Source organism: Pseudomonas sp. fls2-241-TYG-175 (assembly GCF_030209155.1).
In the GTDB taxonomy this organism is placed as follows: Bacteria; Pseudomonadota; Gammaproteobacteria; order Pseudomonadales; family Pseudomonadaceae; genus Aquipseudomonas; species Aquipseudomonas viridiflava.
This window is the reverse complement of record NZ_JARVSO010000022.1, coordinates 1-56,978: the sequence shown is the minus strand read 5'-3', so window position 1 is coordinate 56,978 and position 56,978 is coordinate 1. Positions and strand designations below refer to the sequence as shown.

Below are 56,978 nucleotides of genomic sequence, written 5' to 3'. Positions count from 1 at the left end.
GCACTATTATAATCGGCGACACTTTCGTGCCTGCGCCTTTCAGTGGGTTGGCGCCAATGCCAGTGCACTTCGACGATAAAATAAGACTCGTCGATGAAACGTCGGGCGAACCTGTTCCACACCATGCCTACGGTATTCAGCGCGCTGATGGCAGTATTGAACACGGGATCAGCGATGCGCAGGGTTACACACATAGAGTGAGCTCGCACCTGGCTGAAAGTATCAAACTATTTTTGGAAGATTGAGAGCATGGAAGCAGAGAAAATAATTTTGCCCAATGGCAACACCGCAAGCTTGGCGACAACGCACACCTTGACAGCAGTGAGCAATTCACAAATCAAGGTCGTACCTGTACCCGCCGCCAAGCCTGTTATATTTTACATCGGCGGCGCCGGAGACCAGCAAAGCTACTATTTTCAAGGCGCATTTCGTAACATCGATGATGTGGACTTGCTGATGTCGAAGAGAATGACAAATGCGCAGCTTTCTGAGAAATATACAAAGTATGTTTGGGGATATGAGAAGGCTCGCGGGGAAAGTGATATCGAAGATCATTTCATCAAGCTTATCCCTGGCAAATCCTCCCCCGTCTATATAGTTGGACACAGTCTCGGTGGATGGAATGGAGCTCACCTCTCCAGGATCCTGTCTGACAAAGGCTATAAAATCGCGCTTCTGATAACCTTGGACCCTGTCGGCAAAGGCTCTCTGGTCTGGCTGGGTTCTGATATCTATTACTCTGAACCAACGCCCGTTGCCGAAATGTGGATCAATATTCGTGCTCACCCAGACAAACCAGATGCGTCAGACCACGTCGCGAACTTCGGAGAGCGATGGAGTGTGGGTCAAGGCCCTAATATCAATGCAACAGTCAATCTGAACCATGCGTTCGCGGGCCATATGATGGTTGCACTGATTGAAGAAAATAAATGTGCTTTGGACTTTCTGTTTGATGCCTACGTGAAAAGTTTAAAATGACCACGCCCCTGAAACTAATGACACTCGTCACCGTGCTCACGTGCAGCGCATGCGCACGCACACCCAACATTCCGACCGCATCATTGACTTTTGCGGGATTCTCCCAACCCGGCGACTCCGTACTTTATGTAAAACTTGAATCGGATCAAAATCTTAGCGAAGTCTTCAATATCTATGAGCAGCAGAATCAAAATACGCCTAAATTCGTGTGCGCCTTGGACCATGATAAGAATTTCGATGTGAATCACACGATTAAAGCGCGGGGAATCGGTCTTCTTGAAGCTGACACCAAGCCCGGCAAAAGCGGGACGTTTTACTTCCGTTCTTCGCTGTCATTCAACACAACCGAAGAAAAAGAGGTACCTGTCCCGATGCCAATCACCTCGGGGGCAGCCTTGGAAAATCTTTTGGCCGGACAAGAAAGCATTCCGTGCCAAGTGTCCGTCACCGCCTACGGATTCAAAGCCTATTACACCGACACGGTGTACATCCCTACCGCAAACTTTGTTACGCACCTGAAAGAAATGAATCACGCTGCCGAGCAGCGCTAGCCAGGCCAAACGTTTATCTCGACCTGCTCCCGCTCTTCGGAAGGCGAGGCGATGACACCTCTGTATTCACACATATAAAGGACCTGCATGGCACATACCATAGGTGGTTGCGCGTGCTACTGCCCCCGACAGCGACACCTTCGTTCGGACAGTCATACACAGCTTTTACACGCGAACAGATATGGCTTTGCGCCACTTGTCGGACAACTGTTCACTTGCAATCGAAACGGTGTAATTTTCGCGCTACCCTTCTGAGACAGCAGTCCGATCAAGGCGACGCGTAGCAGTACACGCCTGTATCGATCTCGAAATGATGTTGCAGCGTCGAAGCAGCCCCGGCTTCGAACTGCCCAGTACCCCACGTACTCATTTTAGGATGGCGTAGTGTCTACGCCTTGCAGGCAGGTAATGATGAATCAAACGGAATTTGAAATTCACTATCGGTTCAAGGGTGAAACCCGGTCCTTTCTTCACCAGACTCTTCAACTTTGCCAGAGCGATGCGCTGCATTGCGCAACGCTGCATGCAGGTGTCGGTACGGTCAGCGATCATGTCGCCGCCGGGCCTGTGAGGCTGGCGACCTTGCAGGCTCAAGGCTTTGGTGTGACAGAGGTGCACTGGAAGCGGCGTACGCAGCCTGAGCAGACCTGAGTCGGCACTGTCGAGACTCACAATAAAAAACGACCTCACCTGGAGGTCGTTTTTTTGGGCTGCAATGCGACTCAGATCGCAGGATAAGAACCTGTGCCCTCGGGCCAGGGCGTCAGCAGCTCGAAACCCGTCGAGGTGACTGCCACCATGTGCTCCCACTGCGCTGAAAGTGACATGTCACTGGTCAATACGGTCCAGCCATCCGGCAATGTGCGGGTGCCCGCCTTGCCTGCGTTGATCATCGGCTCGATGGTGAAGACCATGCCTTCCTTGAGTTTCAGGCCTTTGCCCTGCGTACCGTAATGCAGCACCTGAGGCTCTTCATGGTATTTGCGTCCAATGCCGTGCCCGCAGTACTCGCGCACCACGCTGAAACCTTCGCGATGGGCAACGCTCTGGATCGCATATCCAATGTCGCCCAACGTCGCACCCGGACGCACCGCGTGAATGCCTGCACGGGTTGCTTCGTAGGTGGTTTCGACCAGACGCCGGGCCAGCGGACTGACCTCGCCGACCAGATACATGCGACTGGTATCGCCGTACCAGCCATCCTTGATGACGGCCACATCAATGTTGACGATGTCGCCTTCCTTGAGGATGTCCGATGCCGACGGAATGCCATGGCAGACCACCGCATTCGGGGAAATGCAGGTTGTCTTGGTAAAGCCGTGATACCCGACGTTGGCCGGAATCACCTTGAGCTCCTTGACGATGTACTCGTTGCAAATGTCGTCCAGTGCTTCGGTACTCACGCCTGCCTTGACGTAAGGCGTGATCATCGCGAGCACGTCAGCCGCGAGCCTGCCGGCGATGCGCAACTGAACCAGATCCTGCTCGGTCTTGAGACTGATGCCGCCGCTCATGAGGCCGCCTTCGACAGTTCGGTCAGCTTGAAGGATTGAGTCGACAGCACAGTACCGTCAGCGTCTTCGAGACGAATCAGCATCTGACAGATTTCGCTGTAGTCCAACGTTGGATGCAGCTCTGCGAGCATGCCGATGCGCATCCAGTGCTCCGCCTGAGCATTTATGGAACGACTCAACGCAACACTGGCGCAACGCAGATCCGCGTGCATGTGTTCGGAAATTTTGACTAGGCCCATGGTTCACCTCACTTTGAATATACGAAGCATATACGTTTCGTATATTCACAAGCAACAGAAGTGGCGTGTCAGGTGATCAGTCGAGACGCTTGCACAACGATAACGCCAGCTGGCTGATCGCGCTCTGGTCGACGCAGCTCAGTGATCTGAAGCGCAGGATGATGTCTTTTTCGGCAGTCGAGAGTGAGTCAATGCAGACCGGTAATCTTTTACCGCACAGCACATAAAGCACGTCGACTCCTTTCTCGCTCAGCGCCACCAGATAAGTGGAACGCGGCATGCGCTTACCGTTTTCGTATTTGCCCTGGGCATTGGCCTCGACACCACCAATGGCGGCAAATCTGTGTTGCGATAGCCCCAATGCCTGGCGCTCTTCTTTCAGTCGCGAGCCGAAATCTTTCATATGGATGCACCTGAGGCGGAATTGCATCCATCACGATACGCTGCATCCATTAATCATGTTGAGTTATCGGGCTTTATTCACTCGCGCGGTTTTCACGATAGTCACCACCTGCCTGAGCAGCCGCGACGACCATGGAAACCTGCGCCTCGTACGCATTGAACTGGCGCAGTGCTGCGGCCAGAGCCAGAAAATCTTCACGCTGCATTTCGTTGACCGACGTACCGGTGCGAAGCTGATGGGCAACCGGGCTATGCGCTGACTTCAGGGACATGGAACACCTCTTTTTCTTTACTGGTTATGCATACAGTATTTAGATCCAGAGGCTAATACAAGCCCGGTTACGACGAATGGTCATTCTCTGCCAGTGCCTGCAGGCGCATCACATCGCTGGCGTTCATTTCGATGCCATTCGCCATCGATCTGGCTCGCTCGGCGTAGCGACGATCACCCGGCATACGCGCCTGACCGACACCATGAAGCTGCTGCACAAGCACCTCGCTGCGTTGCGCAAAGGACTGGCCACTGCCCTTGTCGGGATCGATGACAATCAGCAACTGGCCGGTCCAGGGCGTTTGCGCACCGGGATGCTTCGACCAGTCGAACTCGAACGAAAAGTTTCCGCCGGTCAAACCTGCCGCCAGCAGTTCGACCATCATCGACAATGCCGAACCCTTGTGCCCGCCAAACGGCAGCAGCGCCCCGCCATCCAGAATCGCCTTGGGGTCACAGGTCGCCTGTCCCTCCCGATCCACCCCCATCCCTTCGGGTAACAGACGGCCTTCGCGCGCTGCGATCTGCACATCGCCATGGGCCATGGCGCTGGTCGCCAGATCGAAAACCAATGGCGTCGACCCATGGCGAGGCGCCGCGAACGCGATGGGGTTGGTTCCGAACAACGGCTTCTTCGCACCGTGCGGCACAACGCAGGTCATGCTGTTGACCATGCTCAGGGCCACCAGCCCCTGCTCGGCGAACGGCTCGACGTCCGGCCACAGCGCCGCAAAATGATGGGAGTTTCGGATGGCCAGAATCGCAATACCTGCGCTGCGCGCCTTGTCGATCAGCAACGGCCGCGCCGCCGCGAGCGCGGGCTGGGCAAAGCCGTTGGCCGCGTCGACCCTCACGAATGCAGATGCGACATCCTCCACAACCGGCACCGCCTTGCCGTCCACCCAACCGCTGGCCAGCGAAGAAAGATACCCCGGAATGCGAAAGATGCCGTGACTGTGCGAACCGTCCCGCTGGGCGCTGGCGCAGTTTTCAGCAAGAACAGTCGCCACATCCATCGACGTGCCATGGGCCAGAAAGATTCGTTGCAACAGCTCGGTCAGTTGCGCAAGGGAAAGGGTTCGGGTCGAGTCATCAGGGTGAGCGGCGTGCATCTGGAACTCCGGATCATGACGGTCAGGGCAGGCATTGGGTTGCGATCAAGAGTAGCGCCAAGCGCATTCCAGAAACACTCCCGCAGCCCGATACATCAATGAGAGCAGATCACATTCACGAAGAATTAAGCCGGGATTGATACATCGTAACGGTCCAATGTTCTCTCCCTCTCCTGTCCGGGGGTAGAATGCGCCAGCGGTCAGTAACGGAGAGCCCATGAACGAACCCAGCCTCAGCGAAGCAGAATACGAGCAGATCACCGATGCCGCCGCGCACTGGTGCATGCGACTGCACGCTGACGACTGCTCGCCTGCCGAGCGGAAACTGTTCGATCAGTGGCTCAAGGCTCATCCGCTGCACGCGACCGAGTTCGAGGCAATGCGCGATATATGGGAGATGTCGGGACAGCTGGAACCCGTCAATCCGCCGCCCTCGCCCGTCGTATCGAGCGCAGCTGCAGTGCCTGGTGTCTTGCCAAGACGCAGACGCAACTGGCGTCCTCTCGCCGTGGCTGCAACCGTTGCCGCACTGGCTGTACCGGTGGCTGGCTACATCGGCTGGAACCAGGGACTGATTCCCAACGCTTACGAAACCTACATCACGACCAATGCTACTCGTCTCATCACCATGGACGATGGCAGCCGCGTGGAAATGGACCTGGGCACAGAACTGACCTACGCCAATTACAAGGACCGCCGCAGCGTGACCTTGAAAAAAGGCGAGGCGTTCTTCGAAGTCAGCCATGACCTCACCCACCCTTTCGTCGTGGACGCCGGCGCAGGAAGCATCAAGGTGACCGGCACGCGCTTCAATGTGTGGACCTATCAGGATCAGGTTCGGGTAACGCTGGTCGAGGGGTCGGTACAGGTCAGCAGCGATCGCTCGCAACCGGACTTCAGCGATCACCTGGACCCCGGTATGCAAGCCACTTACAAAACCGGTGATAACCGCCCCGGCATCAGTCATGTCGCCGCCGACGACACCAGTCTGGCGTGGCGCAACGGCAAGCTGATCTTCAATGATCTGCCGTTGAGCCAGGCATTGCCGATGATCAACCGTTACCTGCAGACGCCGATCCTGCTGGCGGACAATGCCACCGGTGCGATTCGTCTTGGCGGCACTTACAACACCCGAGACATCTCGGGCCTGCTCACGTCACTGCCCAAGGTATTGCCGGTTTATGTGACGCAGAACCAGAACGGAAATCCGGTCCTGAACACACGTGGCACCAACTCACCCAAAGGCTGACTCATGTCCAGAGACGGCGCTGATCTTACATCCTGAAACATCCCTTGCGCCTGAAGTCATCCGTGCTCGACGCCGCTGTTTTCGCGACTTTGTACGCAGGTAATCCGGCTCGTCGTGCAACTCTCTGCTATTTTTTTGGGTTCGCACCTGAGGTTTTGCGCCGCTCGTTCGTCTTATAGATGAGATTTTGTTTAAAAGCCTGAAAAGGAATTTGCGCATGTTCAATCGTCAAGGAACAACGACCCGTACGATGCTCAGGCAGACGGCCATTTCTGCGCAGGCGCAGACCCAGGTCCAATCGCCTGCGGCAGAGATCGAGCGTCCGGGCAATGATCACATCCGGCTGCTGCTCAGGAGCTTCGGTCTGCGCACCAGCCTGGTCAGACTCAAGGTGCTGGATGCACTGCTGGTGTCGAACGAAAGCGGTCAGTCGCTCGGCGTGCGAGGCGTGCACAGTCAACTGCTCAGGCTGGACGTGCCGTTGTCATTCCTCAGCGTACGCGAGGTGCTCAAGCGTCTTTGCGATGAAGGCGTCATCCATCTCAACGAGGACAAGACCTACAGTCTGCATCCTCGTGCCATGGAATGGCTGGGCGAATCGAGCAGGTAATCCGACGCTCCGTGAAACTCAGCGCCTGACCTTGCGGCGCATGATCCCGTTGAGCACCACCACCAGCACAGCAACGCCGATGGCGATGTACTGGAAGGTCTTCTCGCTGATCACACCGCTGTTCTGCAGGTGCGAGAGGCCCAGCATGATCGCCAGCACACTCAGAGCGATCAGAATCGAGTAAATCAAACGCTGCTTGTTGGTCATTTCGGTTTTCCTGATTACGTCATGAACGGCATCGGCTCTGCGCAAATGCGCGGACATCTTACGCTGATGCATGACCGATGGCATGGACGGAATACGTCCCGGCGACTCACCGCCTCCCCTTTCTATGATCCTGCGTGCAAACATCAATGCGATTGATGTTCGTCATGCCGGATTCGGCGTTGCCGTGAAAAACTCACGTGGTTTAATGCGGACCTGTTTCAAATCGTTTCCTGTCATTGCCAAGGAGTTTCACATGCCCCATGAAGGCAGCCTTCTGCAGGCCGCAGTGGTATTTCTATTCGCCGCCGTCATCGCCGTGCCATTGGCCAAGCGCCTGAAGCTGGGTGCCGTGATCGGTTATCTGGCCGCTGGCGTCGTGATCGGCCCATCGGTGCTGGGGTTGATAGGAGATACGGAGAGTGTCAGTCACATCTCGGAACTCGGGGTGGTATTACTGCTGTTCATTATTGGTCTTGAGTTGTCGCCAAAGCGTTTATGGGTGATGCGCAAGGCAGTGTTCGGCGTGGGCACGGCGCAGGTGTTGCTGACCGGCCTGGTCATCGGCGCAGTTGCCCTGGTTGCGTTCGGACAATCGATGAACACCGCGATTGTGCTGGGCCTTGGTCTGGCGTTGTCCTCCACGGCTTTCGGCCTGCAGAGTCTGGCCGAGCGTAAGGAACTGAACAGCCCGCATGGGCGTACGGCGTTCGCCATTCTGCTGTTTCAGGACATTGCAGCCATTCCGCTGATCGCGCTGGTGCCATTTCTGGCCGGCGGGGACCATGCGACCAGCACCCAGGAAAGCATCAACCATGGTCTGCGCGTACTGGGCAGCATCGCCATCGTGGTCGTGGGCGGACGTTATCTGCTGCGCCCGGTGTTTCGCATCGTGGCCAAGACCCGCATTCAGGAAGTGTCGACCGCTACCGCGCTGCTGGTGGTGATTGGTACGGCGTGGCTGATGGAACTGGTCGGTGTGTCCATGGCGTTGGGCGCTTTTCTGGCAGGCCTGCTGCTCGCCGACTCCGAATACCGGCACGAGCTGGAAGCCCAGATCGAACCGTTCAAAGGCTTGCTGCTGGGGCTGTTCTTCATCAGTGTCGGCATGGGCGCCAACATCGGCCTGCTGTTCAGCGCGCCACTGGTGGTGCTTGGCCTCACGGTGTTGCTGGTCGCAATCAAGTTGCCGCTGTTGTTCATCATTGGCCGCACCGCAGGTGGCCTGAGCAAGCGCAGCGCACTGCGCCTGGGTCTGGTGCTGGCAGCGGGCGGTGAGTTCGCCTTCGTGGTGTTCAAGATCGGCAGCGCTCAGGGGCTGTTCGAAGCAGGCCTCTATGACATGCTGGTACTGACCATCACCCTGTCGATGGCGATCACCCCGCTCTTGTTCATCGCATTGGCGCGCTGGATCAAGCCCAAGGCCAAAGTGGTGGAAGTACCGGAAGAGTACCGCGACATCCAGACCGACAAGCCGCGCGTGGTCATCGCCGGCATGGGCCGGATGGGCCAGATCGTTGCGCGTATCCTGCGTGCGCAGAAAATCCCGTTCATTGCCCTGGACACTGCAGTGGAGTCCATCGAATTCTCTCGCAGCTTCGGCAACGTGCCAGTGTTCTACGGCGACCCGTTGCGTCCGGAAATCCTCAGAGCAGCCAAGGTGCAGGACGCCGAGTTTTTCATCATTGCCACCGATGACCCGGACATCAACATCAAGACGGCCGAACTGATCAACAAGCTGTATCCGCACATGAAGATCATCGCTCGTGCCCGCAACCGTCAGCACGTTCACAAGCTGATGGATGCCGGTGCACATGCAGTGCGTGAGACCTTCTACTCAAGCCTTGAAATGTCGCGACAGACCCTGCTGGGGCTGGGCTTGAGCGAAGCGCAGGCCGATGCGCGCATCAGTCGTTTCAAGCGTCACGATGAACAGGTGCTCGCCGCGCAGCACGAGATCTACGACGACGAAGCAAAAGTGCTGCAAACAGCCCGCGAGGCCAGGGTCGAGCTGGCCCAGTTGTTCGAGGCCGACCGGCTCGACGAAGAAGAGGCCGCAAAAGCCTGAGCTACCAGCCACCGCCCAGCGCGCTGTACAGCCCGACCAGCGCCTGGGCTTGAGTGGTTGAACTCTGGACCCACTGTTCCTCGATATCCAACAGGGTGCGCTGCACCGTGAGGACGTTGAGGAAGTCCACCACACCTTCTGTGTATTGCCGCTTGGCGGTATCCAGCGCGATACGGTTCTGGCGCACCGCCTCGTCCAGTTTGCGCTGCTGAAGCTGGCTGGCGTTGTAGAGACTCATGCTGTCGTCGATTTCCTGCCACGCACGCAACACGGTCTGCTGATACGCCAGGGCTGTTTCCTGCTCCTGGGCTTCGCGCAAACGCAACATGCCGCGCAGCCGACCGCCTTCGAAGATCGGCAGGCTCAGTTGTGGGCCGATGCCGAACTGGCGTGAGCCCCAACTGCCGAGGTCAGACAGCTGCAGGGCCTGAAATCCGACATTGCCTGACAGCACGATGCGTGGATAGAAATCGCCTTGTGCGACACCAATGCTCGCGGTTGCCGCATGCAGCCGCGCTTCGGCACGGCGAATGTCCGGGCGGCGCTGCGCCAGCTCGGAAGGCAGGCCGACGGGTACAGTGGCGGGCACGGCACCCATTTCCACGGATTTCTCCAGCTCGCTCTGCAAGGCTCTGGGCGATTGCGCCAGCAACAGGCTCAATGCATTGATCAGCCTGGCCTGTCGCTGCTCAAGTACTGGAAGACGGGACTCGACCGCCGATACCTGCGCAGCGGCTTCAGCCACATCCAGATTGGTCGCCACCCCACTGCCCTGCCTGACCTTCGAAAGCTCCAGGCTGTTGCGGGACAATTGCAGGTTTTGCCGGGTCACGGCGAGGACCGACTGGGTGCCCCGCAGCTGCAGATAGTCCCTGGCTACTTCCGCCTGAAGCGACAGCAAGGCTGCGCGCCGGTCATTGTCTGCAACGTCTACGTTGGCGTCTGCAGCCTCGACTTCGCGCTTGACCCGCCCCCACAGATCCACTTCCCAGCTGGCATTGATGCCGCCGTCCCACTGGCTGAACGCCGCCCTGCCCTCGTTGCCTGATGGGTCGTTCAACCCTTCGGCGCTGTTGCGTTTGCGCTGGTAACCCAGCTTGCCATCCACACTGGGCACTTGCTCGCCGGCGATCACCTGACGCGCCGCCCGGCTTTGCGCCAGTCGCGCCTCCGCCATTTTCAGATCAAGGTTGGAAGCCGCCGCCCGATCAACCAATGATGACAACTGGGGATCACGGAATATCTCCCACCATCGAGCGCTATAAGGGGTGGTATTAATTTGACTGACGGCCTGTTCTCCCTGAATGGGCAACCATTGCACGTCGCTGGTTTGCGGGCGCTGGAAATCCTGTCCGACCTGGCAGCCCGACAGACTCGCCAACAGCACCAGGCTGCTCGCAGCAGCGATGCGGTTCACAAGGCACCCACTTGCTGTTCAGCGGATGGGGATTGCGTGTCGATACTGGCGTCCACCGACATCCCGACCCTCAACCTTGCCGCAAGCGGTTGTCCCGGATCGAGGACGATCTTCACTGGAATGCGCTGCACGACCTTGGTGAAATTACCGGTGGCGTTGTCGGGCCGCACGGCAGCGAAAGTCACGCCGGTGGCAGGGGCAATACTCTGTACGTGAGCCTTGAGGACTTCATCGGGATAGGTGTCAACACGCACCTCGACTGATTGCCCTACGCTCACATGGGTCAGTTGGGTTTCCTGAAAGTTGCCCACCACGTAGGCGTCGGCGAGCGGCACCACTGACAGCAACTTGCTGCCGGGATTGACGTAGTTACCGACGCGCACCGCCCGCTCACCCACGACACCGTCAATGGGCGCAACGATGTGCGTGTAGGACACCTGCAACTGCGCCTGATCACGCGCGGCCCGTGCATGCTTGAGGCCCGCTTCGGCGCTGTGCTGGCGAGCCGTCAGGATGTCGACCTGCTTGCGCTCGGCCACCAGTGACGCACTGGCACTGGCGTGGTTGGCATTGGCTGTGTCGATCCGGTTGCGCGCCTGCTGCGCGTTCTGCACGGTGCCGGCACCTGCACCTGCCAGATGCTCGTAACGGTCGCGTTCCTGCTCGGCAAAGCGCACCGCTGCCGTACTGGCGGTCAACGCGGCCCTGGCCTGATCGATCACCGCAGTCTGACGCTGCAGTAACGCGGTGACCTGCTCCAGCTCCGCCGCTGCGGTCGCTACACCCGCCTCTGCCGAAGCCAGCGCCGTCTGCACATCGCGATCATCAATTACCGCCAGTAATTGCCCTGCCTTGACCGGCTGGTTGTCTTCCACCAGCACCTGGCTGATGAAACCCGACACTTTGGGCGCGACCACCGAATAATCGGCGGTGATGAATGCGTCATTGGTGGCCTGGCGCGTGCTGTCACCGGTCAGTGTGTAGATGCCCAGACCGGCGAGCACGATGGCCGCGCCACACAGGGCCAGGGTCTGTTTTGAAGTCATGCTCATGAAAAAGGTCTCGACAGAAAATCAGTTCGGCGCACGAGGCGGATAGACCCGCGTCGGCATCAGAGGAATCAGCAAAATCAGTCCGGCGGCAAGCCAGCCCATGCAGAAATACAGATCGACACTGGTCAGCACCACGGCCTGCTCGTGCAGACGATGGGTCAGGGAGGCCACCGAATCGTCAGCAGCCAGCCAGGGTGAGTTGCCAAGACGATCAACCAGCACGTTGGAGTGAAAATGCTGGCGCGAGGTGGTCAGGGCTTCCAGCACGCCGGTGGCGATAACCGCCGACAAACCGCGCACGGTGTTGAACCATGAAGACGCAAACGGGCCATCGGGCGGAGCGATCCCGCCAGTCGCCTGCATCAGCAACGGCAGGACCGCCATCGGCTGGGCAATGATCTGCAGCAGTTGCAGGCTGTAGAAGTTGTCGCGAATCCATTCCGAAGTCATTTGCGTCGCAAACCCGCAATACAGCGCGAGCAGGCCAAGTCCGGTCGCCAATACCCAGCGGCAATCGATCCAGCGCACGTTGCACAGCGCCGCCACCAGAGGCAATGCAAGCAGCTGTGGCAAAGCAACGATCAGCATCAGCGGTGCAGTCTGCAACGGGCGGTAACCGTGCACCTGGGCCAGATAGGACGACGGAATCGAGGCGACCGCAGTCAGGACGATCAGCACACCGCCCAGGGTCAGCAAGGCATGCGACAGGTTTCGACCCGCCAGCAGCTGCAGTTTGAAAAACGGCACCGGGGTGAACCATTCGTTGACCATGAACGCCACCAGCAGCACCAGTCCGCCGCCCAGCAGCCAGCAGATCAGGGTGGACTCGAACCAGTCCAGGCGATTGCCTTGCAGGATGCCGATCACCAGCGCTGCAATGGCAGGCAAACCGAGAAGCACGCCACGCCAGTTGAACGTTCTGAAGCGCTCCAGACGCAACGGGTCCTGAGGAATGCCGTGGGCAATGGCGATCATTGCGACGAGACACGGAGGGATGACCTGCCAGAACGTCCATTGCCAGTTGAAATGCTCGGTCCACAACGCTGCCAGCGGCGTACCCAGACTGGGACCGAAGGTTGCGGTCAGGGCGTACCCGGCCAGCCCGTACAACTTGATGTGCGGCGGTAGAAAGCGCAGCGCGACGGTCATCAGCATGGGTGGCAGACAGCCCGCCGCCAGACCTTGCAGGATCCGCAGGACCAGCAGGCTGGGATAGTTCGGCGCGAACGGGCACAACAGGCCAAGCACGATGAAGGCCGTGATAGCGCCAAGGGTGAACCGTCGCAGCGACAGGCTGACCGCGAACCATGGCGCGAAGGCCATCGCCGCAACCGAGGTCGCCGAATAGGCCGCCACCAGCCAGGTCGCTTCATCGGCACCGATGAACATCGCACCCCGAATGTCGGCCATGGCAATGCGCGTCACGCCCTCGTTGATCCCGGCGACCAGCACCGCCAGCAGCACGCCCAGAAGCCCGATGATCGTCTGCAGGCCGAATACCGCAGGCGCAGGTTTGATGGGCTGGGCAGCCGGGATGACAGGGTCGATGGCGACAAGCGAAGACATGGGCGACGGAATCCAGAGCGAGGGAAGCGCTGGCATTTTAGAAAACGGGGCCACTCAGGAAAATTTACATTTGCACAGCGTATAAGTGCACCGGACGCACGAATGCAGATGCATCCGTGATCTCTGCGTTCATGGATGGCTGGCCGCTGATCAAGCGCCGTTCAGAAAAAGAGAGGCGCTTTCGGGAATGTGACGCGGAGCGTCACGGGCGGCATGCCCACGCGGAGCGATGGGCACGATCAGTGAGAGTTCAGGAACGTGACGCGACGGCAGGCTCATGCATACGGGCTGTCCCAGTATCGCTTGTACATCCCGAGCCTTTTCTTCACGACTCGGGGCAGGCGCTTTTCCTGCTTGCTGAGTTTGTAGGCCAGCAGCTTGACGGCGTTGCGAACGAAGGACATCGGCCACCAGAGAAAACGTCTGGGGCCAAGGAACGCGAGTTCGGATTTCACGTAGCGTATGCCTTCGCCCGCGATGCCGCCGAAGGTTTCGTAGATCCACGCTTCACGCGACTGGAACACACCAATGTCGAAGTAGCGCCGAAACTCCTCACGCAGGCTGTAGTTGTGCGAATGCCGACAGACCGCCGAGCCTTCGTAAGCCACTTTCCAGCCATCGATCAGCATCTTGGCCGTGACGTACATGTCCTCGGACAGGATCACATGCCGGGGAAATCCGCCGATGGCCAGCAAGGCTTCGCCGCGATAGGCCGCAAACGAATTGGACATGAACGGCGTCTTGATGCCCAGCACGGGCGCGTCTGCAAGGGTCTTGATCTGCGAGGTCGGCGGGTAGTTGAACAGCCGCGCATGCTGGGCCAGCAGGTTGGCGTTCCTGTGGGGCAATTGCCGCCCGCACACGGCACCGACTTTCGGGTCGGCAAATGGCAGCAGGATGTTGGCAATTGCATCAACGTCTTCGACGTAGGCGTCCTGAGTCATGTAGACGTAAACGTCATACTCGGGGTGCAGATCGACCATCATCTGCCGGGTGCCACCGTGGTTGAAGTCCTTGCTGTCGATGCACAGCACGTTTGCGCAACGCGCGCGCGCCAGCTCAAGCGTGCCGTCCGACGAACTGGAGTCGACGATCAGCGTGTCGAACGACGCCGTCTGCGTGGCCAGAGAGTCCAGCAGGCGCTCCAGGTCCTTATGTCCGTTGTAGGTCGGGATGACACAAGCCACTCTCAATGACGCCATAACAATACTCCGGGGCGAAAACAGGATGCCCTACTTGTCAGCGTTGTTGAGGGTAGCTCATGCCCGGTCAGCCAGCCACGACGTCAACCCATCACCTCGCTTAGAGGAATGAAGTTGACCCAGTCACCTTCCGCAACCGTGGCGCCTTCACGCACTTCGATCAGCCCATCAGCCCAGGCCGCGCTACGCAGCACGCCGGAGCTCTGGTTGCGATAGGGAACCGCCCTGCCCTGTTCAAGACGCCCGCGCAGGTACTCGCGACGATTGCCGGGACGCGTCCAGGCGAATCCGGCCGGCACGGCAAACTTCAAGGGCGTGACATCGAGTACGCCCTGACGGCGCAACAGATAGGCGCGGGCCAGCAAGGCAAAAGTCACCAGCGTAGAAGCGGGATTGCCCGGCAGGCCGATCACCGGCACACCCCGAAAATGCCCGAACGTCAGCGGCTTGCCTGGCTTGATGGCAAGCTTCCAGAGCGACAGCTCGCCTTCTTCGCGCAAGGCATGCCCCAGAAAGTCCGCCTCGCCCACCGACACACCGCCGGTGGACAGAATCAGGTCGACCTCATGCAGGCTCGCCAATGCAGCGCGGGTCTTTGCGAGATCGTCCGGCAGAATTCCGGCATCCACGACTTCGCACTGCAGACGCTTCAACCAGCTGCACAACAGCACGCGATTGCTGTTGTAGATCTGCCCCGGCCCGAGCGGCTGGCCCGGCTCGATCAGTTCGTCGCCAGTGGACAGCACCGCCACGCGCACCCGCCGGACAACGTCCACTTCGGCCAGACCGAGCGACGCAGCCAACCCCAGTTCGATCGGCCCCAGCCGTGTACCGGCCGCCAGCACCGTGTCGCCAATCCGGGTTTCCTGGCCCTGAGGACGAATGTTCTGCTCGGGCTTCAGTGATTCGGTGAAACGCACACGTTGATCATCCAGGACCTCGGCGTTTTCCTGCATCTCGACGCAATCAGCACCCTCAGGCACCGGCGCGCCGGTGAAGATGCGTGCGCAGGTTCCGGGCGCCAGAGGCTCGGGAGCCTGGCCCGCGAAAATACGCTGGCTGACGGGCAAGGGCTCTCCGCGCCAGTCGGCCACGCGCAAGGCGTAGCCATCCATGGCGCTGTTGGACCACGGCGGCAGGTCCAGCGTCGACACCAGATCGGTCGCCAGCACGCGACCTTCGGCATCAGCCAGCCGCACACGCTCATGCTGCGTGATCGGCGCAGCTTCGGCCATCTCCAGCAAACGCGCGATGGCGTCTTCGACAGGCATCAAGGCCTTGGGCTCAACGCTCATGACCGTTCAACCACGGGTCGCGCAGGGCTCGGCCTGCTTGAGGTGCGGAACGAAATTGCACGGACGGAAACGTGAATCCAGCTGTTCAGCCAGAATGCCGTCCCAGGCGGTACGCACGGCGTTGGTGGAGCCTGGCAGGCAGCAGACCAGTGTGCCGTTGGACAGCCCGGCCAGCGCACGCGACTGAATGGTCGAGGTGCCGATGTCCGGCACCGATATCTGCCGAAACAGCTCGCCGAATCCGTCGACCTGCTTGTCCAGCAGACAGGCCACGGATTCCGGCGTGCTGTCGCGTCCAGTGAAGCCGGTGCCGCCAGTGATCAGTACGACCTGAACCTGCTCATCGGCGATCCAGGTCGCCACCTGAGCGCGGATCTTGTAGAGGTCATCCTTGAGCAGGACGCGCTCGATCAGGCCGTGACCGGCTTCGGTCAGGCGATCGACGAACATCTGGCCCGAGGTATCGGTTTCGCGGGTGCGGGTGTCGCTGACGGTCAGTACAGCGATGTTCAGGGGTACAAAAGGTGTGTCAGCCTTTGCTTTCATGGCCTCGATCCGGTTGTTAAGGAAACAGGCCGGTGTTATATCACAGCACTCCTTTTCACTGCCTGCCGAGTCTCTGATGAACGCCTCTGCCCCATTGCCGCCCTGCTCGATTCTGCTGCTCGCAGGAGGTCGCGGCCAGCGCATGGGCGGGCGCGACAAAGGGCTGATCGAGTGGCAGGGCGAACCGATGATCCAGCACCTGCATCGCCTGACCCGCCCACTGACCGACGACCTGATCATTTCCTGCAATCGCAACCTCGAACGTTACGCCGCTTACGCTGACCGACTGGTTCAGGACAGTGACACTGACTTCAACGGTCCGCTGGCCGGAATACTCGCCGCGCTGCCGCAGGCACAGCATGACGCGCTGCTGGTGCTGCCCTGCGACGTGCCGCTGATCGATAAATCGCTGCTGGACGCGTTGCGCCAATTAGCCGACAGGCACCCGGACAACCCGGTCATGGTGCGTGAAGGTGAACATTGGCAGCCGCTTTTATGTATCATCCCGACCGCCCACGCTGCGACGCTGGAAGCCGCATGGCAGACAGGCGAGCGCAGCCCACGGCGGGCGTTGGCACCCCTGCATCCAGTGGCCCTGCAACTGGACGCCGGAGACCCGAGACTGGCCAACCTGAACACACCCTGTCTGCTGGCCGGATCAGATGACAACCGACGCAAGTGACTGTTCATTGAACTTGCGGCGGGTGTATACGTCTTACGGTCAGTTAATCAAGAATCCATCTGGAGACACAGTAATGAAACAACGGACCCTTCCCGCTGCCTTTCTGCTTGCATTGGGCATCGCCTCTTTGGCTGGCTGCGCTTCGCCCACTGTGATCACTCTGAATGATGGTCGTGAAATCCAGTCTGTCGACACTCCGAAGTATGATGAGGACTCGGGCTTCTACGAGTTCAAGCAGCTTGATGGCAAAGAAACCCGCATCAACAAGGATCAGGTACGTACCGTCAAGGATCTGTGATCCTCGCGTGACGTTACTGATATGAAAAAACCCGCCGAGTGCGGGTTTTTTTTCGTCTGCTCGCCTCGCGGCTACCAGTCGAGTTTCAGCTGGCTTTGAAACTTACGCGGCTCGCCAGTGAGCGGATCGTCGAACCGCAGCGCCTTTGCCAGCAGCTTGAGCGGCTGCTGATAGTCATCGACTGCGTCCCTGATCACCTCCGGGTAGAAAGGGTCGTTGCAGATGGCAGCGCCCAGCGCGGCCATGTGTACGCGCAACTGATGTTTCTTGCCCGTCACCGGGTACAGCCCATAGCGCCACAGCGAGTCATTGCGTTCGAGCACCTCGATTCGAGTCTGTGTATTCGCAGGCCCCGATGCTTCCTGCATGCGGAAGAATGGCTCGCCATCGACCAGACGGCTCTCGTGCAGCCGCGGAAAGTCCATCGTAGGCAGCGCAGGCGCAATCGCCTCGTAGAACTTGTCGATACGACGTGTTGGGAACAATGCCTGATACGCCGAACGGGTCTGCCTGTTTGCCGAGAACAGCACCAGCCCGGCGGTATGGCGGTCGATGCGGTGCAGGGGCACCAGATCCGGATTATCCAGACGGTGGATCAGACGACGCAGCAGGGTCTGCTCGACGTATTCGCCCGCAGGCGTGACCGGCAGAAAGTGTGGCTTGTCAGCGACCACCAGATGTTCATCGGCATACAGAATGGTCTCGACGACTGGAATCGGCGTCTCGTTCGGCACTTCGCGAAAATAGTGAATCTTCAGGCCTTCGCGGTAAGCCAGGTCAGCGGTGATGGCCTGGCCGTTGGCATCCAGCACCCGCGACCGGGCGATACGGTCCAGCCACTCTTCGCGGCTGATGGCGGAGAACTTCGCGCACAGGCAGTCCAGCACCGTCGTCCATGGGCCTGCTGGCAGGTACAGCGTGCTGGCTTGCTGGTGAGCGGCGCGAAAAACGGATTCGGACATGCGTGGACTCGTCATCTCTTGAAAGGCTTGAACGGCTATGGCCGCGCATTATCCCTGATCGGGGCGATCACCGCACAGAATCAACACATGGCAATTGATCAGCCACTGCGTCACTATTAACCATCTGGTACATTTTTTGAAACCCTCCCGCCATCGGGCGGCACGACAAAAACAAGAGACATATCGTCATGAGCCACGCTGAATCAACCTCCGTACTCGCCGGCCTGATCGGCTCAGGCATCCAGGCATCACGCACCCCGGCGCTGCACGAACACGAAGGTGACGCGCAGGGCATGCGCTATCTGTATCGCCTGATCGACATCGATGCGCTCAAACTGGACATCAGCGCCCTGCCCCGTCTGATTGAAGGTGCACGTGACTGCGGCTTCACCGGCCTGAACATCACCTTCCCCTGCAAGCAGGCGGTCATTCCGCTTTTGAACGAACTGTCCGAAGAAGCGCGCGGCATCGGCGCAGTCAATACCGTGGTGTTCAAGGACGGTAAGAGCACCGGCCACAACACCGATTGTCTGGGGTTCGCGGAAGGCTTCAAGCGTGGTCTGGACAAGGCGCCACGCCAGCACGTCGTGCAAATGGGTGCAGGCGGCGCGGGCGCTGCGGTGGCTTATGCGTTGTTGAGTGCAGGCGTCGAGCGCTTGAGCGTGTTCGAGGTCGAACCGCAGCGTGCCCAGGGTCTGGTGGACAACCTCACCGCTCATTTCGGCGCGGGCCGTGCGCAGGTTGGTCTGAATCTGCCTGCGGCAATGGCCGAAGCCGACGGCGTGGTCAACACCACACCGGTCGGCATGGCCAAGTTGCCCGGTACACCGCTGCCGGTGGAACTGCTGCGTGCTGCGCAATGGGTCGCGGAAATCATCTACTTTCCACTGGAAACCGAACTGCTCAGGCATGCTCGCGCGCTGGGCTGCCGCACGCTGGACGGCACGACCATGGCCGTGTTTCAGGCCGTCAAAGCCTTCGAGCTGTTCAGCGGCCGGTCAGCGGATGCCGAGCGCATGATGCAGCACTTCCACAGCCTTTAGCGTTCAGGCCTTGAGGTAACGCAACACAGCGTCGCAGATCATGGCCTTGTGACGCTGTTTGACCTCATCGCTCCACAGCTCGATCTGGAATATCTCGCTGAACGTGTGGCGGTTGGAAATGCGATAAAAGCAGAACGAGCTGATCATCAGATGCAGGTCGATCGGGTGCACGCCCGCGCGGAACTCTCCGCTTTCCTCACCGCGACGCAGGATACCTTCCAGCGCCCGAATGATATTCTGGCTCTTGGCCTGAATGGTATCGGACTGCTTGACGTTTTCGCCGTTGTGAATGTTTTCGATGCAGACGATGCGCACGAAATCGACGTTGTTGTCGTGGTGATCGAAGGTGAACTCCACCACTCGATGGATTGCCTCGACAGGCTCCAGCTCGCCCAGATTCAGCTCGCTTTCGGTATTGCGGATATCGCCGTAAAGCTTTTCCAGAACCTCGACGTAGAGCTGTTCCTTGCTGCCGAAGTAGTAATAGATCATCCGCTTGGACGTCTTCGTGCGCTCGGCTATCGCATCGACGCGCGCGCCTGAAAGGCCGTGGGCGACGAATTCGGCAACGGCAGCCTGAAGGATGTCTTCGCGGGTCTTTTCAGGATTGTTCTTGCGTCCCGAGGGCCGCAACGTGACAGGTTCGAGGGCAACGGAGTCGTCGGTTGTTTTCATTGTTGGCTCATGACCACGGGTTGTACGTGGAGTATGCCGCCGAGCGTCGAGGCAGGGAAGCTGCGAGGCACCCGAGTGCCTGCAGCGACCGGTTCGATCAGATCAAACGCTCACAACCGCGCCTGACGTATTGCCACACTGCGCGCCTTGGCCATTGCGGCCAGACGCACTGCAACGTTGGCTGCGCCATACCCGACGTAGCCGTTCTTGCGCTGCAGGATCTCGAAGAAGAATCGCCCGTCGAACGCATCGGTGTAGACGTGAAACAGCTCGCCGCCGTCAGCATCGCGGTCGTACAACACGTTGTAGTAAGCCAGTTCGCTGAGGAACTCGTCATCGAAATCGAAGCGGGCCGCCAGGTCATCGTAATAGTTGAGCGGGATGTCCAGCAGCGGCACACCGGCTTCCTTGGCGCGGCTGACTTCGGCAAAGATGTCTTCGCAGGAAAACGCGATGTGGTGCACGCCCGAACCACGATAACTGGACAGCGCGTGGGAGATCGCCGTATTTCGGTTCTCTGAGATATTCAACGGCAGGCGCACGGTGCTGCAGCGGCTGCGCAAGGCGCGACTCTTGACCAGCCCGTAAGGGTCCGGGAGCACGACTTCGTCGTCGGCTTCGAAGTCCAGAATGCTCTTGTAGAACAGCACCCAGCTGTCGAGGCTGTCGGCTGGCAACGCCATGGCCATGTGATCAATGCGCTGCAGCCCGCCCTTGCCGGCTACCTGCGGGTTGATGACAAAGTCGCTGTCGTAGATCGAATCGCCCGGTGCGGCGTTGTCGACCAGATAGATCAGGCTGCCATCCGGGGCGCGCACCGATGGAATCTCGCGCTCGTTGGGGCCGACCAGACCGCGATAAGGCTGGCCTTTGAAGGCCCGCGCACGCTCCAGCGCCTGATGCCCGTCATCGACGCGTAATGCGGTCGCGCACAGCGACGGACCGTGGGCTTCGAAGAAGCTGTGAGCAAATGAATACGGTTCGGCATTAAGGACGATCTTGATATCGCCCTGCCCCAACAGGCTGACGGCCTTGGAGCGGTGCTGGCCCAGCTTGGCGAAGCCCAGTCGCTCCAGCCAGCCCGACAGGCGTGCGCCGTGGCTTTCATCGACGGCAAATTCAAGAAACTCGACGCCGTTGTAGGTGCTGGCCGGTGGCGGGCTGAACAGGATGTCGGGGATTTTTGCCTCGGCCTCGCGGGCCAGCAACTGGCGAGTCTTTTCTTCCAGATACAGCAGCGAGCGCAGACCGTCAGCCGCATTGGCGCGGGTCGGTGCCGCGCGAAAACCGTCGTTGAACACTTCCAGCGACAACGGGCCGGTGTAGCCACTGCGCAGGATCGGCGCGAGAAAGCCTGCCAGATCGAACTCACCCTGGCCGGGGAAGCAGCGGAAATGACGGCTCCATTCCAGCACGTCCATGGCCAGAATCGGCGCATCTGCCATTTGCACGAAGAAAATCTTGTCGCCCGGAATCTGCGCAATCGCGCTCGGATCACCTTTGAGCGACAAGGTGTGGAAGCTGTCGAGCAGGACACCCAGCGCCGGGTGATCCACCTGACGCACCAGATTCCAGACCTGCTGCCAGGTGTTCACATGACGCCCCCACGCGAGCGCTTCGTAACCGACCCGCAGACCCCGCGCACCGGCGTGCTCGGCCAGCAGACTCAGGTCGTCGAGCAGGATGTTTTCGTCGCCCACCGAATCGGCGGATGCGTTACTGCAGACCAGCACCAGATCGGTGCCCAGCTCCTGCATCAAATCGAATTTGCGCTCGGCACGGTCCACGTTGCGCTGCAGGCGGTCACGGCGGCAGCCTTCGAAGTCGCGAAACGGCTGGAACAGGGTAATGGCGATGCCCAGATCGGCACACATCTGCCGCACGTTGCGAGGGCTGCCATCGTAGTAAAGAAGGTCGTTTTCGAAAATCTCGACGCCATCAAAGCCGGCTGCGGCGATGGCCTCGAGCTTTTCGGGCAGAGTACCGCTCAAGGATACGGTGGCAATTGAACGCTGCATGCTTCTAGCTCCTGAATGAACACGACCCTGACGAATCGTGACTGGACAGCACCGCATTCCTGGCCTTTCCCGGCCTTATTCAGAGGTGCCATTCAAGTATTTGCCTGTCAAAATACTACAGCAACATAAAGTGTACGAACCGGTTAGTTTTACGTTCGATTATCGAACAGAAGCCGAGTTACTTGATTGACGATGCGTGGCGCAATGCTCACCATCAGCCTCACCTTGCAGCGCAGCAGAACGTTTCGAACACCCGTTACCCGTAGCAAACCATAACAATTCAAACAACAGGAACATTGCTCATGTGCACCTCAACCGCCCCGCTCGTCAGTTCCGTTCGCCGTCCACGGTTGCAGGATCGAAGAGCCCATCCGGTCACACAATCGATCCGGCACTTCGTTTCCTGAAACAATCCAGCGCACTCGTCAGCAACAGCCTGTAAATTGTCGGCCCTGAAAACGTTTCGCAAGACCATGCCCCATGGCTTTCGAATCGCAGCGGCTTCACTGCACACGCATAACGCCTGAATCGAGTGGACTTCTCAGTCCGACTGTCGCCAGCAGCGCAGTCTTGGAACGGATGGTTAGAACATCATGCTCAATACCCAGACCAACCCTGTCGCCCAGGCCGCCCATGCGGGCATGGGCGAAAAGATTCGCGGCGCACTCGCCGTGGGCAAGACTCGCTGGGGCATGCTCGCTCTGGTGTTCTTCGCCACCACGCTGAACTACATCGACCGCGCAGCCCTCGGGGTCATGCAGCCGATTCTTGCCAAGGAAATGAGCTGGACGGCGATGGACTACGCCAACATCAACTTCTGGTTCCAGGTGGGTTACGCAGTAGGCTTCGTGCTGCAGGGCCGGTTCATCGACCGGGTCGGCGTCAAGCGTGCGTTCTTCCTGGCCGTGCTGCTGTGGAGCCTGGCGACCGGCGCACACGGTCTGGCCACTTCGGCGGCCGGCTTCATGGTCTGCCGCTTCATTCTGGGCCTGACCGAGGCCGCCAACTATCCGGCCTGCGTCAAGACCACACGCCTGTGGTTCCCGGCGGGCGAACGTGCGGTGGCCACCGGCATCTTCAACGCCGGAACCAACGTCGGCGCCATGCTGACCCCCGCCCTGCTGCCGCTGATTCTCACTGTATGGGGCTGGCAGGCCGCGTTCGTGGCAATGGGTTCGCTCGGCCTGATCTGGGTCATCATGTGGCGCCTCAAGTACTACAACCCTGAAGAACACCCCACCGTCAGCAAGAGCGAACTGGACTACATCAATCAGGAAGTCGAACCCGAGCCAGTCAAAATGCCGTTCTCGGCCATTCTAAAAATGCGCGGCACCTGGGCCTTCGCCCTGGCGTATGCGATCACTGCGCCAGTGTTCTGGTTCTACCTCTACTGGCTGCCGCCGTTCCTCAATCAGCAATACAACCTGGGCATCAGCGTCACCCAGATGGGTATCCCGCTGATCCTGATCTGGCTGACCGCAGACTTCGGCAGCATCGGCGGCGGCATCCTGTCCTCCTGGCTGATCGGCCGGGGCGTGAGGGCCACCACGGCGCGTCTGGTGTCGATGCTGATCTTCGCCATCACCATCTGCAGCGTGGTCTTCGCCGCCAACGCCAGCGGCCTGTGGGTAGCGGTTCTGGCCATTTCGCTGGCCGTCGGTGCGCACCAGGCCTGGACTGCCAACATCTGGAGCCTGGTGATGGACTACACCCCCAAGCACATGATGAGCACAGTGTTCGGCTTCGGCGGCATGTGTGCAGCAATCGGCGGCATGTTCATGACCCAGATCGTCGGCGCGGTCCTGACCGCCACCAATAACAACTACAACGTGCTGTTCACCATGATCCCGGCGATGTACTTCATCGCACTGATCTGGATGTACTTCATGGCTCCGCGCAAGGTGCCTGACCTCAAAGAATGATGGGGTGATGCACATGAGAAAGGCCCGTTCACGTGAGTGAGCGGGCCTTTTTTATCGGGTCGCATTCCTCATCAGGTCGCACTCAACTTACTGGCTCGCTGGTGTTTATGTGAGGGGCAAGACCGCGACAACTACCCGCCTTTACGCCGCTGCTGCCACGCAGCCGCCAGCCCGCTCAGGCAGATGATTGCGATACCGGCCTGCGCTGTCGGCGAGGGCATGTGGTCGAACACGATGAAACCCAGTAGACCGGCAAACACGATCTGGCAGTAACTGAACGGCGCCAGCATCGCAGGTGCGGCGAAGCGGAAGGCCTGGGTCAGCAGCAGGTGCGCGGCCATGCCGCAGGCGCCCAGCGCGAGCAGGAACGGCAGGTGTTTGAGTTCAGGCACCTCCCAGAAGAAGGGCACCAGCACGCTCATCAACAGGGTGTTGAACAACCCGGCAAAGAAGTTGCTGGTAGTCGGGCTGTCGAACGGGCTGACCAGCCGGGTCAGCAACTGATACAGCGCAAAACAGAACGCCGAAGACAGCGGCAACAGAATCGCGGGCGTGAACAACTCGCCGCCCGGATGAATGATGATCATCACCCCCATGAAACCGACGATCACGGCAATCCATTGCCCGCGCGTCACCCGCTCATGCAACAGCGGCACCGACAGCGCAGTGACCAGCAGCGGCGCGAGAAAGTTGACCGCCGTGGCCTCGGCCTGCGGAATGAACATCAGGCTGCTGGTGAACAGCAGACTGGTGCCCAGCAAAGCCAGTGCACGCAGCGCCTGCAGGCCGGGCCGCTTGGTACGCAGCACCCGCAGACCGGACGACGGCATGAAGATGCAGGCCATCAGCAGCGTGTGCACCAGATAGCGCGCCCACACCACCAGAATGATCGGATAGAAGCCGGACAGGTATTTGGAGAGTGTGTCGTGGCTGGCAAACAGAAAGGTGGCCAGCAGAATGAAACCGATCCCCTTGAGGGGTTGATTGACGCCGGACAGTGGCGTACTGGCAGTGCTCATCGGGCTTCCTTACTCAATATTGTCGGGACTAAATACGCTGAAAACGTTCATGGCAGTGAGCATCGCAGGCTGTCTTCGCATCGTCCCGGATAAAATGTTCGAACCGGTTCATTAACGTTCGGTAATCGCCCAAAACCATGGTTTCACAATTGCAGAGCTGACCCCGGCCTTTCACTATCAGACCCAGCTTCACTGACTGAATAATTACAAAAAAGGTCTTCCATGCGCTCATCTCGTCCCTGCAAAGTCGTTTGCGGCCTCTCTGCGGCCATCGCAACCAGCCTGATACCCGCCGTCTCTCAGGCTGCCGGTTTCGTTGAAGATGCCAAGGTGAATCTGAACCTACGCAACTTCTACATCAACCGCAACTTCGTCGACCCGGCCAACGCCCAGAACTACGCCGAAGAATAGACCCAGAACTTCATCCTCGACGCCCGCTCGGGCTTCACCCAAGGCACCGTGGGTTTCGGCGTCGACGTACTGGGCCTCTATTCGCTCAAACTGGACGGCGGCAAAGGCACCGGCGGCACACAACTGCTGCCGATTCACAGCGATGGCCGTCCGGCCGACGATTTCGGGCGTCTGGCAGTCGCGGGCAAGGCACGCTTCTCCAAGACCGAACTGAAGGTCGGCGAATGGATGCCAGTGCTGCCAATCCTGCGCTCCGATGACGGACGATCCCTGCCGCAGACTTTCCAGGGCGGTCAGATCACCTCCAAGGAAATCGACGGTCTGACGCTGTACGGTGGCCAATTCCGTGGCAACAGCCCGCGCAACGACGCCAGCATGGAAGACATGTCCATGAACGGCCGCGCCGCCTTTACCTCGGATCGTTTCAACTTCGGTGGCGGCGAGTACGTCTTCAATGAGAAACGCACCCAGGTCGGCCTGTGGTACGCCGAGCTTGAAGACATCTATCACCAGCAATACGTCAACCTGCTGCACAGCCAGCCATTGGGCAGCTGGACGCTGGGTGCAAACCTCGGTTATTTCCAGGGCAAGGACGACGGTCAGTCGCTGGCAGGCGATCTGGACAACAAGACCTGGTCGGCCCTGCTCTCTGCCCGTCACGGCAGCAATACGTTCTATGTCGGTTTGCAGAAGGTCAGCGGCGACAGCGCATGGATGCGAGTCAACGGCACCAGCGGCGGCACTCTGGCCAACGACAGCTACAACTCGAGCTTCGACAACGCCCGGGAAAAATCCTGGCAACTGCGCCACGACTACGATTTCGCGGGTCTGGGCGTGCCCGGTCTGACCCTGATGAATCGCTACATCAGCGGCGAAAACGTGCACACCGGCACAATCACCGACGGCGAGGAATGGGCCCGGGAAACCGAGCTGGCCTACGTGTTCCAGAGCGGCGCGTTCAAGAGTCTGTCAGTCAAGTGGCGCAACTCGACAATGCGGCGCGACTACAGCACCAACCAGTTCGACGAAAACCGTGTGATCGTCAGCTACCCGCTCTCGCTGCTCTGACAGCGCTGGCATCACGAAAAACGCCGCCGCAGTTCAGCACTGCGGCGGCGTTTTCAATTCAAGCAATCAGTCCTTGTTCAGCGACTCCACACCCATTTCATCCCACACTTCCTCGGCCAGATGGAAGGTGGCGTTGGCCGCTGGAATGCCGCAATAGATCGCGCTCTGCATCAGCACTTCCTTGATCTCTTCGCGGGTCACGCCATTGTTTTTGGCGGCCTTGAGGTGCAGGCGCAGCTCACCTTCGCGGTTCATGCCGATCAGCATGGCGATGGTGATCAGGCTCCGGGTATGACGCGGCAGACCCGGACGTGTCCAGATGTCACCCCAGGCATGCCGGGTGATCATTTCCTGAAATTCCTCGTTGAACGGCGTCAACTTTTTCAGGCTGTTATCGACATGCGTATCGCCGAGTACGGCGCGGCGCACCTGCATGCCCGCCTGATAACGTTCGTCTTCGGTCATTGCGTGATCCTTGTGTGTTCGGCCACGGCGCGCTCGACCCAACGTCGGGCCTGGCCAAGGTAATGGGCCGGATCGAGCAAGCGATCCAGCTCGTCGGAAGAAAGTTGTGCGGTGACCTCAGGGTTTTCCCCCAGCACCTGACGCAGGTGCACGCCCTGCTCCACCGCCTGACGACAGCTCTGCTCGATCAGGTGGTGCGCGGCATCGCGGCCGATGCGCTGCGCCAGGGCGATGCTGACCGCTTCGGCCAGCACCAGCCCCCGAGTGGATTCCAGATTGACCCGCATGCACTCGGCATCGACCTGCAGGCCTGGCACCACCTGCAATGCCTGCTGCAACGAACCGGACACCAGGCAGCAGAGTTCAGGCAAGGTTTCCCACTCGGCATGCCACAGGCCCAGACTGCGCTCGTGCTCCTGAGGCATCGCGGAGAACATCGTTGCGACCAGACCCGGCGCACGTGTGGCCGCGCCGATCATGACCGCAGCGCCCACCGGATTGCGCTTGTGCGGCATGGTCGAGGACCCGCCCTTGCCCGGCGCAGACGGTTCGAAGACTTCGCCCACTTCGGTCTGCATCAGCAGACTGACATCCCGGCCCAGCTTGCCAAGGCTACCCGCGATCAGACCGAGCAACGACGCGAACTCCACCAGCCGATCCCTTTGCGTATGCCACGGCTGCTCGGGCAAGTGCAGTTGCAGTTCATCCGCCAGCGCTTCGGCCACCTTGAACGCCTGATCGCCGAGCGCCGCGAGACTGCCCGACGCGCCGCCGAACTGCAGGCACAGCACGCGAGGCTTGATTTCGTTCAGGCGCTGGCGGTGGCGCGTAATCGCCCCCAGCCAGCCTGCGATCTTCATGCCCAGCGTGACGGGCGTGGCCTGTTGCAGCCAGGTACGGCCGGCCAGCGGCGTCGCCTCGTGAACCTGCGCCTGTTGCGTCAAGGCGTCGCCCAATTGTCCGAGGTCGCGTTCCAGCACATCGATAGCGTCCCGGATCTGCAGAATCAGACCGCTGTCCATGACGTCCTGACTGGTCGCCCCCATGTGCACATAGCGTTCGGCCTCGGGGCTGTGCGCAGCGATGCGCTTGCCCAGCGCCTTGACCAGAGGGATCGCCGAGTTGCCTGCGTTGCCGATGGCAATCGCCAGCGCGTCGAAATCGAACAGCTCGGCGCGGCAGCTTTGCGTGATGTCTGACACCACATTTTGCGGAATCAGACCAACCCTGGCCTCGGCCCGCGCCAGCGCAGCCTCGAAATCGAGCATGCCCTGCACCCGCCCCTCGTCCGAAAAAATCCGGCGCATGTCGGGTTGTGTGAAGTACGTGTCGAAAAGTTGATTGCCCGGTCTGCTCACATCAGCGCTCCAGAGTAAAAGGTTTCAAGTGGCGTCCGAGTGGCTGACCCAGCCCTTGATCAGGACAGCCAGCGCGGCCAGTGCAGCAGGCACCACCAGCGCCGTCAGCACCTGCTCGAACGACCAGCCCAGTCCCAACAGGGTCGCACCGGCCCATGCGCCAAGAATCGCACCGAACCGGCCGATACCCAGCATCCATGACACGCCCGTGGCGCGGCCCTGAGTCGGATAAAAGCGCGCCGCCAGCGAAGGCATCGCCGACTGTGCGCCGTTGATGCACATGCCCGCGACCAGCACCAGTGTCGCCAGGACTGCGACGTTGCCGAGGCTCTGCCCGACCAGCCAGGCAAACACGCCGGCCAGTGCGTAGGCCACGCCTATCACCTTGTGCGGGTTGTAACGGTCCATGGCCCAGCCGACGCCCACGGCACTGAGCACGCCACCGAACTGGAACAGCGCGCCGATGAACGCCGACTGCTCCATGCTCGCGCCGCTGTCACGCATCAACGTCGGCAGCCAGCTGGTCAGCAAGTACACGATCACCAGCCCCATGAAGTAGGTCAGCCACAGCAACAGGGTGCCCGCACTGTAAGTGCCGGAGAAAATCACTTTCAAGACATTGCGGCTGCTGACGGTCTTCTGTTCAGGAACGCTGAACGCCGTTACACCCGCGACTTCCTTCGGCGCAATCGGCGCCAGCACCTTGCGAATCCGCTCGACACCCCGGTTGCGCACCACCAGAAACCGCGCAGACTCCGGCAGCCAGACCATCAGCACCACGGCCAGGATCAGCGGCAGGATGCCGCCGAGCATCAACAGGCTGTGCCAACCCATGCTGGGAATGAGCTTGGCGGACACAAAACCGCCGCAGGCCATCCCCAGGTTGAAACCGCAGAACATGCTGGTAACCAGCAACGACTTCAGACGCTCAGGCGTGTATTCGGACAGCAGCGTGGTGGCGTTGGGCATCGCCGCACCCAGCCCCAGACCGGTGAGCAGACGCAGCACCAGCAACTGGTCGATGTTGGTGCTGTAGGCCGACGCCAGGCTGAACAGCCCGAACAGAAACACCGCCACCACCAGCACCACCTTGCGTCCGAAGCGGTCGGCCAGCGGGCCGGAACCCAGCGCGCCGAACACCATGCCGATCAGCGCGGCGCTCATCACCGGCCCCAGACTGGCGCGATCAATGCCCCAGTCCTGGCTCAGGGCCGGCGCGATGAAGCCCATCGCCGCCGTGTCCAGGCCGTCGAGAAAGACGATCAGAAAGCACAGCGCAACCACGCGCCACTGGTAACCCGACAACGGCTGGGCATTGATGAAAGCCTGAACGTCGAGCGTGCCAGTAGCAGGCCCGCGAGCGGATAGTGTCATGAACATTTCCTTTTATTTTTATAAGGTCACCTGCGCCTGCAGATGCCGTGTAGCGCACGCACATTGCTCAGAAATCGAAAAACACCGTCTCGCCTTCGCCCTGCACCCGGATATCAAAACGATAGGCCGTTTTTCCATCCACCTCGCAGCGCAGTGCAATCAGCGTTTCACGGCGTTGTGGCTGTTCGATCAGGTTGAGCACCGGGTCGACGAGATTGGCCTGTGCTTCATCGTCGAAATACAGCCGGGTCTGCAAGTGAATATTGATGCCGCGGGCGAACAGCGAAACGTTGATGTGCGAGGCCATCGGCACACCGGCAGCGTTACGCATCGAACCGGGCTTGATGGTCTTGAGAACCCACTGGCCATCGTCGGATGTGGCAGTGCGACCGAAGCCGTTGAACGGGTTCGCCGGGTTGTATTCGCTGTGATACGCGCCTTCGTGATCGGCCTGCCAGAACTCCAGATAGGCGTCGCGAATCAGGTGGCCGTTGCCATCGAAGACGTTGCCCAGCAACACGATGTGCTCACCTGGCGCGCCGGGCCTGGCCATTTCGTTCCAGATTTCCAGCTCGCGAGTCGGGTTGCCGGCCACTTGCGGTGCCAGGCCGATGTGCACATAGGGACCTGCGGTCTGCGAAGGGGTTTCCTGCAGCAATTGAACGGGCATGTCGGGCCTCCTCAGCAGTTTTCGAAGTGAGTCTTGCGCTGACCGCGCAGAACGATGTCAAAGCGATACGCAAGGCAATCCATCGGGTTGCCCATGGCCAGATCAAGCCGGGCGATCAGGCTTTGCACCGCATCGGGATTGGCGATGGATTTAACGATCGGGCAGATCGGAATCAGCGGATCGCCCTCGAAATACAGCTGGGTGATCAAACGCGTGGCAATCGACGGGCCACTGATCGACACGTGAATGTGCGCCGGACGCCAGTCGTTGGGACCGTTGCGCCAAGGGTACGGCCCGGGCTTGACGGTGCGGAAGCTGTAGTTGCCTTCGCTGTCGGTCAGTGCCCGGCCCACGCCACCGAAATTGGGGTCCATGGGCGCAAGGTACGCGTCACGCTTGTGGCGATAACGACCGCCTGCGTTGGCCTGCCAGATTTCCACCAGCGTATGGGGAATCGGCTTGCCGTACTGATCACAGACCCGACCGGCGAGCAGAATGCGCTCACCGATCGGCAGCCCGCCGTTGTTGAAATTGAGCAACAGGTCGTTGTCGTGCTGACCGAACTTCAGGTGCGAGAAATCCGGCCCGGAGGCTTCTGAGATGGATTGAGGGATGCTGACCAGTGCCTGGCGCGGTGAGCGCAGGATCGAGGTCTTGTAATCAGGCGTCAGGGCTTTGGGATGCCAGTTGCGATCACGAATGACGAAGCGGCTGTTGTCCGCGACAGACATGGCGTTCTCCTTATTGTTGGCTTTCTTATGGGCGCGCGAGCGTCGAACACGTACGCGACAGGCTGCGGCGAAGTGTCGCGCGCTTCATGCATCCACCAACACTGAATAATTGCCTGCCATCCATAACCAAATGGTTATGTATAGGACATCTGTCGGTAGGTCTCGCCAACGACCCGAAACTCATCCACACACCACTGGGCAGCGCGTGTCAGGGGAACAGCCGGGTTGCTGCACAGCCCCACCGAACCGCCCGGCTCACGGATGCCCATGTCCAGCTCGACCAGCGTGCCGTTGTGCAACTCCTGCAGAACGGCATCCAGCGGCGCGATCCAAATGGCATCGCTGCGCTCGACGTAGCGTCGGCTCAGCGTCAGCGATAGCGTTTCAAGGCGCTGGCGCGGCGGCTGTATGCCGCATTGCACGAACAGGCTGTCGGCGAACTTGCGGATAGTGGTGCCCGCCAGCGGCAATACCAGCGGGAAATTCGCCAGGCTTTCAGGTTTGAGGGGTGCCGCCAGCAACGGATGGCCGGTACGCACCACCAGGGTCATCGACTCGTTGTACAGGTGCTCGAAGGTTAGCCCCAGTATCTGTGGACTGTCAGTCATTCGCCCGATCACCAGATCCAGTTCTCCGACACGCAGTTGCGACAACAGATAAGCGCTGGGGCCGGTCATGACGCTGATGATCAATGCGGGGTGCTGCTCGTGCAGACGCCCGACGACTTCGGGAACCAGCAGGCTCTCGGCCGTCGACAACACACCCAGACGCGCCGTGACCGTTTCGTGCTCGCCGGAGCGCAGGCTGTTCACGCCTTCGCGCAAAGCCTGAACGCTCGGCCCCGCATAGCGCATGAACGCCACACCGGCTTCGGTCAGCGCCGCGCCGGTCTTGCTGCGCACGAACAGCGTCGTCGCCAGCAGGGTTTCCAGCTCCTTGAGCGTCTTGGACAGAGCCGGCTGGCTGATCGACAACACATCGCAGGCCCGCGCCAGACTGCCCTGGCGCGCCACTTCGAGAAAGCACACCAGATGGCGGAACTTGATTCGGGTATCGATATTCAATGCGTGTCTTGCCTTGGGAGAAAGATGATCCGTTACGTGCTCAGAAAGGACGCCACCTGGGGCGCATCGAAAGGCCAGTCCAGCTCTTCGCCGGTGTCCACGCGACGCAGCACCGGTATTCTCAGCTCATAACGTTCGAACAGCCACTCATCCTCGCAGATGTCGCGTCGCTCAACCAGCAAACCGCACTCATCCACGAACGGCAGCAACACGGCTTGCGCGATATCGCACAAATGACAACCCAGGGTGCCGAACAGTTGGCATTCAGGAAGCATCGAATCCTCCTCGTAAAGAGCGTGACCTGCCGAAACATTCTAGGCCCGGTCCTGGATCGCGTCGAGGCGACCGACAGCCGTATCGGTGCTACAGCGGTTCAGCGGGAGCCCGCCAGTCCGGCTGTTTGAACGCGCGCTCGGAGCCGGAAATCTTGACCGATATACGGTCCAGCAGTCGTTCGGCGTTGTACTTGGTGGTCGTGCTGCTGATGGCGATGAACAACAGACCGACAAGAACGGCGGACGAAGGAATCCGCCTGGTCGCATGCTGCTCGAGGCCAAGGAGAAACAGGCAGGCCGCCGTTGAACCCAGCAGCGCCCCCGCCACCGCCTCGGCGAGCGGATGAATGAAAGGCGCGACGCAAAAGACGCTGTACAGCCAGCCCAGCAGCAGTCCGGTCAGGGCACCGGGCCAGCGAAGACGCTGATCGTACTGTCGCGCCAGAAGACTCAGGGCGACGGTCAGAATCAGGCAGGTATTCATGGCATGCCCGCTGAGTACATAGATCCCCAGACTCTCGATCGCCACCCCCCAGCCCTTGAACAGCACTTTGCTGATCACCACCATCGAGTAGGCTACAAAGAGCGTCGCCATCCACAACAAGGCCGAACGCTTCGAGCGGGCGGTCCATAGCCAGGCAGCGATCACCAGTGCTGCGGGCAGCATGACCGTAATCCCGCCATAAGGGGTAAACAGCTGTGGGCCCATCCGCAAGTCTCCTCGATCCGGCCGTCCGTTCAACGACGTATCTCAGCAGAGCCCTGCCTCTGGGCGCCATGTAAAAATTTCTATGCACCCACCTTCGCCGCGCCAGTTCTAAAGCGCCGTTTACCAAACGCATTGGCGCGGTCCAGCACCGGCTTCTCGAAACAGCGATAACCAACCCAGCCGTAGCACAGGGTGGCCGCCACCATCAGTGTTGCGAAGAACAGGTTGTCCAGATAGCTCTCGGGCCATGCGCCCACCCCATTCCAGATGCGCCCGATTACTCCCAGCACCAGCAGATGAGACAGGTAGATGGTGTAGGACATGTCGCCCACGACCACCAGCGGCGTCGGCACGAAGATCTTTTGTCGTCTTTCCAGCAGCGCCAGAGTCAGCACCAGCAGACCGAACGTGCCGCCCACCATCAGCATGCGCAGCAAACCCTGACTGTCGTAGAGCCGATAGGTCGCAATCAACGGAACACCTGCCAGCAACGCAACAGCCAGCAACCCCCAGACGGCAGCCGTCGGCAGGCGCGCGCTGTGACGGCTGTAGAAGAACAGCGCCAGCGCCACACCGATGATGAATTCCAGCGAATAGGGATGCAGGATGATCTTCAACGCCGACGACTGATCCTGCCAGTCCTGCAGGAGGTTGAACGCCACGATGATCAACGCCCAGCCCGCCATCAGCCACGGCAGATGGCGCTCCTTGAACAGCAGCAGGCCGGTAAATACCAGGTAGAACCACAGCTCGAACAGCAGCGACCAGGCGACCATCACCAGCAGCACCTTGTCGTTGGGCAACAACAGGAACGACATCAGCAGGTTCGACGAGCCATGACCGCTGTTGACCAGACCCGGCTGCACCAGAAAGACCCCGAGCGTGATGAAGAAATACAGCCAGTAGGTTGGATAGATCCGCGACACCCGGTTGAACAGAAAGTGCTGAGCCTCGACGCCACTCTGGAACCGGCCACGACTGACGATCACCATCACGAAGCCGCTGATGACGAAAAAAAGATCCACCCCCAACTGAAAGAAATCCAGCGAAGGTGGCAGCAAGGTATCGCCACCGGAAAACCGCGCCTCAATCGGCATCATGTGAAACAGCACCACACCCAGAACGGCCAGGCCCCTCAATCCTTGCAGCGAGTACAACCGCTCCATGCCCCTCTCCAATCACTGACCGACGCTGCGCCGGTACTTCCAGAACGACCCCGAACGAGTCGGGTCTTGTCAAACGCTGCACGGGCAAGCGGATACGCACGTTTTTCCTGTAGGTCCGGTGTTTGCTGCGCGACAGCGCTGTGTCAAAGACATAGAGGCATCTACCACAGTTCGTTGCGTCCTGCACAACGAGCATAGCCAAACGCAGCCATTATGAAACACCTGCGCGAGCCTCCCGTTTTTTTCTCGCGGCTTGCGCTTATGGAGTAAGGTTGTCCACCGGTAATCTGCCGATGCGCCGATCTGGCGCAAATGCCTGTACGCCACGCACCAGCACAAGGCGAAAGCCGCGTCGCCACGCGATGTGCGTCGACGCAGCAATTGAAGTGAACCTTCGCCAATTCCCTGTACTCGAAACATCCATACGCCACCAAACGGAGAAAACCATGCCTCGCCAAACCGCACAGAATGCTCAGGAAATCTTGATGGCAGACTTTCAGGTCCTGGTCGCCGACACCGAGAAGCTGCTGGCACACACGGCAACCCTCGCGGGTGATCAGGCAGATGAACTGCGTGCCCAGATTCAGGAAAGCCTGCTGCGTGCCAAAGAGACGCTCAAGCAGACTGAAGAATCCCTGCGCGAGCGTGGCGAAGCAGCAATCGTCGCAACCGAAGAATACGTACAGAACAATCCATGGCAATCGGTCGGCCTGGCCGCCGGTGCCGGTTTCCTGATCGGCCTGCTGGCCACAAGGCGCTAATACCATGACTTTGGGAACGGAATCAGGTCCGCCCCACGCGGACCACGGCTCTTCACCGCGGCGCTTGGGTGCCGCTTTTCTGGGCTTGCTGCACAGCCATGTCGAGCTGTTCGGCATCGAATTGCAGGAGCAGAAGGCGCGTACTGTCAGTCTTTTGCTGTTCGCGGGTCTGGCACTGGTGTTCGGTCTGCTGCTGCTCACCGGGCTGTCGGCACTGCTGCTGATCGTGTTGTGGGACAGTTACAGGCTGGCCGGCATCATCGGCCTGTGCACGTTCTACTTCCTGGCTGCGGTGTTCTGTGGACTTCGCTTGAAGGCTGCCATCTTCGACGAATCCTCGCCGTTCCATGCGACTCTCGAAGAACTGGCCAACGACCGTGAGCGACTGATGCCATGAGCGAACCCAAATCCCATCAGGGCAACACCCGTCGCGAACTGCGCAAGGCGCTGATCCGTCTGCGCATGGAAATGCATCGCCAGGAAATACGCCACGAATCCACCACGCTGCTGCAGCCCCTGCAACGCTTCAGGGGCCTGCGTCACGACTGGAAAAGTGCGCTGGGCATTCGCCATGCGCCACTGTGGGGAGTGGGTTCGGTCGCGCTGCTGGGCTTTCTCAGCGGCAAGCGGGCCAAGACCGGGCGCACCAGCTTCCTTGGCAAGCTGCTCAAGCTGGGCATCACGCTCACACCGCTGATCAAGGTCGCTCTGCAGAGTCGCGCGCGCAAACGCTGAGACACCTGTTGGCTGCATTCTTGCTAACTCCTGCCAAGTAACATTTCGCCCGCTGTGAACACTCACAGCGGGCGGCTTGCGTTTACCTCCCTCCCTACCGCTCATTCCAACTTCACTAAGGAAGGCCACGTGATTTCAGGGCAACCCCTTGCCTGCTTCCAGCCGTTCATTGACACCGCCACTGGCCGCATAGCAGGCGTCGAGGCGCTTGGCCGACTGCGCGACAGCGAAGGACGGCTGCATTCGGTCGGGCCGCTGTTCAACGACCCGCAGGTCCCGGCCGCCGAACTGCGGCGACTTGACCGCCTGATTCGTGACCACGCCTTGAGTCGCCTGCATCACGCGCCTGAGGACTGGTTTCTGAGCCTGAATATTTCCCCCCGCTGGATCAGCCGACTGCGGCCCGGCCAGGCTCTGCCGAGCCTCGCGCAACTGGTGCAGCATCATGTTCCTGCTGAACGTGTGGTGTTTGAAATCACCGAGCTGGGCGGCGACATTCAGCGTCTGAGCGAGGTTGTAGAGCGTTATCGCGAGGCGGGCGCGCGCATCGCGATCGATGACTTCGGCGCAGGTTATTCGCAACTGGACCGGGTTCTGGCGTTGCAACCGGATATCCTCAAACTCGACATGCGCCTGTTTCAGGCTGCTGCAAAGGGCGGCCCGAGCAGCGATGTGGTCAAGGCGCTCGCGCTGATGGCGGAAAAGACCGGCTGCTGGATCATTGCCGAAGGTGTCGAGACCGAAGCCGAATTGCACTTCGCTCTGGAGTGCGGAGCACGTTACGTTCAGGGCTACCTGTTCGCGAAAGGCGAGCTGGAATTCTTCGCGGCCGACGCCTTCGTGGCCCGATTCGCCGAGCTGCGCGATCGCTATGTGTTGCGCAAGGTGGCCGAACGGGCACGCCTGATGGACCTGCGCCAGCGTCTCGCCATTCTGATGGACAGTCTGCAGCGCTGGGCGCAGACACAGGCGCCGATCAGCGCACTGCCGCAATTGCACGATTATCCCTGGCTGCTGCGATTCTATCAGTGCGACCGCCACGGCACGCAGTTGACGCCCAACCTGGAATGGCGAGACGGTGCCTGGCATGCCGATGCGCGCTACCTGGGGCACAACTGGTCGTGGCGTCCGTACTTCTACCATCTTCTGGCCGAGGGCTGGCACGAACGCCGTCTGACTCTGTCGAACACCTACCGCGACGCCACCACTAACCAGTATTGCCTGACGGCAGGCCAGTTCTTCGACAACGGCACGCGTCTGCTTCTCATCGATATCGATGCCGCCGGCATGTGAAGGCCTTGCGGCCAGCGCGCCGAACCGGGAAGCTAGGCCAATACGACTGACGGAGTGACCGCCTTGGATTGGCAAACCCTGCTTAACCGCGAACGACTCGGCAAGACCCTGCACAGCCCTGAGGAACTGGGGCGCAGCCCATTCCACAAGGACCATGACCGCATCATCTTCTCAGGTGCCTTCCGGCGTCTGGGACGCAAGACCCAGGTCCATCCGGTCTCCAGCAATGACCATATCCACACCCGCCTGACCCATTCGCTGGAAGTCAGTTGCGTGGGTCGCTCGCTGGGCATGCGGGTCGGTGAAACCCTGCGCAGCGCCCTGCCCGACTGGTGCGACCCCAGCGATCTCGGCATGGTGATCCAATCAGCGTGCCTGGCCCATGACATCGGCAATCCTCCCTTCGGGCATTCGGGTGAAGACGCGATCCGCAACTGGTTCAACCAGGCAGCGGGCCGCGGCTGGCTCGATGCGATGAGCGAAACCGAGCGCAACGACTTCCTCAACTTCGAAGGCAATGCACAGGGCTTTCGCGTACTCACGCAGCTGGAGTATCACCAGTTCGACGGCGGCACCCGGCTGACCTACGCCACGCTGGGCACCTACCTGAAGTACCCGTGGACCGCTCGGCATGCCGACTCGCTGGGCTACAAGAAGCACAAGTTCGGCTGCTACCAGAGCGAACTGCCGATTCTCGAGCAGATTGCCAACAAGCTCGGCCTGCCGCAGTTGGAAGAGCAGCGCTGGGCACGTCATCCGCTGGTTTACCTGATGGAAGCAGCCGATGACATCTGCTACGCCCTGATCGACCTCGAGGACGGCCTGGAAATGGACCTGCTCGATTACGCCGAAGTGGAAGCCCTGCTGCTGGGGCTGGTGGGCGATGACCTGCCGGAAACCTACCGTCAACTGGGCCCGTCGGACTCGCGGCGACGCAAGCTGGCGATCCTGCGCGGCAAGGCCATCGAGCACCTGACCAATGCCGCGGCCCGCGCGTTTGTAGAGCAGCAGGATGCCCTGCTGGCCGGCACGCTTCAGGGCGATCTGGTGGAGCACATGCATGGTCCGGCCAAGCGCTGCGTGTTGAGCGCCAAGGACATGGCCCGCAAGAAGATCTTTCAGGACAAGCGCAAGACCCTGCACGAGATTGGCGCCTACACCACGCTGGAAATTCTCCTCAACGCTTTTTGCGGCGCTGCGGTGGAGCAGTTCGGTGGCCGTACGCCCTCGTTCAAGCACCGGCGCATTCTCGATCTGCTGGGCAACAGCGCGCCCGATCCGAAGGCGCCGCTGCATGCTTCGTTTCTGCGCATGATCGACTTCATTGCCGGCATGACCGACAGCTACGCAACCGAGATGGCCCGAGAAATGACGGGCCGATCCGCGCAGTTCTGAGGGTGGGTACCGGGCGAGCAGAGCCACCCGAAACCGGTGCTCGCTCGCTCGGCCGTGGACTTCACCGCACCTCAACTTCAGAAACGTCCTACACACCTGCCAGACGCGTCTTATCGCAGCGTTTTCGACACACCCCAATAATCCCGGCACTTCATGGCCGAACCGGTAAGCCATCCAGCTGCCTGCGGCACCTTCGGGAACCGCACGATACCTGTCGACCCGGCTCGAACCGCCCCTGCCTCGTCCCAGCCGGTAACCTCATGTTCAAGCACAACCTGCGAATCCTGCTGGTGGAGGATCATCCCTTTCAGTTGATCGCCACCCAGATACTGCTCAACAACCAGGGATATTTTCTGCTGACTCCCGTTCTGACGGCCAGCGAGGCCATGGCTGCCATGGAACGCAGTCCAGAGCCCTATGACCTCATTCTGTGTGACCAGAGGCTCCCTGACCTCGATGGTCTGGATCTGATCGAAAAGGCCTGGAAGCGCGGGCTGATCCGGCATGCCGTGCTGCTCAGCGGGCTTGCGGCACAGCAACTGCTTGACCTCGAACAGCTTGCCATCCAGCTGGGTCTGCCAATGCTTGGCTGCCTGAGCAAGCCACTGAACGGCCCGGTTCTTGTCCACCTGCTGAACGGCGTTTCAGGTTCGCAATGACACTGTGCAACAGGTCGTCGCACCGACCTTTGGATGAACGCTCAGACGTTATGACTTACTGCACATCCGTATTGTAGGAATAATACTATAGACGCGACGGCTAATTCCCAAACGCAATAAACACGCCCTGAAAACCTAACTAACCCCCAGAATAAAGCGCGAAATCTTTTTAAACATGGAGCGTTCAAAGTAGGCTTTTACGTACTCCGAGACTCTAATTACTGTAGGAACTTTCCTATATATACGTGCCGACCACGTCTCTTCATGGGCCTGCCCGAACATCTGAGCTAAGGTGCGCGCTTTCTTCGCTGCTTGTATGGATTTAAATATGAACTCAGTTTTTATCATCGACGACCACCCTGTTGTTCGACTGGCCGTGAGAATGCTGCTGGAGAACGAAAACTACGAGGTCGTCGGTGAAACCGATAATGGCGTTGACGCCATGCAGATGGTCCGTGAATGCATGCCCGACCTGATCATTCTGGACATCAGCATTCCCAAGCTCGACGGCCTGGAGGTACTGGCCCGCTTCAACACCATGGGCCTGCCGTCGAAAATCCTGGTCCTCACTTCACAGACCCCGAAACTGTTCGCGATACGCTGCATGCAATCCGGTGCAGCGGGCTATGTCTGCAAACAGGAGGACCTCAGTGAATTGCTCAGTTCGGTGAAAGCGGTATTATCCGGCTACAATTACTTCCCCAGCCAGGCATTGACGCCTGCCGTTCGCGAAGATGGTCAACCGAGCGAAATCGAGTTGTTCAAGTTGGTCAATGATCGCGAACTGATGGTCTTGCAACTGTTTGCCCAGGGCCGCTCCAACAAGGAAATCGCCAAGGGCATGTTTCTCAGCAACAAGACTGTCAGCACCTACAAGACACGGCTGATGCAAAAACTGAAAACAAGAACCTTGGTAGAACTTATCGAGATGGCGAAACGCAACGCGCTAGTGTGAGAGACCGGATGTCCACGCGCTTCAAACAATTTCTGATACTGGCCACAAGCCTTTGCCTGAGCTGGGGTCTGCTCGCCCGCCTTGAGGCCGCCGACCACTACACCCTGCTCGGCCGCTCGAGCCCGGCGCACATGGATGTGAAGCTGGACAGCAAACAATGGCAGTGGGTCCGCAGCAAACGCGAGTTGATCCTCGGCACCTCTGCACCCGACTACCCGCCCTTCGACATCACCATTTCCGGCAACGACTACGAAGGTATAACCGCCGATTACGCCGGCATCATTTCCCGAACGCTGGACCTGCCTGTCAGGGTTCAGCGTTTTGAAAGCCGCGACCACGCCATGAAGGCGCTTGTCAGCGGGCAAATCGATCTGCTGGGAACCGCCAACGGGTTCGAAGCCAAGGAACGCGACATCATGCTGACCCACCCCTACTCGGTGGATCAGCCGGTACTGGTCACGCGCATTGGCGAAACCCGCCCGCTGACCGAGGGCCTCAAGGGCCTGCGTCTGAGCATGGTCTATCACTACCTGCCGCTGGACGAGGTCAAGACGACCTATCCCGACGCGACCATCGACACCTACCCGTCCTTTCAGAACGCGATCAACGCCGTGGCCTTCAACCAGGCCGACGTCTTTCTCGGCGATACCATTTCAACCCAATACATCATCAACAGGGGTTACCTGAACAATGTGCAAATGGCCAACTTCGGCAAGCATGAAGCCAATGGATTCAGCTTCGCCATCAGCAACGATAACCCGCAACTGCTGGACGTCATCAACCAGACGCTCAAGGCCATTCCGGTTGACGAGCGCATCGATATTTCCAAGCGCTGGAGCGCCGGCAGCGATCTGCTGCTGACCGACCAGAAGCTGCAACTGACCCAACGGGAGGAGCGCTGGATCGCCCAGCACCCTACCGTGCGGGTACTGGTCAACGAAGCCTACGCACCTCTGACCTTCTTCGATGCCAACGGTACGTTTCGCGGCATCACGGCGGAGCTGCTGGAACTGGTGCGCCTGCGCACCGGAATCAACTTCGAAGTCACCCGTTCGGCAAGCCTTGCCGACATGATCAACCAGGTCAGCCAGGGTCAGGCGGACATGATCGGTGCTCTGGACGCCAGCGACGAGCGTGAGGACCGGCTGAGTTTCAGCCGTCCTTACATCGACAATTCGTTCGTGCTGGTGACACGCAAGGAAGCCGGCTCGCCGTCCCACCTTGAAAACCTCGGCAAGAAACGCCTCGCGGTCACCCAGGGCAGCGCATTGCTGAGCTGGATGCACCGCGAACATCCGGACATCGTGACAGTCGAGGTCGATAACCCTTTCCAGGCGCTGGACATGCTGGCAATCGGCAGAACCGAGGCTGCCGCGACATCGCTGCTCAGCGCCAATTATTTTCTGTCCTCAGGCATATTCGGCGAGCGCCTGCAGATCACCGCCACCACCGGGGAAGACCCGGCACTGATCTCCATGGCCACCTCACGCAACGCCACCGAACTGAGCTCGATTCTGGACAAGGCGCTGGCCAGCATCGCCCCCCAGGAGTTGGCCGTGATCAACAACCGATGGCGCTCCTACACACCCGCAGGTGCCAACTGGCACGACTACCAGCGCCTGATCTACCAGATCATTACCGGTGCCGGCCTGCTGCTGATCGGTCTGCTGGTCTGGAATGCCTACATGCGGCGCCAGATCAAACAGCGTGAAGCTGCCGAGCGGGCGCTGGGCGACCAGTTCGAGTTCATGAGGGCACTGGTCGACGGCACCCCCCACCCGATCTATGTGCGTGACCGTGAAGGCCTGCTGCGCATGTGCAACGACAGCTACCTCACCTCGTTTTCAGCACAGCGCGAAGACATCATCGACAAGAGCGCCACCGACGGAGTGCTGAGCAACGAGTTCGAAGCACACGAATATGCGGCCGATTATCAGCGGGTAATGGCCACCAATACCGCGCTGGTCCAGGATCGCACACTGCATATCGGCGAGCGAAGGCTGACCATCTACCACTGGATCCTGCCCTTCCGGGATTCGCTGGGTGAGGTACAGGGCATCATCGGCGGCTGGATCGATATCAGCGAACGGCGTCAGCTCATCGAAGACCTGCAGACCGCCAAGGAACAGGCCGACGCAGCCAACCGTGCCAAGAGCACTTTTCTGGCCACCATGAGTCACGAAATCAGGACCCCGATGAATGCCGTGATCGGCATGCTCGAACTGGCACTCAAACGCGCCGATCAGGGTGAACTGGATCGGTCGGCCATCGAAGTCGCCTACGGTTCGGCGAAGGAGCTGCTGGACCTGATCGGCGATATCCTCGACATCGCCCGCATCGAGTCCGGCCGACTGACCCTCAACCCCGAGCGAGCCAACCTGCGTCAGCTGGTGGAGTCGGTGGTCAGGGTATTCGACGGACTGGCCCGGCAGAAGAACCTGACCCTGGCGCTGGAACTGGACAGCCGCATCAACACCGACGTACTGGTGGACCCGCTGCGTTTCAAGCAGATCCTGTCCAATCTGGTCAGCAACGCCATCAAGTTCACGCAACAGGGACAGGTCAGAATCAGCCTGCAAACCGGGGATCTGACCGACTCACAGCGCCTGCAACTGCATCTGACCGTGCAGGACAGCGGCATCGGTATCAGCCAGCCCGATCAGGAGCGCCTGTTCGAACCGTTCGCCCAGGTGGACAGCAACGGCCAGATGGCGCGCACCGGTGCAGGCCTGGGATTGGTGATCTGCCGCAGCCTGTGCGAGATGATGGGCGGCACCCTGACACTGGACAGCGAGCCGGGCCAAGGCACGCAGATCAACATGCATCTGGTGCTCACTTCACTCGACCCGGCAGCCCATGTGCCGGTTAAACAGGACGCCGCACCGACGCCCAACCACATCCTGCATATCCTGATTGTCGATGATCATCCGGCCAACCGGCTGCTGCTCTGTGAGCAGCTCGGGTTTCTGGGGCATCACTGCGAAGTCGCCGAAAACGGTGCGCTGGGGCTCGAGTGCTGGTTGCAGAATCGCTTTGATCTGGTGGTTGCCGACTGCAACATGCCGGTCATGAACGGTTACGACCTGACGCGGGCCATCAGGGCCCAGGAGCAGTCTCGCGATAACCAGCCCTGCACGGTCTGGGGATTCACGGCCAACGCCCAGCAGGAGGAAGTCCAGCGCTGCCGGGACGCGGGCATGGATGACTGCCTGTTCAAGCCCATCAGCCTCAGTCTGCTCAGCGACAGGCTGGCCCTGCTTTCACCGCTGACGCGTTCGACACCTGCGTTCAATCCGGGCAGCGTCAGCCGACTTACCGGTGATCGTCCCGAAATGGTCAAGCGGCTGCTGACCGAACTGCTGCGCAGCAACCGGGAAGATCGCCAGTTGCTCGCCACCCATATGCTCGAAGGACACCCGGACGAAATTCGTGACATGGCCCACCGGATCAAGGGCGCCGCACGCATCATCAGCGCTTCACACGTGGTGGACGCCTGCAATGCACTTGAACAGGCATGCGAGCCGGGGACGAGTGAAGCCCGGCTTCGCGCCTGTCATCAGGCAGTAGACAGCGCCATGCTGGAACTTGAAAGGGCATTGTCCGCACAGCAGGAGAAACCCGGCACGACAGGAAAAGCAGACAGTTGACGGCAAGCAGAATGGACGGGAAAGCGCGGCACAGAAAGGGGGGGAATGAAGCGATTGAAGCGGGGGGATGAAACAAGGAAGCAGGCCTGAGCCTGCTTCCTGATACATCAGGCGACCGGGTTGATTTCGTTTTCCGGGTACCAGACGTCGATCAGCGGGCTGACAGTCACTTCTGTCAGTTCGCTGCGGCCCTTGAGCCAGGCTTCAACGGCAGCGCGCTGCTCTTCGCTGACCGAGCCACGCTTGCTCAGGCAAACCAGACCGAAGTCATCGCCGCCGACATAGCCAAGACCGTTGGCTTCCATTGCTTCTTTCAGGAAAGCGTCGAGGAAGGCGTCGATTGCCTGGTCATCCAGCTCTTGCTTGAAGTCCAGGTTCAGCTCAAAACCCAGCTCCTGAAATTCATCAACGCAGAGTTTTTTGCGCAGACGGCGGGAACGGTTCGTAGCCATGGGACAATCCTCATCAGTAAATATCGGGCGGCACTTTACCAGTTCGGGCAGGTAAAAGCCCGACAAATGAAGGCTGGGAGCAATGTTCGATGCGTTGACTGACAGATGGGGCGTGCTGGAAAAAAAATAGCGGTTCAGGGTCACGGCCCCATCACATGCGCCCCCTGCTTGGGGCATAATGCCGCCGGTTGCAGGCGTTGACCTTTCGCATTACGAAAACCCTGCACATTCAAGCGTCAATCTTCACCTGTTCGCTATAGTTGTTCGCAGTTAGCTGCTGTTATTCAAATATTCAGAATGACCGAGGGAATTCATCCATGCCCTCTTTTTTGTTTCCCCTCCTGCAGTAGGGTTTATTCATGATCAAGTCGTTTCGCCCTCTTCTGATCGCTTCATTGCTCTTGCCACTGGCCCTCTCCGCAAATGCGGCCGTCATCAACACCACACTTTCCCCCAAGGTCCAACAGGCACTCAAGGCCAGCAAACTTGGCGATGACGCATTATCGCTTGTCATGTTGCCGCTCAACGGCCCAGGCACACCGACTGTATTCAATGCCGATGTATCGGTGAACCCGGCCTCGACCATGAAGCTGATCACGACCTATGCAGCACTGGAAATTCTCGGCCCTACCCATCAATGGAAAACCGAGTTCTTCACCGACGGCACCCTGAGCAATGGCGTGCTGCGCGGCAACCTGTACCTCAAGGGCGGCGGCGACCCCAAACTGAACATGGAAAAGCTCTGGCTGCTGATGCGCGACCTGCGCGCCAATGGCGTCCAGCAGGTCACCGGTGATCTGGTGCTGGACCGCAGCCACTTCGTGCAGCCGCAATTGCCGGTTTTTAACGACGATGGCAACGACGACAACAAGCCATTTCTGGTCAAGCCTGATTCGCTGATGGTCAACCTGAAGGCGTTGCGCTTTGTCACCCGCAACGATGATGGCCGCATCCTGGTCTCGGTAGAGCCGCCCATCGCCACCATACGTATCGACAATCAGGTCAAGGCGGTCGCCTCGAAACAATGCACGGGCGATGTCCGCTACAACCCGGTAACCCAGCCTGATGGCAGCGTCAACGTGACGGTGACGGGACAATTGGGCAATGGCTGCAACTCCCAGACCTACCTGTCGCTGCTCGACCACCCGACCTACGCTGCCGGTGCCGTGCGCGCCATCTGGCAGGAACTGGGCGGCACCATTCTGGGCAAGAACCGCGTCGACGTCGTGCCGTCCAGCGCCAAGCTGCTGGCCAAGGCGTTTTCCCCGGACCTGGTCGAAGTGATTCGCGACATCAACAAATACAGCAACAACACCATGGCTCAGCAGCTGTTTCTCAGCCTTGGCGAAGAGTTCCGCAGCGACGCCGACGGCGACGACGCCAAGGCCGCACAACGGGTGATTCGCGGCTGGCTAGCCAAAAAAGGCATCACCGCACCGCATTTGGTGATGGAGAACGGTTCAGGCCTGTCGCGGGCCGAACGGGTCAGCGCCCGTGAAATGGCGGTGATCCTTCAGGCCGCCTGGCGCAGCCCGTATGCCGCCGAATTCATGAGCTCCATGCCACTTGCGGGTATGGACGGCACCATGCGCAAACGTCTGAAACGCACGCCTCTGCTAGGCGAAGCGCACATCAAGACCGGCACCCTAAACACCGTACGTGCCATCGCAGGCTTCAGCCGCGACAGCAACGGCAACACCTGGGCGGTCGTGGCGATCCTGAATGACCCGCGTCCGTTCGGCGCCTCGTCGGTACTCGACGAAGTGCTGGTCGATTTGTACCGCCAGCCCAAGCTGAGCAATACCACGGTATCGATCCAGCAGCCCTGATCCCGCGCCAGACCACAAAGAGCAGGCCTGAGCCCGATCAGGCCTGCTCCGGTTCCACCTTGTCCCGCCCCGCCTGCTTGGCGGCATAAACCCCCGAGTCGGCGCGCAGCAGCATCGCGTCGACGCCCTCGCCTTCCCGCCAACTGGCGATTCCGAAACTGGCCGTTACCCGGCCCACGCCGTCGATGCCCGCCCTGTTCAGCTCTTCGCGAAGACCAAGCGCCAACTGATAAGCCTGGGCGCCCTGAGTACCGGGGCACAGCACCATGAACTCTTCGCCCCCCAACCGACAGAACACGTCATCCGTGCGCAGCCGATGCGTGATGCGTTGCGAGATGGCTTTTAGCACCTGATCCCCGACACCGTGCCCGAACCGGTCGTTAATGCGCTTGAAGTGATCGATGTCGAGCATGATGATCGACAGATGGCCACCGTGCCGGTCGATGCGCTTGAGTTCGGCCTGCAGCCGATCCTGAAAGTATCGACGGTTGAAAGCACCGGTCAGCACATCGGTGACCGACAGTTCACGCAGCTCCTGCTCGACCCGTTTCAGATCGGAGATGTCCGAAACGAATCCATGCCATAACACCGCACCGTCCTCGAGCTGTTCGGGTGTAGAAGCCGCGCGCAACCAGCGCAGCCCCTTGTTCGGTAATTGAACCCGGTACTCTTCACGCCACGGCGTCAGTTGCTGCGCACTGGGAATGATCGAGTTTCTGATTCGGGCCAGGTCCATGGGATGAATACGTTGCAGCAGCACCTCCGCATCGATCAGCACGTGCACTTCATCGAGTTCGAACAACTCGCACATGCCGACGCTGACATACCTGAACCGTGAGCTGCCATCGGCATCCAGCTGGTACTGATAGATCCCTCCCGGTACCTGCGAGCCGAGCTTTTCGAGCAATTGCCCCTGAGCCTCCAGCGCGTCATGCACGCGCCGATGTTCGGTCATGTCGGTGCACACCGCCAGACAGCCGATCCACTGCCCCTGATCGTCGCGCACGGCCGTGACGAGCATGTTGACGACCAGCGTGCTGCCGTCGCGTCGCTGAAAGGTCAACTCGCGGGCCGGATGACTGCCTTCCTGAATGGCAGCGCCAAGCATGTCCTGCAACATGCGGACTTCGCTGACGTCACTGGGATCTGATGGCTCAGAGTGCTGGAAATCCTTGAGCCCGAACCGCCCCAGGACTTCCTCATCGGAATAACCAAGCATGCGCTGCGCACCGACGTTGAACGTGTTGATCACACCATTGAGGTCGGTCGCAATAATTGCGACTTCGGTCGCCGCATTCAGAATGTTGCGCAACTGACCGTTGGCCACGTTCAATTGCTTCTCGCGCACGCGCAACTCTCGGGTGCGCTGCTCGACACGTGCAAGCGCACGCTGGCGCTGGCTGATGAGGCTGTAAAGCAAGGCACTGAGCATCAGACTCAACAGCCCGCCGAACCAAAGAACATTGCTGGACGTTTCCCGATTATTTGACTGAAACAGCTCGGTGGGACGAACCTCAAGCAGATAATCGCGATCCCCCAGTCCCAGCAGTGTGCTCTGGTACAGCTCATTCGTGGCCGCTTTGGCTGGAGACAGATACACGGGATCAGGTTCGGGCTGCGCGTTCAGGTCAGTGAGTGTGACCGCCAGGGTGTCGCGTTCTGCCGCCCCCACACTCATCAGTTGCGAGAGACCGATGACTGCCGTGAGCACACCTCTCAACTCGGGCGTTTCACCCGGCGCACTGACGCTTGAGAACACGGGCGCCATCAGCAACACGCCGCGTGTGTTGGCAGGGTCCAGGCCCAACAGCTGTATCCGGGGCGTCGCCGTGATGCGGTCCAGCAGCCGCGCCTTGTCCAGGGCCAAATGACGGATCGGTTCAGAGTAGATATCGAAGCCCAAAGGCACCGGCAAAGCACTGATCGAATTCAGATAGAGGACAGGAAAATATTCGTCGCGCACGCCCGCCACGCTCAGTTTGCCGTGCTCATCGAGTTGGCGGATCGCAAAATCCTTGAGCCCACCCTTGCGCACCTCCGCCTCGAATGCGGCCCGCCCGGCCCGGGTCACTCTCGGGTTCCAGCCATAAGCCTGGGTGCCGATCAGCAACGGACCTACGAAGCCTTCGTATTCTTCGCGGGTAATGTCATGGGAAAAAAGAAAGAAGCGACGAACCGTATCCAGCCTGCTGACCTGACGGTCCAGACGTTCCTGAATGCGACTGAAACGCTCGCTGGCCAGAATATCGAAACGCTGGCGCAACTGATATTGATAGGCATCATGGTCAGCCAGCGCCAGCATGACCGTCAGCGCCGCACCGACCAGCATCGTCAGAACCGCTACCAGCCACGCTGAAACCTGTTCACTGATGAAGCCCAGTACTCTGAGCCTGTACCGTTTCGCCGCCATAGACACAACTCATGACGCCAACAGGGTGTTGCGCCACGCTGGCTGTGCATTGGTTATAGCTATTCGCCAGTAATTTGCCTAGTGGATGATGAACGAACCTGCGCAAGTCGCGCACAGATTCGTTCATCAGACCCGGCATCAGGCGCGTGCGGTGATCTTCCAGGCCCGGTGAATCTTGCTGTTGCGGGCAAAATCCTGGTCGATGGTCTGCTGGGTAATCTCCTCAACGGCATAGCGCTGGCCGAGGTTTTCATCGAGCACGAACTTGCGGAAGTTGTTGGAGAAATACAGCACGCCGCCCGGTGCCAGACGCGCCATGGCCAGATCGATCAGCTCGACCTGATCGCGCTGTACGTCGAACACCCCTTCCATGCGCTTTGAGTTGGAGAAGGTCGGCGGATCGATGAAGATCAGGTCGTACTCTTCGCGGCAAGCCTGCAGCCAGACCGTGACATCGCTCTGCTCCAGACGGTTCTTGTCGGAGAAACCGTTCAGCGACAGGTTACGGCGTGCCCAGTCCAGATAGGTACGTGACAGGTCGACGCTGGTGGTGCTGCGCGCACCGCCCTTGGCCGCATGAACGCTGGCGGTCGCGGTGTAGGCAAACAGGTTGAGGAAGCGCTTGCCGGCCGCCTCACGCTGGATACGCATGCGCATCGGGCGATGATCGAGGAACAGACCGGTGTCCAGGTAATCGGTCAGGTTGACCAGCAGCTTGACGCCACCTTCCTTCACCTCCAGGAACTGACCCTGCGCACTCTGACGCTCGTACTGGCGGGTGCCGCTCTGACGCTCACGACGCTTGATCACCACGCGGCTCTTGTCGATGTTCAGCGCCTGCGGAATGGCCGCCAGCGCATCGAACAGACGTGCCGAAGCCTTCTCCGGGTCGATGGATTTGGGCGCGGCGTATTCCTGCACATGGACCCAGTCGTGGTACAGGTCGATGGCCATCGAATACTCGGGCATGTCGGCGTCGTACACGCGATAGCAATCGATGCCTTCACGGCGTACCCACTTGCCCATCAGCTTGAGGTTCTTTTGCAGGCGGTTGGCGAACATTTGCCCGCCTTCGCTCAAGCGTGGCTGTTCGACCACCACAGGAGCGGGCTTGATCGGATTACCGTTCTTGTTGAATTTTCTTTCAACTTCGACTTCGGTCTCGACGGGCGTTTCGCGCTCGATCTGACGTTGTTCGGGGGTGCGACGCTCGCCTGTGACGAACTGATCCGGCAACACCTTGATCAGCAACAGCTTGCAGGGCAGCGCGCCGTTCCAGAACGAATACTGCTTGTGACTGCGAATGCCCATGCGCTTGCCCAGATCAGGCGCGCCAGTGAATACCGCCGCCTCCCAGTTCAGGCACGACTGGCGCAGGCGCTCACCCAGGTTCTGGTAGAGATACAGCAGGCTGGCTTCGTCACCCAGACGCTCGCCGTACGGCGGGTTGCAGATGACCAGACCTTTCTGGTTCTGATCCGGACGCGGCTCGAACGTAGCGACCTCACCCTGGTAGACCTTGATCCAGTCGCTCAGTCCTGCACGCTCGATGTTGTTGCGCGCGGGCTGAATCAGACGTGGGTCGGCTTCATAGCCGCGGATCCACAGCGGCGGTTTGGCAAGACCTGCCTCGGCACGTGCCAGTGCTTCGTCGTGCAGCTTGCGCCACAGGGCTGGAACGTGACCCAGCCAGGCGGAAAAGCCCCAACGCTCACGCTTGATATTAGGTGCAATGTCGGCGGCAATCAGACCGGCTTCGACCAGGAAGGTACCCACACCACACATCGGGTCAGCCAGCGCGCCACCTTCGGCAGCGATACGCGGCCAGCCGGCACGCACCAGGATGGCGGCGGCGAGGTTTTCCTTCAGGGGCGCAGCACCCTGCTGCAGGCGATAGCCACGCTGGTGCAGACTGTGACCGGACAGGTCCAGGGACAGAATCGCCTCGCCACGGTCCAGACGCAGATGCACGCGCAGGTCGGGGTTGATCTTGTCTACCGAAGGACGCTCGCCGTCCGGCGTGCGCAATTTGTCGACGATTGCATCCTTGACCTTCAGCGCGCCGAAGTGGGTGTTGTCGATGCCTGACCCGTGACCGCTGAATTCAACGGCGATGGTGCCATCCGATTCGAGATGGTCGTGCCATTCAACGTCGAGCACGCCGTGATACAGGTCTTCGGCGTCCTTCATCGGGAAGCGCTTGAGCACCAGCAGCACGCGATTGGCGAGGCGGGACCACAGGCACAGCCGGTAGGCGGTTTCCATGTCGGCCGAACCGCGAATGGCCGAGGTGTGTTCGCGGGTATCCTCGAGACCGAGGGCCGTGGCCTCCTCGGCCAGCAGTCCTTCGAGGCCTTTTGGGCAAGTGAGGAAAAGTTCGTAGCGATCCGACATGTGTATTCCAGGGCCTGAGCCGTCAGCGGCGGGCAACGCATTGCCCGACCAGATTTTAAACAGGCGCCTTTCTTGGAGAACGCCTGCGTGGCACGTTGAATGTGCCGGTCCGCCGCATGAAACATGCCTTGAGACCAGGGCAGCGTAAATGCGGCAGTTTTCAATCCATCACGCTCTCAACATAGCTTTGCTATATGAAGAGCGGCTATTCAACCCGACGAAGTGGGCAACAAAAAGTCACATCTCGACCCTTCGTCGAATAGACGCTTAAAGCATTCAGCCATCATCCGCGTCTGAGACGCGCTCTCAATCCGGTCTGAAACGCCCGCGTCAAAAGGCTTGCGCCAAAAAACGGTGTTGAAACCCGACCTTCCTTATCGCCCGACAGACCTAAATGTGACGTGCTTATGACAAAACGGTCATTCACAGGGTCCGAAGCTTTGGTTAGAAATCACCTCAGGTCATTACCGCAATGGTTATGACACCAAGGCCCGCGACGCCGGCAGCGGGCACCAACGGCAGACCTTTCTGCCCGACCTCACCATGAGGTCTCAGGGATATAACAGTCAACAGACGAGGGCAATACCCTATGAGAAGACTTAAGCGTGATCCGTTGGAAAGAGCATTTTTACGCGGATATCAGTACGGCGTTCATGGTAAATCCCGTGAGCTTTGCCCTTTTACTCTACCGTCAGTACGCCAGGCATGGATCAATGGATGGCGAGAAGGACGCGGCGACAATTGGGACGGTATGACCGGCACTGCGGGAATCCACAGACTCAACGAACTTCACGCGGTCGGATAACGCGCCTTTGGAGACACAGGCCCCGACCAGTCCATCAAAGCTTTATTGACTGACCATTTACACCCATACCATGCACGTCCTATCCGGGCGGCGGGCCAAAAGCCCAGGGGCTCTTCAAGAGCCCCTTTTTTTGCCTGCGATTCAGACCTGCTGACGCGACATTGCCGCAATCGCATCCACCGATTCGCGAATCAGTGCCGGCCCCTTGTAGATGAAGCCCGAGTAGATCTGCACCAGACTCGCACCTGCCGCGATTTTTTCGGCCGCGTGACGCCCTTCGGTGATGCCGCCGGCAGCGATGATCGGCATGCGCCCTGCCAACTCGCCTGCCAGTATCTTCACCGTGTGAGTGCTCTTCTCGCGAACCGGTGCGCCCGATAATCCACCCGCCTCGTCCGCGTGTGGCAGACCTTCGACGCCTTCGCGGCTGAGGGTGGTGTTGGTGGCGATGACCGCGTCCATGCCGGATTCGATCAGCGCGGCGGCGACCAGTACGGTTTCTTCGTCGGTCATGTCCGGGGCGATCTTGATGGCCAGCGGCACACGCTTGCCATGACGCTGCGTGAGTTCCTGCTGACGCAGACTCAGGGCCTCGAGCAGTTGCTTGAGCGAGTCACCGAATTGCAGGCTGCGCAGGCCAGGTGTATTGGGCGAGCTGACGTTGACGGTCACATAGCTGGCGTGGGCGTAGACCTTGTCCAGACAGATGAGGTAGTCGTCCACGGCGCGCTCCACCGGCGTGTCGAAATTCTTGCCGATGTTGATGCCCAGAATGCCTTTGTACTTCGCGGCCTGCACACGACTGACCAGATTATCGACCCCCAGGTTGTTGAAACCCATGCGGTTGATGATGGCTTCGGCGTGGGGCAGACGGAAAATCCTTGGCTTGGGGTTGCCCGGCTGCGGACGCGGCGTGACGGTACCGATCTCGACGAAGCCAAAGCCCAGTTGCGCGAAGCCGTCGATGGCCGCGCCGTTCTTGTCCAGACCGGCCGCCAGACCCACAGGATTGGGAAACTCCAGCCCCATGACGGTGACCGGCACTCTGGCCGGGGCCTTGCTCAACAGGCCGTTGAGGCCCAGACGCCCACCGGCACCGATCAGGTCCAGCGACAGGTCATGGGAGGTTTCCGGGGAAAGCTTGAACAGTAACTGGCGGGCCAGGTTATACATGGGCGGGCGAGGCTCGTGAGAAGCTGAATTCAGGGGCGCGATTATAGCCGCGTGAAGGCCCTGCACGCGAGGCATGCAAAAAACTTGTTACCCTGAACCGCCGAGCGCTGGCATATGCCTTGCTTGAAACCGTTATCGGCAAGCGCTCCAACGACGGGGCGCTGCCTGGACAACGGCGTCGCTCCGGCACTTGCACCTTGCAGGGGCTGGTCGACGCCTTTTTTCTGGATGTCCTTTATGAAGCAAGTGCCATGAACGTACGAACAAGCAATGCGCTGGACTGGGTCAACGGCAGCGATGCGCCCGAGATGAACAGCCTGGATGTGGGTTTCATGGCCCTGACCGACTGCGCCTCGCTGGTGGTTGCAGCGACCCAGGGCTTTGCCCAGCCTTACGGCCTGACCCTCAACCTCAAGCGCCAGACCTCCTGGGCCGGCCTGCGGGACAAGCTGGTCAGCGGCCAGCTGCAGGCGGCACACAGTCTCTACGGGATGATCTACGCCGTCGAACTGGGCATCAGCGGCGGTCCGGCCAGGGACATGGCAATTCTGATGGGGCTGAACCAGAACGGCCAGTGCATCAACCTGTCGCGCGGCCTGCAGGAGAGTGGCGTGATCACTCCTGAGGCACTGGACAAACGCGTGCACCAAAGCGGTCCGAAACTGACGTTTGCCCAGACCTTCCCGACCGGCAACCATGCCATGTGGCTTTATTACTGGCTCGCCAGCCAGGGCATTCATCCGCTGGACGACGTGAACAGTGTGGTCGTGCCGCCGCCGCAGATGGTTCAGCATCTGCAGGCCGGCCGTATCGACGGTTTCTGCGTCGGAGAGCCCTGGGCCGCCAGTGCAGTCAGTCAACAACTGGGCTTCAGCATGGCCACCAGCCAGACCATCTGGCCCGACCATCCGGGCAAGGTCCTGGGTTGCACCCGCGAATTCGTCGAGCAGAACCCCAACACCGCCAGAGCGCTGGTCATGGCCGTGCTGGAAGCGAGTCGTTTCATCGAGGAGAGCGAGCACAATCGACGCAGCACCGCACAACTGCTCAGCGGTGCCGAGTATCTGGACACACCGCTGGACTGCATCGAGCCGCGCCTGCTGGGCCAGTACAGCGACGGCCTCGGCAATCACTGGGAAGACCACCACGCCGTCAGTTTTCATGGTCAGGGACAAGTCAATTACCCATGGCTGTCGGACGGCATGTGGTTCATGACCCAGTTCCGCCGCTGGGGGCTGTTGCGTGAAGACCCGGATTATCTGGCCGTTGCCGAGCGTGTCCAGCAACTGGAACTGTATCGACAGGCCGCCGAGGCACTGGGCATTGAGGTGCCGAGCGCTACGTTGCGCAGCAGTCAGTTGATTGATGGCAGGGTCTGGGACGGCAGTGATCCGGCGGCCTATGCGCGCAGTTTCAAGATCAACGCCTGGGCCGATAACGTGCCCGTCGCCGCCCGTCGTTGAAGGAGAACGTGACCATGCTGCGTATCCTGCTGATCAATGACACGCCAAAGAAAGTCGGTCGCCTGAGAACCGCCCTGATCGAGGCAGGCTTCGAGGTAATCGACGAATCCGGTTTCATCATCGACCTGCCCGCACGCGTTGACGCGGTGCGCCCCGACGTGATCCTCATCGACACCGAATCGCCCGGTCGTGACGTCATGGAGCAAGTGGTACTGGTCAGCCGCGACCAGCCCCGCCCGATCGTGATGTTCACCGATGAGCACGACCCTGGCGTGATGCGTCAGGCGATCAAGTCCGGCGTCAGCGCTTATATCGTCGAAGGCATTCAGGCCCAACGCCTGCAGCCCATCCTCGACGTGGCCATGGTGCGTTTCGAGAGCGACCAGGCCCTGCGCGCGCAACTCCACGCCCGCGACCAGCAACTGGCCGAACGCAAACGCATCGAACTGGCGAAAGGACTGTTGATGAAAATGAAGGACTGCAACGAGGAAGAGGCTTACACCCTGATGCGGCGTCAGGCAATGAGCCGCCAGCAAAAGCTGATTCAGGTGGCCGAGCAGATCATCTCGATGAGTGAAATGCTGGGTTGAACAGGTAGATCGAGAGAGTTACTGACGAAACACCACGTGTGGGAGGCGCCACCAGGTCTTCGATGTAACACTGCCGCGCGGCAAACACCGGACGTCGTGGGAGCGGACTTGTCCGCGAAAAGGCCGGTACATCCCACGCATATGCGGTGGCTGAAACCCTGCATTCGCGGACAAGTCCGCTCCCACCAAGTTTGCTGCGCGACAGCGCTACGTCGAAGACGTGGTGGCGCCTCCCACAGTCCTGTTTAAGGCTGGGACGGTGGGAGGCCGCCCAAGCCGCTGTGAGTCTGACTATTGAGTCAGCACTACATTCTTCATCGGCGGTATGTAGCCATAGTCATACGATTCCTGCACGAACGAGCGGTCGCCCTGCAGCAGGATCTTCACGGTAGGCGCCTCGGTGCCACCGATGCGGAAATCCTGTCCGGTGGTCGGCACGCTGTCGATGAACGACGTCACCAGGCCGTTGGGCATCACGCAGTGCGAATAGGTCTGGAAAGGCTGCGAAGGCGGATTCCCGAGCACCAGGCCTGACGCATTCATGGGCCGGTATGGGCCGAACAGCTGTTCACTGACAAACCCGTAAACGCCATCAGGGCCGGTTATACCATCGGCATACGTAAACTTGTGACTGATAGTGAACAAGTAATACTTATTGTCCTGAAATACATAGTGCGGACGTTCGGTCTGATCATTTACACCCACCGCAGTAACAAGTGGCGGAAGGATTTCCCACTCGTCGCCATTGAGATCCTTTGCAACCGCCAGGCCAATACAGCCCACCTGAAATCTGGCACCGCCCACATCCTCGTGACCCGGCGGTACATGCCCCAGTTCTGTCGGCCCTACTGTATGTGAACCGCGCTCGCCGGCCACATTACCTTCGAACACCATGTACAACTTGCCATCATGGGGATCAATAAACGGACTGGGATCACGAAAGTTCCACGTAGCGTTCTGGGCTTCGGTTTGATAATAAGTGCCGTCGGCTTCGAACAATGTTTTGACTTCAGTAAAGTCGGTCAATATTACACCGCTGTCAGACGTCACTACACGGCCACGTACTTTGGCAATGGCAGCGCCCGGCGTCACACAGGTGTAATAAAGATCGATGTCGCCCTTGTCGTTGAGCAGGATCGGCGTACCGGCCCATTCGCGAGTCGTCGGCGATACGCCTTCGGCCATGACGCGCCCACCGAAGATCCAGTCCTTGCCGGTTCGGGAATACCAGTAGCACATGCGGGCACGACCATGACGATCTTCCCAGTCACGCTTGATGTCATAGCGGCCGTTGGGTCCCAGATACTGGGGATCGTTCGGATGCCGGTCAGCCGTGAGTGTCAGGATCACTGACCAGCCGTTGACGGACACCACCGTGCCATCGAGCTCGCGCAGTGGCATGGTGTCCCAGATGAAAACCGTATCACTCATCACCGGAAAGTCGGGACTGACCAGCGGCTGGGTGGTGGTAGGGTCGTTTTCGTTGACCTTGAGCGCATCGGCCCGGGTCCACACGGTAGGCTTGTAAGTGACGTTACTCATGTTGATGTCCTTTATTGACGCCAGACACGTCCGGCGCATAGATGAAGACAAGGCAGCATGCAAACTTATTACATCGCTGAAGTGCGTTCTGAAACTCTGCAATCACGGCATTCATCCATTAACGAAAGGCCGAAACAACAGAAAAATGATGGGAGGCACTTGGGCACTCACCGGTTGATTTCAATAAGCCACTTTATTGCAAGCTGGCCTATTGCACATGAATCGCCCTCTCGAGAAGCGTCGTGTTCTGCACGACGAAAAGGATCCTCTCAGAGACCGATGCGAAAGTAAATTAAATATTCCCTACCGTTAAGCAACCGCCTGTTTTTCAAAACAAACATGAACCAATATTAATATTCGGTTTCGTTCAGTATTGACCTCGTCATACAAAGGCATCAAAACAATGTCATTCTGCTTTAATCAAAGTGTATTGATAGTGGCGTTTGTTATTGGATCAACGCTTATATTTCACAACGCTATTATTGCAAAAGCCGTGCGCTGCGCTCATCGTTACACACAAGTCCTTATGGAGAAATGATCGTGCCCATCGCTCTGCGTGGGCATGCCTCCCGTGACGCTCCGCGTCACAGATGGCACAGATGGCACAGATTGCGGATTCAGTGAGCCGAGCGCTTGGCTCAGGTCACCTTTGCGCCCTTACGGCGCGCTACTTTGAGGGACCAAAGTAG

At 59.7% G+C, this 56,978-nt stretch carries 54 protein-coding genes and 1 pseudogene (1 of these 55 running past the window's edge); 24 read left to right on the top strand and 31 right to left on the bottom strand.

Annotated elements, in window-relative coordinates; translation table 11 throughout:
* From QRN20_RS16605 to QRN20_RS16590, 4 genes are all read left to right on the top strand, one after another.
* Window positions 1–245 carry the 3' portion of a PAAR domain-containing protein gene (locus tag QRN20_RS16605; protein ID WP_029243691.1) on the top strand. The gene continues 253 nt to the left of window position 1, outside the view, so the window shows 245 of its 498 coding nt (coding positions 254–498); its start codon lies beyond the left edge, outside the window; the stop codon is at window positions 243–245.
* 4 nt (window positions 246–249) lie between these two features.
* Window positions 250–978, top strand: coding sequence for a hypothetical protein (locus QRN20_RS16600; protein ID WP_043306430.1), 729 nt, complete (start codon window positions 250–252; stop codon window positions 976–978).
* Entirely contained in the window at window positions 975–1,529 is a 555-nt protein-coding gene (locus QRN20_RS16595) for a hypothetical protein (RefSeq protein WP_122434018.1), read from the top strand. Before QRN20_RS16600 ends, QRN20_RS16595 begins: the two co-directional genes overlap by 4 nt.
* A 408-nt stretch (window positions 1,530–1,937) precedes the next feature.
* Window positions 1,938–2,180: a DUF6555 family protein gene (locus tag QRN20_RS16590; RefSeq protein ID WP_029243688.1), complete on the top strand. Its 243-nt coding sequence runs from the start codon at window positions 1,938–1,940 to the stop codon at window positions 2,178–2,180.
* A 71-nt stretch (window positions 2,181–2,251) separates the two neighbouring features.
* Here the strand turns inward: QRN20_RS16590 and map are convergent, their stop codons facing one another.
* The 5 genes from map to QRN20_RS16565 all read right to left on the bottom strand — a co-directional run bounded on the left by map (window position 2,252) and on the right by QRN20_RS16565 (window position 5,067).
* Window positions 2,252–3,043 (bottom strand): type I methionyl aminopeptidase, encoded by a 792-nt coding sequence (gene map, locus QRN20_RS16585; protein ID WP_004886925.1) that lies wholly within the window; start codon window positions 3,041–3,043, stop codon window positions 2,252–2,254.
* Entirely contained in the window at window positions 3,040–3,282 is a 243-nt protein-coding gene (locus tag QRN20_RS16580; RefSeq protein WP_004886923.1) for a ParD-like family protein, read from the bottom strand. The genes map and QRN20_RS16580 overlap by 4 nt, the downstream gene beginning before the upstream one ends.
* A gap of 76 nt (window positions 3,283–3,358) precedes the next feature.
* Window positions 3,359–3,685: a helix-turn-helix domain-containing protein gene (locus QRN20_RS16575; RefSeq protein ID WP_122412561.1), complete on the bottom strand. Its 327-nt coding sequence runs from the start codon at window positions 3,683–3,685 to the stop codon at window positions 3,359–3,361.
* Between the two features lie 73 nt (window positions 3,686–3,758).
* Window positions 3,759–3,956 (bottom strand): hypothetical protein, encoded by a 198-nt coding sequence (locus QRN20_RS16570; protein WP_029243685.1) that lies wholly within the window; start codon window positions 3,954–3,956, stop codon window positions 3,759–3,761.
* A gap of 67 nt (window positions 3,957–4,023) precedes the next feature.
* Window positions 4,024–5,067, bottom strand: coding sequence for an Ldh family oxidoreductase (locus tag QRN20_RS16565; protein WP_122605116.1), 1,044 nt, complete (start codon window positions 5,065–5,067; stop codon window positions 4,024–4,026).
* Between the two features lie 217 nt (window positions 5,068–5,284).
* On the opposite strand from QRN20_RS16565, the gene QRN20_RS16560 reads away from it, so the two are divergent.
* Both QRN20_RS16560 and QRN20_RS16555 read left to right on the top strand, forming a co-directional pair.
* Window positions 5,285–6,316 carry a FecR family protein gene (locus QRN20_RS16560; RefSeq protein WP_122605114.1) on the top strand — a complete coding sequence of 344 codons (1,032 nt, stop codon included), beginning with the start codon at window positions 5,285–5,287 and terminating at the stop codon, window positions 6,314–6,316.
* Between the two features lie 217 nt (window positions 6,317–6,533).
* Window positions 6,534–6,926 (top strand): Fe2+/Zn2+ uptake regulation protein, encoded by a 393-nt coding sequence (locus QRN20_RS16555; protein ID WP_122605112.1) that lies wholly within the window; start codon window positions 6,534–6,536, stop codon window positions 6,924–6,926.
* Between the two features lie 18 nt (window positions 6,927–6,944).
* On the opposite strand, the gene QRN20_RS16550 is transcribed toward QRN20_RS16555, so the two are convergent.
* Window positions 6,945–7,133: a hypothetical protein gene (locus QRN20_RS16550; protein ID WP_043306424.1), complete on the bottom strand. Its 189-nt coding sequence runs from the start codon at window positions 7,131–7,133 to the stop codon at window positions 6,945–6,947.
* Window positions 7,134–7,386: 253 nt separating this feature from the next.
* Between QRN20_RS16550 and QRN20_RS16545 the strand changes: the two genes are divergently transcribed.
* Window positions 7,387–9,198, top strand: a complete 1,812-nt coding sequence (locus tag QRN20_RS16545; protein WP_004886912.1) for a monovalent cation:proton antiporter-2 (CPA2) family protein — start codon at window positions 7,387–7,389, stop codon at window positions 9,196–9,198.
* Between the two features lies 1 nt (window position 9,199).
* Here the strand turns inward: QRN20_RS16545 and QRN20_RS16540 are convergent, their stop codons facing one another.
* The 6 genes from QRN20_RS16540 to moaB form a co-directional block, all read right to left on the bottom strand.
* Window positions 9,200–10,615 carry an efflux transporter outer membrane subunit gene (locus tag QRN20_RS16540; RefSeq protein ID WP_032664162.1) on the bottom strand — a complete coding sequence of 472 codons (1,416 nt, stop codon included), beginning with the start codon at window positions 10,613–10,615 and terminating at the stop codon, window positions 9,200–9,202.
* On the bottom strand, window positions 10,612–11,667 hold the full coding sequence (locus QRN20_RS16535; protein ID WP_080665282.1) for an HlyD family secretion protein: 1,056 nt from the start codon (window positions 11,665–11,667) through the stop codon (window positions 10,612–10,614). Before QRN20_RS16535 ends, QRN20_RS16540 begins: the two co-directional genes overlap by 4 nt.
* Window positions 11,668–11,688: 21 nt before the next feature.
* Window positions 11,689–13,233: an MFS transporter gene (locus QRN20_RS16530; protein WP_285360817.1), complete on the bottom strand. Its 1,545-nt coding sequence runs from the start codon at window positions 13,231–13,233 to the stop codon at window positions 11,689–11,691.
* A gap of 275 nt (window positions 13,234–13,508) precedes the next feature.
* Window positions 13,509–14,435, bottom strand: coding sequence for a glycosyltransferase family 2 protein (locus QRN20_RS16525; RefSeq protein ID WP_122414181.1), 927 nt, complete (start codon window positions 14,433–14,435; stop codon window positions 13,509–13,511).
* An 83-nt stretch (window positions 14,436–14,518) separates the two neighbouring features.
* Complete coding sequence (locus tag QRN20_RS16520; RefSeq protein WP_122745236.1) at window positions 14,519–15,730, bottom strand: molybdopterin molybdotransferase MoeA; 1,212 nt, start codon at window positions 15,728–15,730, stop codon at window positions 14,519–14,521.
* 6 nt (window positions 15,731–15,736) lie between these two features.
* Window positions 15,737–16,276: a molybdenum cofactor biosynthesis protein B gene (gene moaB / locus QRN20_RS16515; RefSeq protein ID WP_122414179.1), complete on the bottom strand. Its 540-nt coding sequence runs from the start codon at window positions 16,274–16,276 to the stop codon at window positions 15,737–15,739.
* 76 nt (window positions 16,277–16,352) lie between these two features.
* Here moaB and mobA point away from each other — a divergent pair, with 76 nt between their 5' ends.
* Window positions 16,353–16,958, top strand: a complete 606-nt coding sequence (gene mobA / locus QRN20_RS16510) for a molybdenum cofactor guanylyltransferase MobA (RefSeq protein WP_122416434.1) — start codon at window positions 16,353–16,355, stop codon at window positions 16,956–16,958.
* 73 nt (window positions 16,959–17,031) lie between these two features.
* The gene (locus QRN20_RS16505; RefSeq protein WP_004885580.1) at window positions 17,032–17,256 is read left to right on the top strand and encodes a YgdI/YgdR family lipoprotein; all 225 of its coding nucleotides are present in this window, start codon (window positions 17,032–17,034) and stop codon (window positions 17,254–17,256) included.
* A gap of 71 nt (window positions 17,257–17,327) precedes the next feature.
* Here QRN20_RS16505 and QRN20_RS16500 read toward each other — a convergent pair whose 3' ends face one another.
* The gene (locus QRN20_RS16500) at window positions 17,328–18,218 is read right to left on the bottom strand and encodes a pseudouridine synthase (protein WP_029243675.1); all 891 of its coding nucleotides are present in this window, start codon (window positions 18,216–18,218) and stop codon (window positions 17,328–17,330) included.
* Window positions 18,219–18,406: 188 nt separating this feature from the next.
* Between QRN20_RS16500 and QRN20_RS16495 the strand changes: the two genes are divergently transcribed.
* A complete protein-coding gene (locus QRN20_RS16495; protein WP_029243674.1) occupies window positions 18,407–19,261 on the top strand; it encodes a shikimate dehydrogenase in 855 nt (284 codons plus the stop codon).
* A 3-nt stretch (window positions 19,262–19,264) separates the two neighbouring features.
* On the opposite strand, the gene QRN20_RS16490 is transcribed toward QRN20_RS16495, so the two are convergent.
* Both QRN20_RS16490 and quiC read right to left on the bottom strand, forming a co-directional pair.
* Window positions 19,265–19,936, bottom strand: coding sequence for a TetR/AcrR family transcriptional regulator (locus QRN20_RS16490; RefSeq protein WP_004885584.1), 672 nt, complete (start codon window positions 19,934–19,936; stop codon window positions 19,265–19,267).
* Window positions 19,937–20,046: 110 nt separating this feature from the next.
* Window positions 20,047–21,954 carry a 3-dehydroshikimate dehydratase QuiC gene (quiC, locus tag QRN20_RS16485; RefSeq protein ID WP_004885586.1) on the bottom strand — a complete coding sequence of 636 codons (1,908 nt, stop codon included), beginning with the start codon at window positions 21,952–21,954 and terminating at the stop codon, window positions 20,047–20,049.
* A gap of 593 nt (window positions 21,955–22,547) precedes the next feature.
* On the opposite strand from quiC, the gene QRN20_RS16480 reads away from it, so the two are divergent.
* Window positions 22,548–23,876, top strand: a complete 1,329-nt coding sequence (locus QRN20_RS16480; protein WP_004885587.1) for an MFS transporter — start codon at window positions 22,548–22,550, stop codon at window positions 23,874–23,876.
* Window positions 23,877–24,007: 131 nt separating this feature from the next.
* Here the strand turns inward: QRN20_RS16480 and QRN20_RS16475 are convergent, their stop codons facing one another.
* The gene (locus QRN20_RS16475) at window positions 24,008–24,895 is read right to left on the bottom strand and encodes a DMT family transporter (protein ID WP_029243673.1); all 888 of its coding nucleotides are present in this window, start codon (window positions 24,893–24,895) and stop codon (window positions 24,008–24,010) included.
* 222 nt (window positions 24,896–25,117) lie between these two features.
* Between QRN20_RS16475 and QRN20_RS16470 the strand changes: the two are divergent.
* Window positions 25,118–26,374 (top strand): annotated as a pseudogene (locus QRN20_RS16470) (OprD family porin).
* A gap of 66 nt (window positions 26,375–26,440) precedes the next feature.
* On the opposite strand, the gene pcaC reads toward QRN20_RS16470, so the two are convergent.
* The 9 genes from pcaC to QRN20_RS16425 all read right to left on the bottom strand — a co-directional run bounded on the left by pcaC (window position 26,441) and on the right by QRN20_RS16425 (window position 34,186).
* On the bottom strand, window positions 26,441–26,839 hold the full coding sequence (gene pcaC, locus QRN20_RS16465) for a 4-carboxymuconolactone decarboxylase (protein ID WP_029243671.1): 399 nt from the start codon (window positions 26,837–26,839) through the stop codon (window positions 26,441–26,443).
* Window positions 26,836–28,197 (bottom strand): 3-carboxy-cis,cis-muconate cycloisomerase, encoded by a 1,362-nt coding sequence (locus tag QRN20_RS16460; protein WP_122605102.1) that lies wholly within the window; start codon window positions 28,195–28,197, stop codon window positions 26,836–26,838. Before QRN20_RS16460 ends, pcaC begins: the two co-directional genes overlap by 4 nt.
* 24 nt (window positions 28,198–28,221) lie before the next feature.
* The gene (gene pcaK / locus QRN20_RS16455) at window positions 28,222–29,571 is read right to left on the bottom strand and encodes a 4-hydroxybenzoate transporter PcaK (protein WP_088234989.1); all 1,350 of its coding nucleotides are present in this window, start codon (window positions 29,569–29,571) and stop codon (window positions 28,222–28,224) included.
* Between the two features lie 67 nt (window positions 29,572–29,638).
* Entirely contained in the window at window positions 29,639–30,241 is a 603-nt protein-coding gene (gene pcaG, locus QRN20_RS16450) for a protocatechuate 3,4-dioxygenase subunit alpha (protein ID WP_122414176.1), read from the bottom strand.
* Between the two features lie 11 nt (window positions 30,242–30,252).
* Window positions 30,253–30,972: a protocatechuate 3,4-dioxygenase subunit beta gene (pcaH, locus tag QRN20_RS16445; protein ID WP_029243667.1), complete on the bottom strand. Its 720-nt coding sequence runs from the start codon at window positions 30,970–30,972 to the stop codon at window positions 30,253–30,255.
* A gap of 134 nt (window positions 30,973–31,106) precedes the next feature.
* Window positions 31,107–32,036 carry a pca operon transcription factor PcaQ gene (pcaQ, locus tag QRN20_RS16440; protein WP_029243666.1) on the bottom strand — a complete coding sequence of 310 codons (930 nt, stop codon included), beginning with the start codon at window positions 32,034–32,036 and terminating at the stop codon, window positions 31,107–31,109.
* 32 nt (window positions 32,037–32,068) lie between these two features.
* Window positions 32,069–32,311, bottom strand: coding sequence for a glutaredoxin family protein (locus tag QRN20_RS16435; RefSeq protein ID WP_004885604.1), 243 nt, complete (start codon window positions 32,309–32,311; stop codon window positions 32,069–32,071).
* 88 nt (window positions 32,312–32,399) lie between these two features.
* On the bottom strand, window positions 32,400–33,020 hold the full coding sequence (locus QRN20_RS16430) for a hypothetical protein (protein ID WP_029243665.1): 621 nt from the start codon (window positions 33,018–33,020) through the stop codon (window positions 32,400–32,402).
* Window positions 33,021–33,100: 80 nt separating this feature from the next.
* Window positions 33,101–34,186 carry an acyltransferase family protein gene (locus tag QRN20_RS16425; RefSeq protein ID WP_122605100.1) on the bottom strand — a complete coding sequence of 362 codons (1,086 nt, stop codon included), beginning with the start codon at window positions 34,184–34,186 and terminating at the stop codon, window positions 33,101–33,103.
* A 446-nt stretch (window positions 34,187–34,632) separates the two neighbouring features.
* Between QRN20_RS16425 and QRN20_RS16420 the strand changes: the two genes are divergently transcribed.
* The 8 genes from QRN20_RS16420 to QRN20_RS16385 all read left to right on the top strand — a co-directional run bounded on the left by QRN20_RS16420 (window position 34,633) and on the right by QRN20_RS16385 (window position 43,631).
* The gene (locus tag QRN20_RS16420; RefSeq protein ID WP_025994956.1) at window positions 34,633–34,947 is read left to right on the top strand and encodes an ElaB/YgaM/YqjD family protein; all 315 of its coding nucleotides are present in this window, start codon (window positions 34,633–34,635) and stop codon (window positions 34,945–34,947) included.
* A gap of 4 nt (window positions 34,948–34,951) precedes the next feature.
* Window positions 34,952–35,344: a phage holin family protein gene (locus QRN20_RS16415; protein ID WP_004885620.1), complete on the top strand. Its 393-nt coding sequence runs from the start codon at window positions 34,952–34,954 to the stop codon at window positions 35,342–35,344.
* Window positions 35,341–35,682, top strand: a complete 342-nt coding sequence (locus tag QRN20_RS16410; protein WP_004885622.1) for a hypothetical protein — start codon at window positions 35,341–35,343, stop codon at window positions 35,680–35,682. The genes QRN20_RS16415 and QRN20_RS16410 overlap by 4 nt, the downstream gene beginning before the upstream one ends.
* A 129-nt stretch (window positions 35,683–35,811) precedes the next feature.
* The gene (locus QRN20_RS16405; protein WP_029243663.1) at window positions 35,812–36,975 is read left to right on the top strand and encodes an EAL domain-containing protein; all 1,164 of its coding nucleotides are present in this window, start codon (window positions 35,812–35,814) and stop codon (window positions 36,973–36,975) included.
* Between the two features lie 63 nt (window positions 36,976–37,038).
* On the top strand, window positions 37,039–38,370 hold the full coding sequence (locus QRN20_RS16400; RefSeq protein WP_025994954.1) for a deoxyguanosinetriphosphate triphosphohydrolase: 1,332 nt from the start codon (window positions 37,039–37,041) through the stop codon (window positions 38,368–38,370).
* 260 nt (window positions 38,371–38,630) lie between these two features.
* Window positions 38,631–39,029, top strand: a complete 399-nt coding sequence (locus tag QRN20_RS16395) for a response regulator (RefSeq protein WP_029243662.1) — start codon at window positions 38,631–38,633, stop codon at window positions 39,027–39,029.
* A 328-nt stretch (window positions 39,030–39,357) separates the two neighbouring features.
* Complete coding sequence (locus QRN20_RS16390; protein ID WP_004885634.1) at window positions 39,358–39,984, top strand: response regulator transcription factor; 627 nt, start codon at window positions 39,358–39,360, stop codon at window positions 39,982–39,984.
* Between the two features lie 8 nt (window positions 39,985–39,992).
* Complete coding sequence (locus QRN20_RS16385; protein ID WP_122605097.1) at window positions 39,993–43,631, top strand: transporter substrate-binding domain-containing protein; 3,639 nt, start codon at window positions 39,993–39,995, stop codon at window positions 43,629–43,631.
* A 107-nt stretch (window positions 43,632–43,738) separates the two neighbouring features.
* Here QRN20_RS16385 and QRN20_RS16380 read toward each other — a convergent pair whose 3' ends face one another.
* Window positions 43,739–44,083 carry a YggL family protein gene (locus QRN20_RS16380; RefSeq protein WP_004885641.1) on the bottom strand — a complete coding sequence of 115 codons (345 nt, stop codon included), beginning with the start codon at window positions 44,081–44,083 and terminating at the stop codon, window positions 43,739–43,741.
* A gap of 359 nt (window positions 44,084–44,442) precedes the next feature.
* Between QRN20_RS16380 and dacB the strand changes: the two genes are divergently transcribed.
* On the top strand, window positions 44,443–45,912 hold the full coding sequence (dacB, locus tag QRN20_RS16375) for a D-alanyl-D-alanine carboxypeptidase/D-alanyl-D-alanine endopeptidase (RefSeq protein WP_025994951.1): 1,470 nt from the start codon (window positions 44,443–44,445) through the stop codon (window positions 45,910–45,912).
* 37 nt (window positions 45,913–45,949) lie between these two features.
* Here the strand turns inward: dacB and QRN20_RS16370 are convergent, their stop codons facing one another.
* The 3 genes from QRN20_RS16370 to rlmKL form a co-directional block, all read right to left on the bottom strand.
* Window positions 45,950–48,241: a sensor domain-containing diguanylate cyclase gene (locus QRN20_RS16370; protein WP_350310291.1), complete on the bottom strand. Its 2,292-nt coding sequence runs from the start codon at window positions 48,239–48,241 to the stop codon at window positions 45,950–45,952.
* Between the two features lie 11 nt (window positions 48,242–48,252).
* A complete protein-coding gene (locus tag QRN20_RS26690) occupies window positions 48,253–48,372 on the bottom strand; it encodes a peptidase inhibitor family I36 protein (protein ID WP_350310290.1) in 120 nt (39 codons plus the stop codon).
* A gap of 88 nt (window positions 48,373–48,460) precedes the next feature.
* Entirely contained in the window at window positions 48,461–50,716 is a 2,256-nt protein-coding gene (rlmKL, locus tag QRN20_RS16365; protein WP_029243624.1) for a bifunctional 23S rRNA (guanine(2069)-N(7))-methyltransferase RlmK/23S rRNA (guanine(2445)-N(2))-methyltransferase RlmL, read from the bottom strand.
* Between the two features lie 589 nt (window positions 50,717–51,305).
* Here rlmKL and rmf point away from each other — a divergent pair.
* Window positions 51,306–51,521, top strand: a complete 216-nt coding sequence (gene rmf, locus QRN20_RS16360) for a ribosome modulation factor (RefSeq protein WP_002553055.1) — start codon at window positions 51,306–51,308, stop codon at window positions 51,519–51,521.
* Between the two features lie 141 nt (window positions 51,522–51,662).
* Here the strand turns inward: rmf and QRN20_RS16355 are convergent, their stop codons facing one another.
* Window positions 51,663–52,694, bottom strand: coding sequence for a quinone-dependent dihydroorotate dehydrogenase (locus QRN20_RS16355; RefSeq protein ID WP_122605095.1), 1,032 nt, complete (start codon window positions 52,692–52,694; stop codon window positions 51,663–51,665).
* Between the two features lie 251 nt (window positions 52,695–52,945).
* Here QRN20_RS16355 and QRN20_RS16350 point away from each other — a divergent pair, with 251 nt between their 5' ends.
* Together QRN20_RS16350 and QRN20_RS16345 are read left to right on the top strand one after the other, a co-directional pair.
* Window positions 52,946–54,157 carry a CmpA/NrtA family ABC transporter substrate-binding protein gene (locus QRN20_RS16350; RefSeq protein WP_122605446.1) on the top strand — a complete coding sequence of 404 codons (1,212 nt, stop codon included), beginning with the start codon at window positions 52,946–52,948 and terminating at the stop codon, window positions 54,155–54,157.
* A gap of 14 nt (window positions 54,158–54,171) precedes the next feature.
* Complete coding sequence (locus QRN20_RS16345) at window positions 54,172–54,747, top strand: ANTAR domain-containing response regulator (RefSeq protein ID WP_029243621.1); 576 nt, start codon at window positions 54,172–54,174, stop codon at window positions 54,745–54,747.
* Window positions 54,748–55,038: 291 nt separating this feature from the next.
* Here the strand turns inward: QRN20_RS16345 and QRN20_RS16340 are convergent, their stop codons facing one another.
* Complete coding sequence (locus QRN20_RS16340) at window positions 55,039–56,289, bottom strand: glycoside hydrolase family 68 protein (RefSeq protein WP_004885661.1); 1,251 nt, start codon at window positions 56,287–56,289, stop codon at window positions 55,039–55,041.
* Between the last annotated feature and the right edge of the window lie 689 nt (window positions 56,290–56,978).

Coding starts and splice junctions, on each gene's coding strand:
- QRN20_RS16600 (WP_043306430.1), top strand. CDS start 250: ATGGAAGCAGAGAAAATAATTTTGCCCAATGGCAACACCGCAAGCTTG.
- QRN20_RS16595 (WP_122434018.1), top strand. CDS start 975: ATGACCACGCCCCTGAAACTAATGACACTCGTCACCGTGCTCACGTGC.
- QRN20_RS16590 (WP_029243688.1), top strand. CDS start 1,938: ATGATGAATCAAACGGAATTTGAAATTCACTATCGGTTCAAGGGTGAA.
- map (WP_004886925.1), bottom strand. CDS start 3,043: ATGAGCGGCGGCATCAGTCTCAAGACCGAGCAGGATCTGGTTCAGTTG.
- QRN20_RS16580 (WP_004886923.1), bottom strand. CDS start 3,282: ATGGGCCTAGTCAAAATTTCCGAACACATGCACGCGGATCTGCGTTGC.
- QRN20_RS16575 (WP_122412561.1), bottom strand. CDS start 3,685: ATGAAAGATTTCGGCTCGCGACTGAAAGAAGAGCGCCAGGCATTGGGG.
- QRN20_RS16570 (WP_029243685.1), bottom strand. CDS start 3,956: ATGTCCCTGAAGTCAGCGCATAGCCCGGTTGCCCATCAGCTTCGCACC.
- QRN20_RS16565 (WP_122605116.1), bottom strand. CDS start 5,067: ATGCACGCCGCTCACCCTGATGACTCGACCCGAACCCTTTCCCTTGCG.
- QRN20_RS16560 (WP_122605114.1), top strand. CDS start 5,285: ATGAACGAACCCAGCCTCAGCGAAGCAGAATACGAGCAGATCACCGAT.
- QRN20_RS16555 (WP_122605112.1), top strand. CDS start 6,534: ATGTTCAATCGTCAAGGAACAACGACCCGTACGATGCTCAGGCAGACG.
- QRN20_RS16550 (WP_043306424.1), bottom strand. CDS start 7,133: ATGACCAACAAGCAGCGTTTGATTTACTCGATTCTGATCGCTCTGAGT.
- QRN20_RS16545 (WP_004886912.1), top strand. CDS start 7,387: ATGCCCCATGAAGGCAGCCTTCTGCAGGCCGCAGTGGTATTTCTATTC.
- QRN20_RS16535 (WP_080665282.1), bottom strand. CDS start 11,667: ATGAGCATGACTTCAAAACAGACCCTGGCCCTGTGTGGCGCGGCCATC.
- QRN20_RS16530 (WP_285360817.1), bottom strand. CDS start 13,233: ATGTCTTCGCTTGTCGCCATCGACCCTGTCATCCCGGCTGCCCAGCCC.
- QRN20_RS16525 (WP_122414181.1), bottom strand. CDS start 14,435: ATGGCGTCATTGAGAGTGGCTTGTGTCATCCCGACCTACAACGGACAT.
- QRN20_RS16520 (WP_122745236.1), bottom strand. CDS start 15,730: ATGAGCGTTGAGCCCAAGGCCTTGATGCCTGTCGAAGACGCCATCGCG.
- moaB (WP_122414179.1), bottom strand. CDS start 16,276: ATGAAAGCAAAGGCTGACACACCTTTTGTACCCCTGAACATCGCTGTA.
- mobA (WP_122416434.1), top strand. CDS start 16,353: ATGAACGCCTCTGCCCCATTGCCGCCCTGCTCGATTCTGCTGCTCGCA.
- QRN20_RS16505 (WP_004885580.1), top strand. CDS start 17,032: ATGAAACAACGGACCCTTCCCGCTGCCTTTCTGCTTGCATTGGGCATC.
- QRN20_RS16500 (WP_029243675.1), bottom strand. CDS start 18,218: ATGTCCGAATCCGTTTTTCGCGCCGCTCACCAGCAAGCCAGCACGCTG.
- QRN20_RS16495 (WP_029243674.1), top strand. CDS start 18,407: ATGAGCCACGCTGAATCAACCTCCGTACTCGCCGGCCTGATCGGCTCA.
- QRN20_RS16490 (WP_004885584.1), bottom strand. CDS start 19,936: ATGAAAACAACCGACGACTCCGTTGCCCTCGAACCTGTCACGTTGCGG.
- quiC (WP_004885586.1), bottom strand. CDS start 21,954: ATGCAGCGTTCAATTGCCACCGTATCCTTGAGCGGTACTCTGCCCGAA.
- QRN20_RS16480 (WP_004885587.1), top strand. CDS start 22,548: ATGCTCAATACCCAGACCAACCCTGTCGCCCAGGCCGCCCATGCGGGC.
- QRN20_RS16475 (WP_029243673.1), bottom strand. CDS start 24,895: ATGAGCACTGCCAGTACGCCACTGTCCGGCGTCAATCAACCCCTCAAG.
- pcaC (WP_029243671.1), bottom strand. CDS start 26,839: ATGACCGAAGACGAACGTTATCAGGCGGGCATGCAGGTGCGCCGCGCC.
- pcaK (WP_088234989.1), bottom strand. CDS start 29,571: ATGACACTATCCGCTCGCGGGCCTGCTACTGGCACGCTCGACGTTCAG.
- pcaG (WP_122414176.1), bottom strand. CDS start 30,241: ATGCCCGTTCAATTGCTGCAGGAAACCCCTTCGCAGACCGCAGGTCCC.
- pcaH (WP_029243667.1), bottom strand. CDS start 30,972: ATGTCTGTCGCGGACAACAGCCGCTTCGTCATTCGTGATCGCAACTGG.
- QRN20_RS16435 (WP_004885604.1), bottom strand. CDS start 32,311: ATGCTTCCTGAATGCCAACTGTTCGGCACCCTGGGTTGTCATTTGTGC.
- QRN20_RS16430 (WP_029243665.1), bottom strand. CDS start 33,020: ATGGGCCCACAGCTGTTTACCCCTTATGGCGGGATTACGGTCATGCTG.
- QRN20_RS16425 (WP_122605100.1), bottom strand. CDS start 34,186: ATGGAGCGGTTGTACTCGCTGCAAGGATTGAGGGGCCTGGCCGTTCTG.
- QRN20_RS16420 (WP_025994956.1), top strand. CDS start 34,633: ATGCCTCGCCAAACCGCACAGAATGCTCAGGAAATCTTGATGGCAGAC.
- QRN20_RS16415 (WP_004885620.1), top strand. CDS start 34,952: ATGACTTTGGGAACGGAATCAGGTCCGCCCCACGCGGACCACGGCTCT.
- QRN20_RS16410 (WP_004885622.1), top strand. CDS start 35,341: ATGAGCGAACCCAAATCCCATCAGGGCAACACCCGTCGCGAACTGCGC.
- QRN20_RS16395 (WP_029243662.1), top strand. CDS start 38,631: ATGTTCAAGCACAACCTGCGAATCCTGCTGGTGGAGGATCATCCCTTT.
- QRN20_RS16390 (WP_004885634.1), top strand. CDS start 39,358: ATGAACTCAGTTTTTATCATCGACGACCACCCTGTTGTTCGACTGGCC.
- QRN20_RS16385 (WP_122605097.1), top strand. CDS start 39,993: ATGTCCACGCGCTTCAAACAATTTCTGATACTGGCCACAAGCCTTTGC.
- QRN20_RS16380 (WP_004885641.1), bottom strand. CDS start 44,083: ATGGCTACGAACCGTTCCCGCCGTCTGCGCAAAAAACTCTGCGTTGAT.
- dacB (WP_025994951.1), top strand. CDS start 44,443: ATGATCAAGTCGTTTCGCCCTCTTCTGATCGCTTCATTGCTCTTGCCA.
- QRN20_RS16370 (WP_350310291.1), bottom strand. CDS start 48,241: ATGCTGGTCGGTGCGGCGCTGACGGTCATGCTGGCGCTGGCTGACCAT.
- QRN20_RS26690 (WP_350310290.1), bottom strand. CDS start 48,372: ATGCACAGCCAGCGTGGCGCAACACCCTGTTGGCGTCATGAGTTGTGT.
- rlmKL (WP_029243624.1), bottom strand. CDS start 50,716: ATGTCGGATCGCTACGAACTTTTCCTCACTTGCCCAAAAGGCCTCGAA.
- rmf (WP_002553055.1), top strand. CDS start 51,306: ATGAGAAGACTTAAGCGTGATCCGTTGGAAAGAGCATTTTTACGCGGA.
- QRN20_RS16355 (WP_122605095.1), bottom strand. CDS start 52,694: ATGTATAACCTGGCCCGCCAGTTACTGTTCAAGCTTTCCCCGGAAACC.
- QRN20_RS16350 (WP_122605446.1), top strand. CDS start 52,946: ATGAACGTACGAACAAGCAATGCGCTGGACTGGGTCAACGGCAGCGAT.
- QRN20_RS16345 (WP_029243621.1), top strand. CDS start 54,172: ATGCTGCGTATCCTGCTGATCAATGACACGCCAAAGAAAGTCGGTCGC.
- QRN20_RS16340 (WP_004885661.1), bottom strand. CDS start 56,289: ATGAGTAACGTCACTTACAAGCCTACCGTGTGGACCCGGGCCGATGCG.